Here is a 49098-nt window from a genome sequence, read left to right as displayed (position 1 = left end):
CTCTCTCTCTCTCTCTCTCTCTCTCTCTCTCTCTCTCTCTCTCTCTCTCTCTCTCTCTCTCTCTCTCTCTAATAAAAATATGGTTAAGTGCCAAATTTTCAAAAGAAAAAGTGGATTTGTTTATCGATATATTTTGTGTGATTCTATGCATTAATTAAGATTTAAAGTATATTTTATACTTAGACTAATTGTCTTTTTTTCTAGTATTCGTTTTATTTATTTTTTGTTTGAAAATCGGAGGTTTAGGATTAATTAATGGGTTAAAATCGGGTTAAAACTCTAAAATAAACGTTAACCCTATTGTTTTTGATTTCAATAATTTAATTCAAATTGCTATTCAATAGATTGTAAAATAGCCATATATAGGGACTGTAATGAATTTTAATAACAGGCGTCTGCATAAAAAATAGTTAAATTTATGGTAATCGAAATCGTTTCTTTATATTATAAAAAAGGTTACGTCAATAATGGTATAATTTCATCCATTCAATTATATTCGATTGATTTATCAATAATATTATTCGTTGAATAAATGTAATTAGAGTAAGAAAAATAATGAGGAAATATCTGGTCAGAAAACATTAATATCTGCGCATTTTTACCTATGTGGATATTATAGAAGGGAGTCACTTTTCGAGATGTTCAAATCATACTGTAACCCCTTTACTGACTATATACGCAATTCATTATCTTCCGCTGACCGTCTTTCGAAATCCCTGCGTTACACTAAAAAACTAATAGTAATTGTTATGCTTTTATTAGATTCATTTAGAAATAGATAGGGTAAACGCACGAAATATGTGTTTTTATGCGGAAAGTTTATCTATACATTTTTTAGCCGATAGCCATTAGCTGTTGGCTGATAGCTCTTTGACAAGATGAATTAGCAAATTAGCATATTAGCAAATGAGTGAAATGGTGTAACCTTTGTTACCTTATCAAAGTAGTAAGTATTGAGTAATAAGTTGAAAGTTATATGAGATACAAGTAAACAAGACACGAGATACAAGTTGCTGACTGATGACTGTTCACTGTAAAGCCACTTATGCGATAGCCTAAGCTAACGGCGAATAGCTATCAGCTAAAAGCTGAAACATGTGTTACCTTTGTTACCTTTTTTAAGAGTTACAAATTACTGCGCCCTGCGGGCAGTTACAAGTTACGAGGGAAAAAACTAGCTCTGCTGACCGTTGGTTCTTAATTTTTCATTCTTAATTATTAATTGTTTTCTGTGTTACCTTTTAACGATATATAGTTAATGAAATAAAAAATGACAGGATGAAAATAGTAAAAAAGTTCTCAGAAGTGTCAGGTTTTAACTATATATAGTTAAAAAATGCAAATAAGATCGACGGTTAAAATTCCTGATTTTCGGGCGGTTGCCCTGAGTTATAAAAACAAGAAGGCTGAAATTAATAGAAACTACAAGTCCTTTCTTGAATTAAAGAATGGTTGTAAAAATAATCATCTGCATATAATGATTTACACCCCTTTGTTATCAATAGATAAAATTAATCCAGAGGATTTGAGGCAATATCTTGAAGAAAACATGTCGCTTATTGATGATAGCAGAAACGGAACTCACTTTCGTAAACTAATATGTCTCTATGATTATTTGAAATATCGTCTTGGTATATAAGTTTAGCCTTTCCCTTTCAATAATTAAAAATAAAAGTTTATGAAAAAAGTACATTCGAGATTTCGTTTTATTTACAGAGCGACCATGTGAACAGACAAGGCCTGTCGGTGATAATGATCCGCATCAGTATCGACAGGGAAATGAAACAGTTCTATTCGAAGACGGACGTAGGCGGCGAATTGTGGGCCGCGAAGAACAATCTGGCTAAGGGGCACGAACATACGCCCGTGAGGTAAATAAACAACTGGCAGATATAAGGTATCTGCTCCAGCAGCGTTATCTTTAAATTCTTTATTGGATGTATCTATTGATGCTGTCATAATAATGCAACAAAAATCTACATAAAGTACAAAATAGGATTAAGATTGATTGATTATTAATATTATTAACAATCAGCCAACTTAATCCTATTCATATAAGAAAAAAGTAGTGTGTATCTAATTTAAAATGGTTGTATGCTTTTAGTTTTCCAAACCGGGATTAGCTTCAATGGCATCTTTAGGTATCTGAATCGTATAACGGGGATCATCCTGCTGTAGAGTATATGTTTGCCCATTTATTTCTTTGATAATCTGAGGGCGTGTTGTACGGCGAAGGTCATACCAGCGGTGCCCTTCGAAAGCCAGTTCACGGGCTCTTTCAGCCAATATTTCTTCAATCAACTCCGATTTAGACATTGCATTTACGGCTGTTTCCTTCACGCTATAGCCTGCCGGATTATACCGCTTTTTCATAAGTTCCAGCAAACGTTTACGGGCTTGAGACAAGTCATCTTTATTTGCTGCAGCTTCGGCAGATGTAAGATAAAATTCGCCGACCCTGAATGTTTGCCGGTATTGTGTGTATCCTGTTTTTTTACTTGTATAATAGCCATCTTGGTTCGGGCCTTCAAAATAGAACCCAAAACGTAGGTCATCTACGTCGTACATATCAATAAATGTTGGAGTAAGGAAAGCTGTTCTGGTAACCTGCTGACTCGGAGTTAATTCCATTGCTGTAATAACTTCTCCACATGTGTACAAAGTAGGGACAACGGCATCGGCCGCATTCAAGTCTTCCAGATATGCCTGGCTTGCAATAACCTCTTCAGCCTTGTTATACGCATTTTCCCAATTACCAATATAGAGAGCTATTCTGGCATCGAAAGCAGCGACCGAAGTTGTGTTGAACCGGTATAGATATTTATTCTCATCCCATATTTTCACATTGATAAGCTGGCGGGCGAAAGACATATCATCCAGTATAGATTTGTAAACTTCTTCTACAGTATTTCTTGTCAGTACAGCTTCTAAATCATTATTTAATTTGAGAGGAACGGCTTTTGTTGTCAGCGCTCCGGGTTTAGTATAAGGCTGACCATAGAAGTTGACAAGTATGAAATGACAATAAGCACGCATCATATAAGCTTCGCCTGCTAGCTGATTTAGCTCTTCCTGTGAACCATCTTTTATTGTTTTGTCATTATATGCATCTATTATTTCATTAGCTATAAATATTGTGCTATAATAATCAATCCATCCTGTTGTATATGATGCGTCACTTGACGGACGGTCTATCCATATCTGCATATCGCCATAGTTATCCATATCAAATTCATCAGTCTCATTGACCTGCATCTCATCTGCACGGAATCCGACAACTCCTCTGTCACTAGGAAAGCCGCTATATGCTCCGGTGAGCAGAGCACGATACTCGTCCAATGTTTGCGGTATGACACTGCCAGTAGGTTTTATATCGAGGAAATCACCGCAGGATGACAATGCCAATATGCCGCTAAAGAATAGTAATTGTATTATATATTTCATAACAGTCATTAATTTGGATTATTAAAAATTGAAGTTCAAACTAAAAACAAATGATCGCGGAATGGGTGTTGCGAATTTATTCCCCATAGTTTCAGGATCTAAATAATTTTTGTAACTGGTCCCCCATACCAACAGATTGCGGGCTTCCAAAGCAACTGTCGCATTATTTATTGTTAGCTTCCGTGTTAATGCTTGTGGTATATTATAGGCTAAACGGACATTCTGCAGGCGGAAATAGTTTTGTTTCTTAACCCATATATCCAGGCTCCGGTAGATATCCTCCCGGGAATTGTACCAGTTGTATTCAAGACTGCGCGTAACACCATCCCAGATAGCCGGGAATTTTCCGTCAGGATTTTCGGGAGTCCATCTATCCAGTATGGAAGTATCGGTATTCTGCCCTATATGGGTAGAGTTGTTGCTGTAAGGCGGCCTGATTTGGACATGCGCCCCCAGATAATATGCTATATTGCATGATAACTCCCAGTTCTTATATGAGAATGTGTTCAGTATTCCACCTGTATATGGAGCATCTTTAGTTCCCATATATGAGTAAAATCCGCGTTCTTCAAGAGGTGTTACATCCGAGGAGGCCAGGCCTATTCCCCAAACATCCTGTAACTTATATAGTTCCTCTAAAGTAACTTTATTTCCCTGTTTGTCTACAAATAACGGAAGGCCATCTTCATCCAGCCCGTCTGTTTTCAGGGCGAATATTGCCCCTGCAGGATACCCTTCCCTACTTGGAAGGACATTTTGGTCGCCCACCTTTTCTTTCAGGACTTTGTTTTTATTATATGCGAAGTTAAGGTTTGTATACCATGAGAAATCTTTGGTTGTAATATTCTCAGTCCTTAAAGCAATCTCAATACCTTTATTAGTCATACTTGCCCAGTTAATGTTGGTGGAATAGAATCCTGTTTCGAGCGGAAGCATCTGGAAACCTATAAGGTCTGTACCTTTGCGGTAATAATAATCGACACTAAGATTTACTCTTTGTTTCAATACAGAAATATCTACACCGAGATTAACTGATTTTGTTTTCTCCCAACGTAACTTGTCATTCGGCGCACTGGCGATACTTATAATTTGCTCTGAGCCGTCAGGTAAAAGACTCCTAACCTCATATTTACCCAATAAATATGGCGATGTTTTTTTATCAATATTACCCTGAATACCATAAGAAGTTCTGATAGCCAGGTTATCCAGCCAATTTTTCTGGTTTTTCATAAATGGTTCTTCCATTACTCTCCACGACCCGCTTACGGAATAAAGAGGTAAATAACGGTATTTAGGATCTACTCCAAAAAGATCCGAACCATCGAAACGAATACTACCTCCCAGTATATAACGTTGTAATAAAGAGTAAGATGCAGTGGCAAAGAAAGAGGCATAGGCATTGACCTGTCTGATCCTTTGATACTGTCTGTATCTGGATAATTGCGCACTGGATGCATCCGGAAAAACAATCGGTTGAGTCGTTTCTGTTGACGAATTATATCCGAAACCGGCGCTATACAAAGTAGTATACCATGTTTTCCTGATTTCGCTACCGCCCATCACTTCTAATTCGTGTATGCCATTATAGGTATCCCTGTATTCGGCCATACCTTTCCATGCCACTTGTGAATTATCGTTCTCATTATTTCTGATGACACCTCCATCAGGCAGAAAAGATTTACCTCCTTTGAAGCTGTCCTGACGAAGTTCCCGCATTGTGAAAGATTCTTCTTCCGCAATCTGTTTTATCGATGTCTTGTCTGATTGTATTCCAAGCTGGGATGTCAATTTCAACCGGTCATTTAATAGCCTGAATTCCAAGTCCCAGATAATGTTTGACGAGGTAATATCTGTCTTGTTGCTTGTGTTTTCATATTCTTCGAATATATTAAACTTAAGACCTCTGTCGCTATCCTGCACGTTGTAATCATATGAATAATTTCCATTAGCATCATAAGGCTGTTGGTAAGGATTCGCTTTTCGGGAATACGATAGCGGATTTGCAATTCCGTATGTATCAGATAAATATGAGCTGTTGGTCCGACGATTGAGATGGATTGATAAGCCCGTTTTTACATGATTATTAAATTTATAATTGGTTTTACTCATTAAACTGAAACGATCGGACGAAACTTTTTCCACATTACCATTCTGGGAAGAATAGCTAAACGAGTTATAATACTGCATATTTTCACTTCCTCCTGATACACTTACATTGTATTCCTGATCGAATGTATCCCTGAAAAGAATATCGTTCCAGTCAGTATTGATTGCTCTCAGGTTATTAATTTCCTGCTGTACCTGTGAAGGAAGAGCGTTCCAGCCATTATTAAGGTAATCGTTTACCAGATTATTATTTTGTAATATTTGGTGGACGCCTCCCATTTTTTGCAGATAGTAATTATCATATCGTAGTAAATCCAGCTCGAGCCCTACTTTTTGATCGGCATTCATCAGATTCAGGCGGTCGATATTTCTTTTAGGAGAATAGGTTAATTTAGTAGATACATTCACTCTGGGCTTTCCTACCTTTCCTCTTTTCGTAGTAATAACGATTACACCATTTGCAGCGCGGGCTCCATAAATGGCAGTGGCTGCCACATCTTTAAGTATTGTTATACTTTCTATATCGGACGGGCTTAGTCCTGCAATAGATGATTGGCGGATATTATCAAGGTCGTTGTCATTCTCCAATTTCGGGATATCAGTACCTTCGAGAGGCATACCATCAAGAACCCACAACGGGTCTTGTGTACCGTTTAACGAAGCAATACCACGGATACGTAATTTTACAGGAGCTGTGGGTGAACCCGAAGTCAGCACGGAAGACAATCCGGCCACCTGTCCGGCCAGTGCCTGATCTATACTGTTTACAGTACCTACACTTTCGTCCGAAATAGACACGGTGGTAATAGCAGCCGTCAACTTTCTGCGTTCTATTGTCTGATAGCCGGTAACTACTACAGCATCGAGTGCGTTTCCGGACTCTTTCATCGTAATGGTAACAACCGCTTTATCGCGAATATCCACTTGCTGCGTTTCAAAGCCTATAAAAGCGCAGGTTAAATGTGTAATACCTTTGGGAACAGATAAAGTAAATTCACCTTCAGCATCGGCAATAGTTCCCATGTTATAGTTCGTAATCATTCCTTCTATCCCGGTTTTCTCTCCGATTGTATTTTTATCGATATATACCGATGCGCCCGGAAGCGGGGTTCCATCTTCGGCTAATACCTTACCTTTGATAAGTACAGTGTTTTGAGCCGAAAGTGTAATAGTGGAAATAATAAGAAGCAATAGTGTTAATAATCTCATTATTTTACAGTTTTTAGTTTTTACAACAATTAATTTACTTAACGTAAAGACTTGTCGATGCGTAGCAACATGTCTTCATAGTGATAGCGGGTAGCTTCGTCTGTAATGGTTAACCTTGATTTCATCAAACGTTCGATCCGGAGTAATGTTCCTCTTTTTATAGAGACTGATTCTGAAACCCGTTTAAGTCCGGAATAAAGTTTAATAGAGTTGAAGCTTTCATTTTCATTGTCCAAGCTTTTCTTCTCTTTAGTGACTTCGTTACGGTCAGCAGCTATAATAAGAGCGTCGATAAATGCTTTTTGTGTCGCTTTTTCAATTACATTTAACGGGCGGCCTTGTATTGTCGTTGAAAAAACAGCCTTGTACAGCTCTCCCAGCAGCTCAGTTGCCGTATAAGCCATTTTTCCGTTTTGAGCCTCATTATCAATCATCCTGTCGAGCCGTTCATCGTTTAATAAATCCCACAGGACGTATGATTGCGCGTTTGTATAGCTTACAAAGGGAGCATATTCCCTGTACCCTTCAGGGGATTCCTTTATGGGGTACACATAGTTGTAAAGATCGTCTCCGAACAACCATCCGGGATATGAAATAACGTTGTCAATCAAATATTGAACCGATCTCTTTTGTATATCGCGGGGAACATGTACATAGCTTTTGTTTCCATCGCCATAGACTGTACGGTTGACATACATACCTCCGACATTGGTCAATACATGATATGAGTACAGATGCCATTGCCCGATAATATCATTCATCAGTTTCCCGGCTTTGAGGTAATCGTCCCCTTCTTTTGTCGTCCATTTCAGAATTTCAGGAACGATACGTTTTAAATTTTTCAATCCATATTCACTGGCTTTTACAGCATCATCGCCTAAGTCTTCGCTCTGAGCCCTCGGGTCGACAGCTTCACGCATATCCTGTTGCGGAAGATAGTGATACTGCGAATTCTTATAGGCCTCCGCTACCATCGTTTTTAATCTGGGCAGTTCCTTATGTGGATCATTTTCCGGATAAAGACGGTATGCCCACTCAATGGCAAATTTGTCGTACACTCCTATCTTGGGTGTAATGGAGGTCACATTGTCTTCGGGTTGGGCGATATAATTAAAACGGGCATAATCCATAATAGAACTAGCCGTAGCCATTCTGGAGCAGAAAGATTCGCTGCGCAAAGAATCGACCGGATAAGAAAATGATGCGCCCATGTTATGTTTTAAACCTAAAGTATGTCCGATTTCATGAGAGGATATAAAACGAATAGCTTCTCCCATATGTTCATCATCGAACTTGTTGAGTCTCGATTTTTCATCTATGACACCGGTTTGTACACGCATCCAGGAATGTACGGCGGTCATTACATTATGCCACCAAATAACATCGGACTCTATAATCTCGCCCGAACGCGGATCAAATACCGATGGTCCCATTGCATTGGCCCTGTCCGATGCTGCATATGTTACCGCCGAATAACGGACATCGTCTATGTCAAAATCCGTTTCGTCGGTTACTTCTTTTGCAATGATTGCATTTTTAAATCCTGCGGCTTCAAATGTTTCCTGCCAATCGTAAACGCCCTGTATTATATGTTTTCGCCATTGTGCAGGCGTTGCCGGATCGATATAGAAAACGATTGGCTTGACAGGATCTGATAACTCTCCGCGAAAATAAGCTTCTTTATCTTTAGGCTCGAGACGCCAGCGTGTCACTACTTCTCTTTTTTCAAGTTCATGTTGTTCATCGCTAAAGTACCAGCGGGGGGTAGTAAAATATCCCACACGTGTATCTTCGAAACGCGGAGTCATCGGTGTTCCAGGCAATAATACAAGGTTGGATGTAACCTCTACGGTAAGATTGGCTTCTGTCTGGGCCCCCGGTATCTTGGTTGTTTGCATAGATTTAACAACGATGTTTTGCGGAAAGCTTTTCATCGTAGAGATATAAGAATAGTCTTTTATCGGACTGGTACCGATTCCTGTCATCCCAAACACATTGTTAAAGCTGGTTTTTGTTCCGTCATATACCTTATTAACCTTGACCAACACAGCAGTACTATCCTGGTTGTAAGCTTCTATATCGAATGACTCTAAAATAGACTTACCAAAGTTGCTGGCAACGCTTTCACTGATTTTAGTCAGGCCCGATACTTCAATAAATGGCTTATATTGTAAGGTATATACCTTTTTCTGATCTTTGTTTATTTCGAACTGAATAACTATACTTTCGAAATTCATGCCTTTATTGATTCCGGCATCATTAAAATTGGACGGTACCTGCGATATTTTGTTTACAATAAGGAAATCGCGCTTGGTAAGGCTGTCCGGAATAAGAAAATAGAAATCATTTTGTTTTTTATAGATAGGGAAAAGACCTGTGTCGCATGTCGCGCTATCTGTAATTTGTTTAAATTTATCCGTTTTTTCAACTTTTTCGGCAGGTTTTTCCTTCTCCTTCTTTTTCTTAAATGCTCCAACGTTAGCTTCTACTGTGAATGGTAAAAATAAAATAATAAAAAATAATAAAATTCTCATAAGACATAACTTTGGCTTAAAAGTAAGGAAGTAATATCTTCTGAGGAAAAAAAATGTAATGAATGACCGAAAATGGGTAGTGAATGGTGATTAATTACGAATATAATGCTAAGAAAGAAGAGGGATTTTAGCAAAATAATATCCATCTTGTATTTTGAATGTACATTTTGTTTTTGTTAAAATTGAATATCTTTTAATAAGATTATCTATACCCTTGCCGGAATAATCATCATCCTGTTCCCGCGGATTATAATTATTTGTAACGACGATAAATTCTCCTTCTGCATAAATACGGATATAAAGCGGTTCTTTATCTGATATCTTGGTATGCTTAATACAGTTTTCAACCAGTAATTGCAATGAAATAGGTAAAATCCTGTAAGTTAGTATCTCTTCAGATAATGTTATTTCCGTTACAATTTTATTCGCAAACCGGATTTTCTGCAAGTTGATATAATTCTCGGTAAACTCCAGTTCTTCTGCCAATGTAACAATGTTTTGATTTTCCTGTTTCAGCATGTATCTGTAGAGATTGGATAATGTAATTGCAAAATATTTGGCAACTTCCGCGTCTTTACTTATGAGTACGCGCAGGCTGCCGAGAGAGTTAAACAGGAAATGAGGATTCAGCCCGCTTTTCAACCTCTCTAATTCTGTAGATATCATGGTTTGCTTATGTTGTTCACTTTTAAGCAGGAGATTCATATTTTCCTGTTCGATTTGCCGACGGCGAACCGCCTCTTTTTGCCACCGATAAATTCCTAACCCAAAAACCACCAGAAATGAGAAGATTGCAAGTAAAGAAATGACCAGGAAATCATTTGCAGTCTTTTGTATTGAGTCACTTATACCCAAGTTAGGAAGATGAGCGGTAAATAACCACTGCTCATTGTCCGAATTATGTAGTTTGTAATAACTATATACGGGAAGGTCGAGGTAATCCGATTTTGTATTGATTATCGTGTCTTTCGGGTTTGATAAAAGGTACTTTTCATACTCCATATCCTGTTCCCGTATTACAGAGCCTATTTTCTTTTCGTCGGGATGGTAGAGATATATGCCTTTGTTTATGATCGTAATATATGCAGAGTTTCTAATAGGGGCTTCTGATATCCGTTTATGAAAATCTAATAAGTTGACCAGTAAACAAAGCCTTTCGGTTCGATTGACTGCAAGAGAGAATTTAAAAAACAACTGATTATCCTTATTATATATCTCGCGCCAAACTCCGGTAGAATATTCCTGTGGTACGTTAAGAGGTTCTAAAGTAATATTACTAATACTTGGATCAAGAGTTCTGATTTCTTCAACAATTTCCTGTAAAGTTTCTTTTTTATCGTTGTTTTCTAATACGACTTTGATAAGGGAGAGCTTATTATCATAGTCATCAAGCATATTTACAATTATCTGGATATTACTCAATGCGATATTTGTCGTCATAACGCCAACCTGTGTAACCGCTTCTTTTTTTACACTGTTATTTACATACCAGGCCGCCATAAAAAAGCATAAAAGAATAAATACACTTACCCAAAAGTATATACTGGAAAAAATGCCATCCGTTATCTTTCTAACCATTGTTTGAATTCTTTTATTTTTTCGGAACTGACAATAATCTCCTCCCCGGGTTCAGGGAATAATTTCACTTTTATCCGGTTCTTAGAATAAGGGGTAAAAGAAACGATGCTGTTGAAATTTATGATATAACGGCGGTTTAGTCTGAAAAACTCACGATTGTCCAGAATTTCTTCCAATTTATATAATGTGTTTTCATAAAAATATTTTTTTCCAGACTTTGTCATAGCAAAGAGGTAACGTCCTTCAGCCATAAAATAAGCTACATCTTCTATATTTACGGGAATTTGAGTTTTACCCAGATTGAGCATGATACGGCTCAGGTATTTTTTCTGAGGCAAAGATGTCTTATCTAAATAATCTAATAGATTGTCTAATCCGGTCGCAAAATTGCTTCTTGTTTCTTTATATTTATTTAGGGCTTGTCTAAGATCCTTATCGTCAATAGGCTTTAATAAGTATCCGATACTGTTTACCTGAAAAGCCCGGATGGCATACTGATCGTAAGCTGTAGTAAAAATGACCGGACTTTTTACTTTTACTTTGTCGAATATCGCGAAAGAACTGCCGTCACTTAAGTGAATGTCCAGAAAAATCAGGTCACACTCGTTTTGTTGCAGCCACTCTACTGTAGAAGCAACACTTTGCGTCTGCCCTGCTATCCTGATATTACTATCCATATCAAGTAGTTTCTCGACCAACTCCAGCGCAAGGAGATATTCATCTTCTACAATTAGTATATTCATTGGTGTTTATATTGTTACTTACAAATGACAAAAGTAATAAAAAATGGACCGATAGGCATTCTATCATTTATATTTCATCACTTACACTCATTGTTGTATTCATGTTTATTAACCATGTTTGGTTAAAATCGGACGAATTTGACATCTTTTTCTTTATTTCTTTACTGTTTTTTTGTGTTTATTGACTATATGTAGTTCAATAGATACAAAGGTAACACATTTTCCATTTTCCACTTTTTTTGATCGCTACCTCAATCCTTAAATATTGAATCTTTAAATTTTTACCATTCTTTCAAAGAACTCTTTTGATAAAGCGACTTGAACTTCCGGGATGAAATAAATAAAGGATATTTCAACGTATTTGATTTTAACCATATTGTTATTATGTCGTATAATATTTGTAACAAAAAAAATCTTCCTTTATACAAAAATATTCTATAATATTTACTCTATATCAGCACGATATTTACAAAAAGATCGGACATACTAGGTATTTAGCGGTGTTTCCGATTTTTTTATGTGCAGATATCAAAGCAAATATGAGGAAAAGAGAAACGTATTATAATTATGAAAAAACTAATATTGCTATTTGTTCTATTTGTTTCATTATCAGATACTTCAATGTATGCATGGGGGGAAAACGGTCACAGGATAATCGCACAGATTGCAGAGCAAAATCTTAGCAGGAAGTCTTACAAGGAAATTAAGAAATTATTAAATGGCTATCCGATGGCATATTCATCCGACTGGGCAGACCAGATACGGTCGGATACTACCGGCATATGGAAACATACATATGTATGGCATTATATCAATATTCCGTCCGATTTGGACAGATTGGAATTTCAGGAAGCTATAAAAGCCATTGAACAGGAAAATATATATAGTGAAATCCCAAAACTGGAAGCAATACTGAAAAACAAGAAAGCCTCCACCAAAGACAGATGTATCGCACTCAACTTCATCATACATCTTGTCGGCGACCTGCATCAGCCCATGCATATAGGGCGGGAAGAAGATTTGGGAGGTAACAGGATTACCGTAAAATGGTTCAGGGAAAACAGCAATATTCATGCCGTCTGGGATTCAAATCTGATTGATTTTGAACAATACAGCTATACTGAATATGCATCCATACTGGGCAACATTTCCAAATCGCAACAAAAACTGATACAGGAAGGTAATCTCTCCGACTGGCTTTTCGAAACTTACCTGTTAACCAACGAAATATATTCGTCTGTCCGGAGTGGTGATGAATTATCATATGGCTATTCATACAAATATAAACACGTAGTAGAGCTGCAATTACAACGTGCCGGCATCAGGCTCGCTCTCATTCTTAATAATTGTTTCTAATCTCAAATATGATACATATGAGTATAAAGATCAGGCTCATAATAATGAATTTCTTACAATTCTTTATTTGGGGATCGTGGCTCACCACATTGGGGGTGTATCTGGGTAATTCTTTGGGGTTTACAGGCAGCCAGACAGCCAGCGTATTTGCAACAATGGGTATTGCAGCTATCATTATGCCGGCTCTTATAGGGGTAATTGCAGATAAATGGATCAATGCCGAACGCTTGTTATGTATACTGCATATCGGAGGCGGTATTGTTCTATTCTTTTTATCCGGAACAACGGCTTTCGAGCACTTTTTCTGGCTTATGCTTTTATATAATTCCATGTACATGAGTACATTAGGATTAGCCAGTAGTCTTGCATATAATACGCTGAAATCCAATGGGCTGGACATAGTCAAATCTTTTCCGCCAATCAGGGTATGGGGAACTGTCGGCTTTATCGGCGCAATGTGGATGGTTGACATATGCTGGTGGACAACATCGAAACAACAAATATATCTGGCAGGCGCGGCTTCTTTATTATATGGTATTTATGCGCTCTCCTTACCAAAATACCGGAGGGAATATTCTTCGGAAAATGTGTCCGTAAAGAATATATCAGGAGTGGATGCCCTGCATTTATTCAGGGAAAGAAAAATGGCAATATTTTTTATCTTTTCCATGCTGATCGGCTCGGCCCTGCAAATAACAAATACGTTCGGACAACCGTTTCTAACGGACTTTTCTTTGGCGGGCGCTTATTCGGATTCATTTACTGTCAGGCATCCCGGTATATTGACTTCCATCTCCCAGATTTCAGAAGCCTTATTTATACTTGCCATACCTTTCTTTCTGAGGAAGTATGGTATTAAAACCGTCATGTTGATAAGTATCGGAGGATGGATGCTCCGCTTCGGCTTTTTTTGTATAGGAAACCCCGGAAGTGGTTTTATATTTCTCATTCTCTCCATGATTGTATATGGGCTGGCCTTCGATTTTTTTCTAGATTTCAGGCTCCCTTTTTATCGAACAGCAAGTAAATCCTTCGATCAGGATAAGTGCACAGGGAGTTTTTATTTTCATGACGAATGGTGTCGGCACGATAATAGGGACTAAACTGAGCGGATGGGTAGTAGATTATTTCACGGATGCGAACGGATATCGTAGTTGGGAAAATATTTGGTTTGTCTTTGCCGGATATGCACTTGTTTTAGGAATATTGTTTTTGATATTATTCAATCCGAAGAAATCAATATAGGATTATTACGCAACTTTAACATCTGTTTGAGTTATAACGGAGATTTGACTATTATAAGCGTAGTGTTTCGGTGTAGCCAACAGAAGGAGGCCGCCGCAGCGCGAAGTTTCTGCCCCTTACCTCTAAAATGTTAAAATTTTGTATGGATAGAAATTCCGTTTATCTATAAAGAAACTAATTAGCAGATTAGCGAATTGGCAAATTAATAAATTAATTTATTATGGCAAAGTACAGTACGGAATTGACAGAAAAGATTGTAAGCCTGCTTGAAGACGAGTTTTTCACCGTGTCGCAGGCATGTAAGGCAACAGGCATCAGCCGTGAGACATATTATTGCTGGATGAATACCAGAGGTGATTTCCGCAACGAAGTGGAACAGGCGGTAGCGCGCCGCGAAGCGGAACTGATGACGATGGTGCATGCTTCGCTGAAAAAGAAACTTGAAGGATATTACACCACGGTAGAAAAAGACATCTATGTCCCCGATGGGTATACAGGCGAACTTGTTTTCAAGCAAAAGACAGTTACAAAAAAAGAATGTCCGCCTGACCTTCGCACGATAAAGATGCTGCTGGACAGGCAGGATAAGAGCCGGCAAGGCGGGGAGAAAGCCGCTAAAGAAAGCACAATGAAGGATGAAGTCGGAACTCTGGAAAAAATAGAAGAAGCAGATAATAGTATAGATCAAAAACAGGTGGAAGAAATATTGGAAACCTGCGCGGAGACCATCACAGAGTTTCCCCCGAAAAACGAACATACAAAAAAGGATATGCAGGTACTTACATCTTCACAGAAAAGAAAAGCCGAACACAAAAAGAAGAAAAATATGACAACCGAAAAAATTAAGAAAACTGTCAGATGTGTCAGGTTTTAACAAAAACAGATAAGTGATATAATTCAAACAGCTTCTAATATCTGTTTGAGTTACAACTTTGCAAAAACGTAACTTTTAGTTAGGCATAAAGAAACTCTTTTCCTATTGCTTTGTGCCAAACTAAAACAGGCAAACTATATGAAAAGAATTATTTTATTATTGTTAATCATTTCAGGTATAAATTACTTTGCATCTGCTCAGGTTACCACATCATCAATAAGTGGGAAGGTGACCGATACGAACAACGAAACCGTGATTGGCGCTACAGTCCGGGCTGTCCACGAACCATCAGGAACTTTCTACGGCGGAGTCACAAATACAGATGGCCGTTATACGATTCAGGGTATGCGTGCCGGAGGGCCTTACAAAGTGGAAATTTCTTATGTCGGGGAAGAAACGGCTATTTTTACCGGAATAATTCTGAAATTAGGAGAAACAACAGATATTTCAACAAAATTAGAGGAATCATCCGAATTATTGAACGAAGTTACGGTGATAGGCAGGGCAGGTATCGATGCCAATAAGACCGGCGCGGCTATGAGTATGAATTCGGATCAGATCAGCCGTATGCCTTCTATCTCCAGCAGCATTGCAGACGTCATTCGCCTGAATCCGCAAATCAGTATAAGCAATAGCGGTGCAATGTCTTTTGCCGGGATTAATAACCGTTACAATAGTTTTCAGATTGACGGGGCGATGAATAACGATGTTTTCGGTCTTACAAGCAACGGCTCCAATGGCGGGCAGGCAGGAACTCAACCCGTATCTATGGAAACAATCGAACAAATCCAGATAAACGTCGCACCTTTTGATATCCGCCAATCGGGATTCACAGGTGGAGCCATCAATGCCATTACAAAATCGGGAACCAATACCTTCCATGGTTCAGCCTATAATTTTGGCAACAACCAGGACCTGATAGGTAAGAAATATACCCTGATGAACGGGGAAACCAGTGAAAAATATAATACGCAGAGTGAGTACAGAAGAGGTTTTACATTGGGCGGTCCTATTATTAAAAATAAGCTCTTCTTCTTTACCAACTATGAGAAGTCAAATAAAAAATATCCGGATGCATATGGTCCGGGCGCGGCTGCTTCAAAGATTGATGCGGCAAAAGCGAAAAGTATACTCGATAAAATAAAAGAAATGGCTCAGGCACAGGGAGTGACCTACAATGGAGGCTTCGAGGGTTCGGATGTGTATACAAAATCCGATAAGGCAAGCGCTAAGCTGGACTGGAACGTCAGTGATATGCATAAAGCGTCTTTTCGCTGGAGTATGGTTTCGGCCAAACAGTTGAACATGACCAGTACGGCCTCCAATCTCAATACTTCGGATTATGCCTATGACTTTATTTCCAAAACCAACTCGTTTATCGCCGAATTGCAAAGCCGCATTTCAGATAATATAAACAATGAGTTCCGCGCGTCTTATGTGCGTGTGCGCGACCAACGCGACCCGGGCACTCCATTCCCGATGATCAGTATTGCAAATGTGGGCGGTACGGTCAATATTGGTAATGAACGTTCTTCTATGGCCAACCGTCTCGACCAGGATATCTGGTCGTTCACCGACAACCTGACTTTGTACAAGGGTGACCACACTCTTACATTCGGTACGCATAACGAATTTTCCCGTTTTGCCAACTTGTTTATCCAGGATGCTTACGGTACATATTATTATAGCAGTATGGACGACTTCCTCGCGAATAAAATCAATCAGTACCGTTTTTCCCAAGCCAATGTTGAAGTGACCGGCGATCCCCGCTGGGAAGCTGCCTTTAATGTCGGACAGCTTGGCTTTTACGCACAGGATAAATGGAATGTCACAGATAAACTGGATCTTACGATGGGCCTCCGCATAGATATTCCTCTGTTTTTTGATTCCCCGGCTGAAAACAAAGGATTTAACGAATATGCCGCGTCTAAAGGCTGGGACTATAAAACAAATAGTAAATTGAGTAGCACGCCGATGTTCTCTCCTCGACTGGGCTTCCGTTATAATATAGATGACAACAATAAATATATTCTCAGGGGCGGGGCGGGCATATTTACAGGCCGTATTCCTTTCGTATGGCTAAGTAATAATTTTTCGAATACCGGCATACAGTTGTCTACATATAATGTCAATGCGCCTCAAGGCTTATCATTGATCCTCGACCCGAATAAACAATCGGCAAATGTGGACAAGCTGACCGCATCCGGCAGCCAGCTCATTAACGTCTTTTCTAAAGATTTCAAATTTGCACAGAACCTTCGTTTTAACTTAGGACTGGATTTCGAATTGGGTGGTATCGACTGGACTGCTGAGGCCATCTATTCAAAAACGCTGAATGATATTCTTTACCAGAATCTGGCTTATGACCAGAACGGAAAAACTTTGGGTGAAACTGTTTCCGCCCTGAGCTTTGACCAACGCCCCATGTTTCAAAGGGTGACTACCGGAACCGATTATTCGTTAATCTATGCTTTATCGAATACCAACAAAGGCTACTCTTACAACCTGTCATTAAAGGGTGAGAAAAAGTTCGACTTTGGGTTAGAACTCATGGCGTCTTATGCATATACCCGTTCCAAATCGCTTAACAGCGGTACTTCTTCCGTAGCCCAATCGAATTGGGCTTATAACTATACACGTGGTAATTCAAACGATCCTGAACTGGGATTCTCTGCGTTTAATTTTCCACATCGTATCAATGCCTCAATATTTTATCATAAAGAATACGGTAATACCGGCTGCAACTCATGGACAACTACTGTAGGCTTGATTTATACAGGTTCATCGGGGGCTCCTTATTCGATATATTATAACGGAGACCTGAATGGCGACAGCTCTACCGGAAATGACCTGATCTTTATTCCCACTGATGCGCAAATCGACCAAATGCCGTTCAAGGCTGCTACCGATTATACTATAGATGCACAGAAAGCAAGCCTGAAAGCCTGGATTGCCAATGATCCTTATCTAAGTAAACATCGTGGAGAGTACTTTGAACGTTACGCAGATAATGAGGATTTCGAACATCATTTTGATTTTCACATTGCACAGAAACTCAATTTCAATGTATGCAACAAAGTTCATTCGCTTGAGCTTTCATTTGATATGCTGAATATCGGAAACCTCTTTAACAAAGAATGGGGTCGCTATGCTTCTGCCACCGGCTCGGCAACATATTACAGCCCGATTAACTATAGCGGCGGAACTTTTCAGTTCTTACATAACTCCGATTACAATATGCGCTCGTATAGCGATTATTATTCCCGTTGGAGAGGGCAGGTCGGCTTAAAGTATATATTCTAAGGAAACTTTTTTCATACACGCATTTTCTTTCAGGCATTGTTATTAAATTGCAATGCCTGATTTTCATTACAAATAATATCTATATATGAAATCTTATTTCTCCAAAATTCTACTTTTTTTATTATTACTTCCTATAACTCAATTTTCAATTGCCGGTAATGGAAAAACAAATAATAAAAATTATACTGTCATAGTCTCATTAGACGGGTTCAGATGGGATTATCCTCGCTTGCACCGTACTCCGAACCTGAATGAAATAGCCCGCAGAGGAGTCAGCGCGATAATGCGGCCCTCTTATCCATCCTCTACTTTTCCAAATCATTATACGTTAGTGACCGGCCTTGTTCCCGATCATCATGGCATAGTCAACAACTCGTTTTGGGATAGGAAAAACGGACGGCAATACAGTATTGGGGATTCCCTTACGCGCAACAATCCTGACTACTATAAAGGAGAGCCTATCTGGGTTACCGCCGAAAAGCAAGGCGTTACCGCCGGCAGCCTGTATTGGGTCGGTTCTGATATAGATATAAGAGGCATGTATCCCACATATTATAAAGTCTGGGCAAAAGAACCCCGCCTGAGTTTTGCCGAACGAATCGATACAGCACTCGTATGGCTTAATAAGCCTGAAAAAGAACGCCCCCGCCTGATCACATTGTATATGGAAGAACCGGATGGAGCAGGCCATCGCTCAGGGCCTCATGGGAATGAAACGCATGCGATAGTGCAGACAATGGATAGCCTTATCGGCGTGCTGATGAAGGGTATTGAGGCACTGCCATTTTCAAGCCAGGTGAATCTGATTGTAACATCGGATCATGGGATGACTGACATTTCATCCGAACGCTTTATAAATACGAATGACTATCTCAGGCCTGAGTGGTATAACCATATTGTAGGGTCGAACCCATCATCTATATTCTGTAATGAAAATTATCGGGATTCAATCTATAATGCGTTATCCGGGATAGATCATATCCGTGTTTTCAGAAAAGAGGATATACCGGCCCGGCTCAATTACGGAACAAATGAGAATATAGGCGATTTAATAGTGATTGCCGATTGTGGGTGGCAGTTTGGCTTCAATTCTTCACGTGCAAAAGGCGCACATGGGTACGATACAGCTTGTAGCGATATGCATGTTATATTCTTTGCCTATGGGCCTAACTTCAAGAAGAACTATAAAGGAAAAATCTTTGACAATACGGCTCTTTATTCATTAATGGCTGTCTTACTGGGAATAGAACCTGCCATAACTGATGGCGATATCAAGCAGATAACTCAGTTTCTTAAAAGATAATTCAAATAAGCTCTGTTATATCTAGTTTGATGCGGCTATATGTTGGATACTTTTCCGGATACAGTTTTTGTTATCGGTTCGGTTTCTCTTACCTTATCTTAATAAAGGTAATCTGGGAATCTGTTAAATCCTCTATAAGTTTGTTTTAAAATCAATATAGACCCTGCTATTTATGGTAAAGTTCCTTTAAAAGAATAAAGCATCATTGCTTATAAATCTTCATAACAAAACCGCCCCCTGGAGCCATTGGAACAGATAATTTTCTACTTGCCGGTATGTCTGTGACTTCACGTTTATAATCGCGACCCACACGATCAGCATTGATCCCATCTTTGAATATTTCGGCTTTGAAATCTCCATCGCCCAGAAATGAAAGATCGAGATTCTCTGTTCTTGCATTCCAATCGGTCATAGAACCTACATACCAGATATTACTTTTCTGGCGGGCAATGGTGACATATTCCGATACCTTACCGTTCAGCGGAATTGTCTTATCCCAGATGGTTGGTATATCTGCTATAAAACGAGTACATTCTTCTTCTTTCATATAGTTTGTAGGAGCATCACACATCATAATTATCGGGGAGTCGAATATAATGTATGCTGCTAACTGACGGCATCGAGTCCCCTGACTCATAGGTTCCTTATATATAGCAGCAAAATTTTCTTTGGTTCTGTTATCCATAGCCCCCTGGGTATAGTCCAAAGGTCCTGCTACCATACGTATAAATGGCATAGTAACATCATAGGTAACCATATCTGTTTCTTTTTTAGCCCATTTCAATTCTTCCAGACCAAATACTCCTTCAAAATTAATTACATTAGGATAAGTACGTTGGAGGCCAGTAGGTTTGTAGGTACCATGAAAGTCCAGCAGAAGTTTATACTTTGCAGTAGCCTGGGCAGCACGATGATGAAAATCGACCATTAATTGATCGTCGCGGTCCATGAAATCGAGCTTGAAGCCCTTTACACCCATTGCTGCATAATGCCTGCAAACCTCATCCATATTCTTAGCAAAAGCGTAATAGCCTGCCCAAAGGATAATATCTACGTTTTTACTTTTGGCATAACGGATTATCTCTTCCAAGTCAATTTCGGGAACGATAAGGAGCAGATCAGCTTTCTCGGCAACAGACCAGCCTTCGTCCAATATAACATATTCGAGTCCATATTCAGATGCAAAGTCTATATAGTATTTGTATGTCTCTGTATTGATGCCGGCATGGAAATCGACATTGTATATATTCCAGTCGTTCCACCAGTCCCATGCAACTTTTCCGGGTTTAATCCATGAATAGTCTGTAAATTGAGCCGGTGTGGCCAGTTTATATATCATATCATTGTTAACCAATTCAAAATCGTTCTCCGACACTGCTATTACACGCCAGGGAAAGTTTGTCGCCCCCTCGTGTTTTGCAATATAAGACTCTCTTTCTTTCACTACTCCTTTCAATCCTCTGACCTCTTGCTTGATGACTTTTGGATAGGCCGCAAATATTCCTTCCAAAGATGTATTACCTTCTTTATTATGCAGGTACATTCCCGGATAGTTGAGCAGGTCGGCTTCCGTGATACAGACCTTTTTGTTGTTGGCACACTCAACCAACACGGGTGCAAAAGCTATCTCACCTTTCTTCCATTCCGAAAGAGGGATGTGCACGTAAGTACTTTGGAATGCACTGTAAAAAGGATCAGTAACTCCATCATTTTTACGCCCTTTGGCATAAGGTGCATATATTTTGTTGTCGGTCGGAAAATTGAATGTCACTTGCTCCGATTCTACCATAAAGGCCTTTTTTGCCGTAGATACAAACCGGTAAGCTACCCCGTCGTCATAAGCCCTGAAAATAAGATTGTAATTTCCTTTAAATTGCAAGGTGAGTTCGTTGTAATTATCTACAATCTCATTTTTCCGGTATAGAGGCGGATGAATAACTCCAGAATAAGATCTTGTATTAGATTTAGCCAGTTTAGGGTTTATCCCGAAGGGTTCCATATTGGTAAAAGTCATGGAGATAGGGGATTTGTCTATCAGAAGGTCTTTTTCGTGCCTGACGCAGTATTCCACATTTTCTTTGTTTATGACAACCGATATTTCCAATTTTTTATTTGGGGACTTTACCGAAAATTCTTTCTGTGCGTTTATCGTTTGGGCAAAAGCGATGCCCGACAATGCAATAATGCATAGTTGCAAAATCTTTCTCATATCTGTTCTAATTTATGAAAAGTTTGAGGTTATAGCTTTACTTCAATAGTTTTTCCAACTTTGGATGTATATGTACGTACAACATTATTATCCTTTATTATAGTGATCTTTATATTATTGCCAATCCTGTCTATCTTGATATCAAAAGGAGCTTTTCCGAAAGCACCTATGTTCTTCAGTTGCATAGTATCCCATTTGTCGGGAAGCTGAGGTGTTAATGTAAATGAGTTGAATCCGGTCGGACGTATACCGAATAATCCTTCTGTAATGATACGTCCATATAATCCGCTCTCTGCCGAAAGATGGCGCTGACTGCCTTCCGGCCATGCTTCGATAGGGTAGGGAACATGGTCGCCCAGTAAGCGCTGTGCCGAATAGTGCTCGAGATATTCCGTTGCCCGTTCCCTTTCCCCGGCAGCGTATACACCGCGCAATGCGTAAAGGGTGGAACGATCCCAGAATGTTTCTGTTCCGGCCTGAGTCAGCATCCCGTCTTTTGTCCACAAGCGAGGTGAGAATAAAGCATCGGTCGTACCTCCTTTCTTCTCGTAAATACCAACGGTGAGCGGAATGCATATCCATGAGCGGAGAACGGTATTCCCATCATAATACTGATATGTATCGAAGCCTTCGACTGTGGCTCCGAAATAATTGTTGATTGCTTTTTTCAGACTTGCAGCTTCCGACTGATATCTCTTGGTTAGGCTTACAGGTTTATTCAGTTCCTTTGCCAGATAACTCGCCGATAGCAATGCATCATAGTATAATGATGAGGTGCAGAGATTAGCCTCACCCGAAGGAAAACGTCCTTCCAGTTCATCACTATCAGATTTTACCACTTCCTGAGGGTTAAGTTTCCTTTTGCAAAACTCCAGACACCATTCTATTAGCGGCCATAGTTGACGGGCCTCATCTGCACTGGCCTTTTCCAGTGCATAGCGTGCTGCTCCGTAGGCGATCATAGCCCCGTCGCCCCGGTCGCCTGCACCATTCCATGTACTCAAACCTTCAGCAATAATCGAACTCGGGATAGGTTTGTATTCGTCATTCATGAACCGTGCAAAATGCATAAATGAATTAAAAGCCGATTCATTTCCCAAGCGGTAGCCAAGAAACGGGAGGAACGGATTGACATATTCGGCCTGGTCGTTTGCCCATATGGCTGCATAGTAGGATTCCCCGCCGGGTCCGTGCATATATCCGCCTTTTGTTTTATAAATACTTTCAGAAGCACGTATTTTTGCAAAGGCAAAAGCTGTGTTAAGTACCGGATCGGGAGACTCGAAGTCAAGTTTGGTCCATACCTCTTTCACAAAATCTTTTCGCGCCTGTTCTTCTTTCAGTATATCAGGTTTGATTTCAGACTGGCCCGTTTTATATGCCTGTACAGATGCGCCAAAGGTCAATTCTTCGTTTGGATCCAGATAGAATAATCCGGAGTTGCCACTGATAGCTGTTACCATAGTGTAACTTCCATCTACACCCTTTTGTGCATCCGTATTATAGGTTGCATGCAGATTGGGGACTATAACCGAAATTCGCTTCTCTGTAATATTCTTCAATTTATATAATTCGCAAAGCATTGGCTTATCGGTGGAAGGGAAGTATGTCCGGGTCAGTTCAACGGCAGGTACGGGTTTCCTGTTTCGCGCTGCCCCGGTGTTGACATATCCGGTCGATAATTCGCTTACTACTGTTAGCCTTCCGTCCAGCTGCATGTATTTTACTTTTTCATTATTCAGTGTTAATCCGTTTACTATTAGTTGAGACGGATAATCCACAGCAAAACGTTGCATCAGGCTGCCATGAGTATTGTTGGGAATAGTGCGGAGCATAGGCCATATCATAGAACGCTCCAAGCCGAAACTCCCATCCTGATTTACGCCATACCGGAGTACTACCGAAACTTGTTCGCCACTCATCTCTATGTGGTCATAGTGGGGTATGCTTTGACCTGTTTCCCATCTGATAGACCTATCAGGTTGTATTTCCCATCTATTCTGGGCCTGAGAAAAAAGAAAATTGCTCAAAAATAATAAAATGAATATTCCTGTAATTTTCATAGATTGTATTTTAAATGTTTTTATTTTCTATGTTTTTTTATTAATTGCTTTCATTGAAAGAATGCAATGAAATTAACTTTTATTCGCAATATATAGTTAAAAGGTAACACATGTAACACTGAAAGCAATTAATAATTAAGAATGAAAAATTAATAATTTGAAATTTTTTGTCTCACCCGCTATTTTCAACTTACTACTACTTAAAACTTATTATTTGTTAAAAGGTAACACATGTAACACTTTTTTCATTATTTCATCAATGTTACTTTTTCTCAAAACTTTACAAAGTTGACACACCTCGCTGGCGCGGACATCTTTTCCGTGTCTTGCCCAAAGGGCAATATATCCTTATATCCTTTTGCTTCGCAACACACAGACTGGAAGTCTGCGCGAGACGAGGGGTAACCACCAGGGATTACCTTTACATAAAATTCAAAAAAGTTACAAAAGTTACACATTTTTTTATTGTCAATTTTTAAATCTTTAAACATTCAATCTTTCCAATCTTTCAATCTTTTCAAAGAGCTATCAGCTAATGCCTAAAAGCTACCAGCTAATAACATAGATAAAGTATTTTCCAAAATCAAACAATCATTTGTATAGTAATTCTAACTTGAAGCACATTCGTAATAAAAATTTATTAAATTTGTTTTCAAGACCTGAAATCAAAAACAACAATACTTTTGATAATCACTAAAAGTACCAGCAAGTAGCAGAGCATCGTATACAAATTTAATTGTATGCATAGATAAATACTAACGTATACTGATATAGAGTAGGATTTTGCAAAATACTCTATCTACTTATCTTTGATTATAAGGGTATTACATGGAGAGGATTATCTTTTCAAGTAGAACTTTATAACTGTTTTTACTCTATCGTGAAGTAACAGATACAACATATATTATGAATTCCGTTATGAATAAAATTCTCTTTACATTTTTTTTCAGTTTTATTTTCATTGTACCCTCTCAGGCAGGCGAACGTGACGACCTTATGAAAGAGCTTGACTCTAAAATAAAGGAGCGGAAATATTATATGCAGATTAAAGAAAACAGGATAGACAGCCTTTGCAAGCTAATAACGCCTCAGAGTTCCCTGGAAGATCAGTATCTGATAAATAATAAAATTTATCAGGAATATAGTACATACAGGTATGACTCGGCGAAACATTACATTACGCTGAATAAAAATATATCAGAAATTCTTGATATTCAAAGGTATAAAGATGAGGTGAGCTTACATACGGCCATGCTTCTGTCTACTACGGGATTATTTAAGGAAGCCATTGAAATCCTGGAAAGCATCAGTAGGAGTACTCTGCACGAATCTCTATTGACGGATTATTATATGACCAACGAATGGGCGTATCTCAGAATGAAAAATTATGTGGATGATGAGGTTTATTCTCCTGTTTATGAGCAAAAAGAATTGTTGTATGTCGATTCTGTATTTCAACAGCTGGAGAAAGGCTCTACCGATTATTTCTATTACAAAGGCTACATTATGTTACAACAAGGTAAGATGGATGAGTCAAAAACGGTATTGCTTGGCCTCTTGTCAAAATTGAATGTAGACTCCCGGCTGTATGCTATTGTTACATCGAATATTGCAACCATATGCAAGAGTCAGGGGGACCTGCATAATTATGACGTATATCTTATCAAATCTGCCATATCCGATCAGGTCTGTGCTCTCAAGGAGAACAGGGCGATGCAGGAATTGGCCATGTATCTCTTTCAGGAGCATCCTAAGGAACTGGATAGAGCAAACAAGTATATACAATGTGCGATGGAGGATGCCCAGTTTTTCAACAATCGTGTTCGTACTGTTCAGATAGCGAGGAAACTACCTGTTATTGTGTCTGCTTTTCAGGAAAAAAGCAAGACTGAAAACCGGAATCTCAGAATTGCCTTAGGTACTATTAGTTTTCTGGTAGTGGGGCTGATACTGGCTCTCTTTTACATTTACAAACAGATTAAACTGGTTAAAGAAAGCCGTTTAAAACTACGAAAGCTCAATGATCAGTTAAACGGGCTGAATACAGAATTGACCGACTCCAATAACAAGTTGTCGGAAGCAAACAAGATGCGTGAAGAATATGTAGGACTGTTTATAGACCTCAGCTCGTCCTATATCAATAAAATGGCGCAATACAGAGATACTGTCAAACGTAAGATTCTGGCTAAGCAGATAGATGACTTATATAAAATCAGCAATTCTTCAGACCTCTTACAGTCTGAACTTACGGACTTTTTTGATAACTTCGATACAGCTTTTCTAAATCTTTATCCTACTTTTATTACCGACTTTAATGCCTTACTTAATGAAGAAGGGCAAATAAGGCTAAAGAATAATGAGAAACTCAATCCCGAGCTCCGGGTTTTCGCCCTTATCCGCTTGGGAATAACAGACAGTTCCAAGATTGCTTCTTTCCTGCGTTTCTCGCCTCAGACTGTATACAACTACCGGGCAAAGGTGAAGAAGTTTTCGGTGGTGGATAGGAATGAATTTGAGAAATACGTTATGGAAATTGGAACCCTGATGTAAGGATTAAGGAATTATTCCTTAATCCTCAATCGATATATTGCTACAATCTTCTGTCACGAATCTTCTTGTTTCGGTACGGACATGTTTATACTTATCCGATTGTTGTATCTTATTGTTTTTAAAAGTGAAGCCATCTACACAATAGAGGTATGCTATGGTGGGATCGAATATATTAAATTGATTATCGGTCACAACTATATTTCTATGGTAACGGCTCTTGTCTTTATCTTCCATGATTAGGGTATTAACCCCGATACAACCGATACCCCATGAGTCATTACCAAAATTACAGTTGTCGAAAATATTATTCCGGATGATGACATCTCTTACTCCCGATTGCTCGTACCAGTAACAGCCATCGCCTTCGAACAGGATAGCCGAGCCCGGAGTGTGGAAATAATTGTTTTCAATAACTATCTTAGCCCGTGAACCCAGTAGCAATCCGCGGGCGCGGTTTTTCTGTATAGTACATCCTTTTATCAATACTTCCGGATATGCCTCGATACTGGCCATAGGATCTTTTAGCCTGACAGAAGATGGAATGGAATCTGAAAAAGTTACGAATGTACATTCTTTATTGAGCCGCTTCACTTCTTTTATCTTGCATATACCTTTTGAAATCAGGCTTCTTGCATCTTCAAATTCCACATTCATACCTTTCTTAATAAAATCGAAACCAAACTGTTGACGATGTTTCAGCCGGACAATAATTTCTGTCGGGGAGATAATTTTATCCACTACGGCATATATCCCGTGAATGTTGGTCGCATCATCTTTCTGATTCTCGAAAGTACAGTCTATCATTCTCAGATATCCTGAGCAATTAACAAAATGAGTTGCATCGGCAGTAGCACTGATAATTCGTTTGCCGTCAGGCCTCGGACTTACCATCACTTTGTTCAGTTCTATATCCTTTGTTCTCTGACCGATAACTCCCATGCCGCCGCAGTGATAGATGTTGATATTCGAGAGCAGGATATTCTCCGAATCGGAAATAGTGAATGCGGGAATCAGCCTGTTAGACGCTCCGAATACCATAATGTTGCCGGTTTTTCCAATAATATCTTCTTTATACATACGGATATCGTTATTAGGCAGAATTTCGGCAGGTAAAGGACTGGTGAAAAGCCAGTTGTCGAACACTTTAAATTCTGTTTCTCGCTGTCCTGCATTAAATTCGAGTAAATTACCATAGGGATATAAAGTCCCGTTTCTGTCAATGAATCTGAGCTTACCGTTTTTTACTTCGTATGGAAATTCATCACTGAATTTTAGGTCGATATAGCCTTTGCCCGATCCTATGATTAGCCCTTCGGTATGGAAAGGGCGTTTGAAATCGATACTGAGGTTTTTTATTGTAATGTTTATAGAATTATCGAGCAAAAAAGGACAGATGAACCCCTCCAGTATAAATTCAGAGCCATTACCATCTATCTCCAGATTGGAGATGTTACTTAAATCAAAAAGAAATGCTTTAAGCCCGGCATCGTTATTGCTGACGAAAACATATTTCTCTGACGCATAATTTGGCGTTATACGGTAAATGGCTTTCGGAATAACCAGTTTCGAGGCTTTCATCTCCTTGCAATCGCTTAATGCGCGGGTTATATCAACAGTAGCATCATAGGTTGTTGACGATACAGAGTCGGCCGGGATATAATCAGCCAGATTGATAGTATCAATTGCGGATTGTTGTTTGCATCCCAAGAGACATATTAAACACAAAATGGGTAATGATATATGTATTTTCATAGCAGCATATTTTTATAATGTTTATAATGGAAACTTATTTCTCCAAAGCTTCTTTTAATTAATGAGAAATGAAAATATTCACAAAATAAGCAGAATAAACCGATACCATTATTTATACCATAATATAAAGTAGATGTCACCTTATTTTATGTATGTGATAATCAGCTTTTTAATGTGTATATTAAGTAGGCTTTATTTTTAATCTAATAAACTTACTATATTATTATGTTTAAGTTTATTTATAAAATGATATATGTTAAGTATACCTAAATTTCGACTGTTGTTTTGGTAAATCATTATAAAGCAGCTGATTATGTGTGTAGGCATGCTTGGAGTGTCTACTTTAGAGAAAACTACAATATTTTTCTTTCCTATATTGTCCTAACTTGCAGTCATGAATGATAAGTATCAGGCTGCTGTTTTTGAAGCCAAAACTATGAAAAACAATTTTTAAAAACACAGCCATTAACCTGGATTATAAGAACCTTATTTTTTTAATACTAACAAATTGATTTTGCAAGCATGGAATTAACTACAAAACCAGGACGTTTATCCCTACGTTCTAAACCACGTTTTTTAAGAGGATGTGTTTATCGGGATAGTTTGTATGTGCTTTTAATCATGTCCGCATTCCTATTTGGTGGATTCTCCCAAGTCGCCGCCAATACAGCAGAAAGCCTTAATATATCGCAGGATATAAAAAAGGTGACAGGTACCATAACCGATACATCCGGTGAGCCTATAATAGGCGCATCTGTAACAGTCAAAAGTACTTCGAAAGGGGCTATCTCAGATATGGACGGAAAATTTACCGTTGAGGCCTCCGCTAGTGATATTTTGGTAATAACGTACATCAGTTTTCACACACAGGAAATAAAAGTAGGTAATCAGACTGACTTTACAATTGTCCTGTTAGAAAATGTAACCATGTTGGACGATGTTATCGCTATTGGCTATGGTACTACTTCGGCCCGCCGTACGGTGAGTGCATTGGGTACTTTAAAAACCGACAAAATAGACGAACTCCCTTATACCAGTACGGCTGCTTCCCTGCAAGGCCGTATAGCCGGTGTAATCGTACAGCAGTCGGGAGGTGAACCGGGTGGAACAGCTCCTACTATTTCCATTCGCGGAGGTGGCACTCCTCTTTATGTAATAGATGGTATAATAAGGGGTAGTGATGATTTCAACTCATTGACCTCTTCAGATATCGAATCAATGAGTATCCTTAAAGATGCCAGTGCCACAGCCGTATATGGTGCTCAGGCCGGTAACGGTATTGTATTGATCACTACTAAAAGGGGAGCTTCGGGGCTGAATATTGAATATACCGGAGGGGTCGATTTTAGCAAACCTACAACTGTCGCAGATCGAGTAGGGGCTCTTGATTATGTACTGGCAGCTAACGCAGCAGCCCGATATGACGGACAGGGTGAATATGCCCTTTATTCGCAATCGGAAGTAGATGCGATCGGAAATGGTACAAGCAAGATATATGGTAATAACGATTGGTACAAAGAAGCAACCAGAAGCCTTGCACCTCAGCACAGGCATACTGTAACCATTTCCGGGAAGTCGAATACCGTAAGGCATTTTACCTCTTTAGGTATAATGGATCAGAAATCGATCTATAAGGAGAGTCACAATAACCATTATCAACGGTATAATATAAGGAGTAATGTTTCTTCGACATTTGATAAATATGGCCTTGAAGTCGGGGTTAATTTGGACGGGACTTATGCAAAACGTACCCCTAACCCATACGGGCAGGAGGATATATGGCGCAACCTGATGGGGTATAATAAGGCAATAGACAGAATATATAACGATGATGGTACATATACGGCTATGGATGTCCATCCTATTGTATATCTGGATAAGGCTTCAGGCTATACAAACCAATACAACAACACGGCAAATGTTCAGGCATATCTCGACTGGAATGTGCCATGGGTAAAAGGGCTGAAGGCTAAATTGACGGGAAATTATAATTACACTTCTTATGACAGAAAATATTTCAAGTCAAGAGCCCCTCAATATTCCGACGGAACATTAGTCGGAGATGATAAGCCTAAAGAGCTGGAGATGAATCGTTCATGGACAAGAGGTAATACGCTGGAATTCGGACTCAATTATACAAAAGAGATTGGATTACATTTTTTGGAAGCTCAGGGTGTATACAGCTACTATGACGAATATAATGAATGGTTTGACGCTAGTCGTACCGGATTTATTTCAAACGATTTTGATCAGTTGAGCTCGGGTGATGCTTCTACCAAAGATAATGCAGGCGGAGCAGCAGAAAGAACTCGTATAGGATATGTAGGGCGGTTGAGGTATTCTTTCAAAAACAGGTATTTTCTGGAAGGAAACTTCCGTTATGATGGCTCCGATAACTTCGCAAAAAATAAACGCTGGGGATTCTTCCCTTCCGGTGCTGCTGCATGGGCTATTTCGGAAGAAAGTTTCATGAAACCGCTTGCCGAAAAAAATATTATAAATTTTGCAAAGGCCAGAGTATCGTACGGACAGGTGGGTCTGGAAGATGGAGTCAAACGTTTTGGCTATATACCTGTATACAGCTACAATGCGCAAGCCAGTGTTATCGGAGGTAAATTTGTTCCGGGATTCAGCGAAGGCGATCTTGTATCTCCTGAAGTACTTAGCTGGTATACTAAAGATGTATTTGATATAGGTATCGATCTAGCCTTCCTGAATAATACACTTTCAGCCTCTTTTGACTATTATTATTACAAGACCAAAGGTTATCTTATTTCTCCTCAAAACAGGTACAGTACAACTTTAGGTAAAGCTCTACCTCAGGTAAAATCTAATAGTGTACATCGTCGCGCGGGCTATGAGGCATCGCTCAGATATAAGAACAAATACAGGGACTTCAACTATGAGGTGGGTTTCCAGTTCACTTCTTATAACGAATTATGGGAAGTGAAGGAAGATGAAGCTTTGACTGATCTGATGGATCCGAGGAAACGAATTACACATCGTAAGAATGTATATGGTTCATCGTATTATATGAATGAAGGATTGTATCAGGATTATGAGTCTATCTTGAATTCTCCACGTATGCTTAGTGCCACCGAATTGAAAAAGGGGGATCTGGCATACAGGGATGTCAACGGTGACGGTAAGATTGATTCAAACGACCAGATAAAACTCGGAAAACCATTCTTCCCTTCATTTGATTTTGGTATGGATTTCAATCTCGATTATAAAGGTTTCTTTCTGTACGGACTGTTTCAGGGTACAGGAAAACGTTATACTGAATTAACGCTGTTGCTTAAAGGTGGAAATATAGTGAATTCAAACTATGCTTACCAAATGGATTCATGGACTCCCGACAATCCTTCGGCACGATTTCCAAGATCATCGGCATTGCAGTCTACCAATAGCGGAAACAATACGGTAAATTCCGATTTTTGGCTTATTAATGCACAATACTTCCGTCTCAAGAGCTTGCAATTCGGATATGATTTCAAAAAATTATTATTTAAAGATAACACAAAAATATCCAAATTTAAGTTGTCATTGATGGGTACCAATATATTTACAATTTCTGATGCTATGGACTATTTCGACCCCGAGTCGTATAATTATGGTGAAGGATATCCTGTTCAGAAGACATATTCGATTGTGTTAAATATAGGAATTTGAAAAAATACAGAATTAGTAACTGTTTAAATTTTATTGACAAACTTATTTTTAATTATTTCAAATAGATTTTTTAGTTATTGTTCGCAGGTTTAGCGGGCTAAACCAAGAATAAGAACTGAAAAATATAGAAGAAAGAATAAAAATAAGTGCCAAAGAAGAATAAAAGACAGTTACAAGAGATATGTTCTATAAAATTAAAACAGTTACTTAAGCTATGAAAAAAATAATTATTATATCAGGGATTTTACTATTATTGACATTGATGTTTTCCTGTCATGATCATTTGAGTAATTATCCTTTGTCGGATCATGCTGAAAATAAAGTGTGGAATTCGGCTGCCAGTGCGCAACTGTTTGTAAACGGTACAATGTATGTGAAAGATCATTTGCTGGATAAGGGTAATAATCATTCCGACGATTGGTGCGACGATATGGTTATTAACTCTCAGATGGGCAGTGCCCAGAATGTTGTGAGGGAGGTACTGACCAGTGATCATGGAATTTCTACTTACGGATGGAATATGTTTCCGGAAATCCGGCGTTGCAATCTCATTATAGATAAAGTGACCTCATCTGCATCTATCAAGGACACCGACAAACCTTATCTCATTGCTCAGGCAAGATTCCTGAGAGCCATAGTATATTACAATATGGCAAGAAAATTCGGGAGGCTGATTATCCTTGATAGGGTTCTTACTCCCGAAGATGAACTTATGCTGGGACGGTCGAAGACGATAAAAGAAACGTATGATTTTATTTTACAAGACCTGAAAGATGCAGCAACCGATCTCCCCGATTCGGGAGAAGCCGGAGCTATAACCCAAGGGGCGGCTTATGCCCTGCTGGCAGAGACTGCATTACAAGGAGCGGCATATCTGGATGATACAACTGCAAAAAGTGAATATTACGCTATTTCAAAAAAGGCCAGCGAAGATTTGTTTGCATTGGGTAAATACAGTCTCGAGGGCGATTATGATAAGCTATTCAATGATTTTACTACCGGATTGAATTCTAAAGAAATTATATTGGGGTCGTACTGGTTGTCCGACAATACATATACGAGTGGTACATGGAAGATGAAGTTTGCACCTAATCAGGGAGCATCCAATAAGTTACCTCCGGCAGTGGCTGCCATATGGCCAATGAACGATTTTATGGAAGGCTGGTTCGAGAAAAGTCCTTCGCAGGAAATTGTAGATGCCTATCAGGTAATAGATAAAGACGGAAAAGCAAAAAACTGGGACGAGACGTCTTATTATAATAATTTCAGGCCGGGTGTCGATTATGTCCATGATGTACTCTATAAGAACAGAGATGCACGCTTCTATTCCACTATTACATATGATAGTTGCTGGTATATGAATTCACTCCTTACCATGCGCCTCGGAGGAAATATGTACTATAAGAACAATATGGAGAAAGATCAGCATATGACAAAATCGGGCTACCTTTATCGTAAAGGATCGTATCTGGACAAAGATATGATCATTGGCTCAAGTGTAAAGATGAATTACCACTTAACGCCGCTACGTCTGGGACGTTCCTACCTGAACTATGCGGAAGTGATGCTTAGGCTTAAAGATGCGCCGAAGGCTATCGAATATATCAATAAGACACGTATAACACATGGCCAGTTGCCTACATGACCATATCGCCGGGGGCAAGTGTACGACCTAATGGGTCGGCCCCTACGCTGGGGAAACTAGGCGACTTCAGCCAATCGAATATGTCATATAATGTAGTGGCTGCCGATGGTATAAATAAGCAAGACTGGGTGCTTGTTATCACGGCTTTTAATAAGTAGGGATTTATGGGATTGAAATGGACAGGAGGCTGATAATGGGGTCCTGTCCATTGTTTTCGTTTTGAAATGAATGAGAACATACATATTTTTGCATACTGAGTTAACAAACAGGCTATGGCCTCAATAATGATAAATGATGAATAAAATATATTTACTGTTTATAACTGCTTGTTGTATTCTTTTAGCATTTTCTTTTAGCTGTGAGAGTAAAGAATCGAAGACTGTTTTCAACCTGAAAGATTTCGGAGCCATACCTGATGACGGAGAAGATGATTCGGAGGCTTTCATGCTGGCATTAAATAAGTGTCGCGAAAATCCCGGTTCTATCCTCGTCATACCTCCCGGGAACTATAATTACAGTGATGCTAAAGCAATGGAATTCGAGTACAAGGGCATCAACGGGCAGTATGGAGAAGATGTGCAGGGATATTTCTTTAAACCTAAAGGAGAATATGTCATTGCATTGGATCTGGATAATTTCAGGGATATAACTATCGAGGCCGAAGGTGCTACTCTGGTTCAGGAAGGTTGGTACGAAGCTGTATCTATCACTAATGCTAAAAACGTTGAAATAAAAGGATTGAAACTGACTCATAAGCGGCCCCCTTTCACCACGGGAGAGGTGATAGAATCCACTACTACTTATTTTGATATGAAGATAGATACCGCCCTCTATCCTTATCTGACAGATAAAATAACAGGTCGTGTTCACTACTATGATGTAGAGAAACAGCGTATATATACAGGAAACCGGGTGGAGAAAAAAGAATTATTACCCGACGGACAAACGGTACGCATTTATACACAAACCCGGCCGGGGGTAGGAGATATGTGCATTTTAAGACATTGTGCACACAACAGGGCTGGTATATTGATTAAAGAATCATCAGGCATTACATTGGAAAATGTAACCATACATTCACAGCCCGGAATGGGTATTGTCGGGCATCGTTCCGAAAATATTGTAATGAGGAATCTGCAAGTTATTCCCGCTCCGGGAACTGTCACATCTTCCAATACTGATGCCACTCATTTTACAAGTTGTAAAGGAAAAATACTTTTCGATGCCTGTAAATTCGGAGGACAGGGAGATGACTGTACTAATATTCATAACTATTATTGGAGTATATACAAAGAGTCGGGCAATGATGTATGCATAACAGTAGAAAATGCCGACTTGCATGCCTTATCGCTTGATTATCCGGATGTGGGAGACACATTGGCATTAGTATCAAAAGATAAATTGACTCCGGTAGAATACTATATAGCTCAGAAGGTTTCTACTTCGGTAGAAGACTGGAAAGTTGTTGTCATCCTGGATAAACCAATAAAATATGATGTGAATGAATATTACATGAGCAATCTTACCCGCCGCCCTTCCGTAGATATTCTGAACAACACAGTGAGAAGCCATATGGCAAGGGCATTCCTGATCAAAACAAGAAATGTACGCATTGCCGGTAACGTTGTGCAAAGCAGTAGTGGGTCTGCTATCCAGCTGGGTGCCGAGGCAGGTTGGAGAGAAGGTGCTCCGGTGGAGAATGTTGTGATAGAAAATAACTGGTTTATAGATTGCGGTTATGGTCACGGCAGACAAAGTGGTAGTACTATCAGTGCTGAGGTCAACGGTATAAGAAAAACAACAGACAGGTTGAATAAAAATATTATCATACGAAATAATGTAATACAGGCAGTGGGAGAAACAGCTATCTATATTTCTGATACTGACGGAGTAGAAATAAGAGATAATGAAATATCTGGTTCCAACAAAGCTATACAAGTAAAGAATTCGGTAAATGTAGATATTAAGAATAATGGAGCTTTAGCTGTGGAGCAATAATCGCAGAGATTAATATAAGATGTGTTTGTGCAAGGAGAAGTTTACGGAACTAATATAGTTATCAACTATTAACGGATAATAAAGAATTATTTATTGATAAATTGATTAGGACACATTGATCTTATATATGTAAAGTTCTCGATAAAGGCAGGGGCTGATTATGAGTTCAGAATCAGCCCCTTTATAATTATAAATTATTGTCCATATGTTTTTATTTTTTCTTATTCTTGTTATTTATACTATTGAGTTCCTTAGAGAAAGAATAAGGCAGGTCATTATCGTTGACCCCTCTGCTCTGATTCGGAGCCGGAGCCATCCGGTAGTTAATGGTAGTCCCTTTCAGCAGTTGGTCATGACTCAGGTAGTTTTTGGTATGTACCTGCCCGTCTACGGTCATTGACTGTACATACCTGTTGGCCTTATTGTTGTTTGCTGCATCGATAACCACTTTATTGCCGTTCTCCAGGTTGAGTGTCACTTTCTTGAACAACGGTGAGCCTAAGATATACTCATCAGAGCCCGGACATACAGGATAGAAGCCTACCGCCGAGAATACATACCAGGCCGAAGTCTGCCCGTTGTCCTCATCCCCGCAATAACCGTCAGGGTTAGGGGTATAGAGTTTGTCCATCACCTCACGTACCCAGTACTGGGCTTTCCAAGGTTCGGCTGAATAGTTGTACATGTAGATCATGTGCTGTATCGGCTGGTTGCCGTGTGCATAGTTGCCCATGTTCATTATCTGCATCTCGCGTATCTCGTGGATGACTCCCCCGTAATAGCTGTCGTCGAATAACGGCGGCACGCTGAATACGGAATCCATCATCCGGTTGAATCCTGCTTTGCCGCCCATCAGGTCGATCAGGCCCTGGGGATCGTGGAATACCGACCATGTATAGTGCCAGCTGTTGCCTTCGGTAAAGGCGTCCCCCCATTTCAGCGGATTGAACGGGGACTGGAACGTGCCGTCCTGGTTCTTTCCGCGCATCAGCTTATGCTCGGGGTCGAACAGGTTCTTGTAGTTCATCGCCCGTTGGGCATAGATATCTATTTCTTTGGCAGGCTTACCCAGCTTCTTGCCCAGCTGGTAGATACACCAGTCGTCATAAGCATATTCGAGTGTGCGGGCTGCATTTTCATTTATCTTCACATCATAAGGGACATATCCCAGCTTGTTGTAATACTCCCAGCCCAGACGGCCGGTAGAGCTTACTTTGGGATGTACGGCATTGGCTCCGTGTATAACGGCCTGCCAGAGTGTTTCGATGTCATAGCCTCTCAATCCCTTGAGATAGGCGTCGGCAACGACGGAGGCCGAGTTGTTACCCACCATACAGCCGCGGTGTCCCGGACTGGCCCATTCAGGGAGGAATCCGCTCTCCTTATAGGTATTAGCCAGTCCTTCCTGCATCTTGGCATTCATATCGGGATACATCAGGTTCAGGAACGGGAACAGGCAGCGGAAAGTATCCCAGAATCCTGTGTCGGTGAACATATAACCGGGTAATACTTCGCCGTTGTACGGACTATAGTGAACGGTCCTGCCCGCTGCGTCCATTTCGTAGAAGCTGCGCGGGAACAATACCGAGCGGTAGAGGCATGAGTAGAATGTGCGCAGGTTGTCGATGTTGTCATCTTCCACTACGATACGTCCCAGTACCTTGTTCCATTGGTCACGTCCTTTCTGAGCTATCCGGTCGAATGAGTCGTTACCCAGTTCTTCCAGGTTGAGTTCGGCCTGTTCGGGACTGATGAATGAGGATGCTACCCTTGCATGCACGATTTCTCCTTTTTTAGTGGAGAAGCCGATTATCCCTCCGGCATGGTTATCGGATACTTCAAGTCCGCCTTCGGTAATATTACCGCCGGCCACCGATGCCTTGTATGTAAACGGCTTGTCGAATACGACAACGAAATAGTTCTTGAAGTTTTCGGGTACCCCTCCGCTGTTTTTGGTGGTATATCCGACAATCTTGTTTTCCCCGGGTATGATTTTGACATATGATCCTTTATCGAAGGCATCTACCACAACGAACGACTTATCGTTTTCGGGGAATGTGAAGCGGAACATAACAGCCCTTTCTGTGGGAGCCATTTCGGTTACCACATCATGGTCGGCCAGATAAACTTTATAATAATATGGTTTGGCTATTTCGGCCTTATGGGAAAACCAGCTGGCCCGTTTGTCCTGGTCGAAGACGGCTTCTCCTGTCACCGGCATGATGGCGAACTGGCCGTAGTCGTTTATCCAGGGGCTTGGCTGGTGTGTTTGTTTGAAGCCGCGAATCTTGTCGGCATCGTAAGTATAGGCCCATCCGTCACCCATTTTACCGGTCTGGGGCATCCAGAAGTTCATTCCCCATGGCATGGCGATAGCCGGATAGGTGTTGCCCGTGGATAGAGAATGCTTAGATTGTGTGCCTACTAATGGGTTAACATAGTCCACAGGCATATAATCCTGAGCTGTTGACGTGAGAATGCTCAAAGCGCACAATAATAAAGAGAGGATCTTTTTCATTTTTGTTATTTTCCTTTATATTGTTAATAGGAAGAACTGTTATCAGGAGGGATAACAGTTCTTCATTAATTAGAATATTTCACTCAGGTACTTCTTGGTCTGATCTGTTCTGTAATGCATTCGCACCCGCCATATCATTTCCTGTACGCTTACTACCTGAAAGTTGTCATCCAGATGATTCATGCATAATTTAGCAGCACTTGCTCCATTTTTATCTCCATTCGTATTTTCGGCTAATTCGTCATTCGAGTTTCCTATGTCCTTAAATTTACTCCATGCGTGGACGGAAATAAGTGAGAATGTTTCGTCTTTGGCTTCTTCTTTCAATCTGTTTGCCACATATGCAGGAGTACCTTCGCGAGTCGTATTGCGATTTCCAAAATTCCATAAGGAGTATTTTACTGTGATAACGGGAATGTCGTATCCTTTTTTATTGGTTATCCATATAATTTCACCTTCACCACCGGCATAAGGAGAGTATTGAATCGCTACAATTCCTTCCAACTGATCATTTGCATCTACATAAGCCTGAAAACCTTCTTTTGCTGCAGCTGATTTAACATCCTGAGCAATAAGACCTAGTACTTTAACACGATGTTGACGCATACTTGCTGCAACACTCTTAGCGATTTCCGCTAATCTCTCACTCCTATTATTATCAACACCAAAATTATCGGCATATAAATAGCCTCCGCCCAGAGCCTCAATTAAGGTGTAATTAGGCTTTTGCTGATTTATAATATTGGTGAATTGTGCGGGTGCGGTCATTGCCAGATTACCCACAGGTAGTCCGAATCCCATCTTCATATCATTTGCATCGGCATTCTGATAGAATTCCCCGACAAAATTATTCATCATCCATTGGATATTATCGCCATCAGATAAGTAGAATGAGACAAAATTCTTTTTCAAATCATAGTTAATAAACTGAGGATTTTCCACTTTGGCTAATGTAGCCGTTTGACGGCTCTTGTATAATAAAGAGGTCAGAGGCATATTGTATATCCAATCGCTAGGTACCCATGTATGTCCTGTTTTTGATGCCCTGTTTACAAATAATGCTTCATCAACACCCTGTTCCCACCCGAATATAGGTGCTCCGGGCTCCAGCCAGTTTAATACTTCAGCAAATATATCCAGGTTTTGCCCTGATGAAGGGTCTTCCTTCTGTTTGTTGATATTTAGTACAAACAAATTGTTTTTGATGGCGAAGTCACGAAGTTCACCGGTTTGTACAGGCATAACTACCAACGCTTTTTTATTACATTTATCTTTAAATTCGCGCCATGCATCTGCAGTCGTTTTATTACGTGCATCGTATTTCATCGTATAGCCTGCTGCTTCGAAGCTGGCTTTGTCCCTGATATCTACTATAATTGAATTGTAGACGTGGGATGCAACGGAAGCAACGATATTACTTTCAGGATTGTTTTCTACATCGGTTAAAACATATCCGTCAAAGTAATCTTTAAGCTGTATATTTACACCATCAGAGGGTCCGTAATTGTTTTTTGCCAGTTCTAATCCACTTTGCATACCTTGCTCGCTGATACCCATATTCTTCAGGGCCTCTACGGACAACTTATAAGATTCCCTGCCACCATGATCGTGCATCCAAAAGCCAACCTCACTTTTTCCTTCATCTACAGCCCGATTGGTTAGGCCGGCCATAGACTGGCATAACAGGTGGTACTGAAGGCCCCTGATCTCTTCTGTCCATCCAAGCTCGTTACGGCTGCCAACGTTCAATACCTCCACGCAATTCCAGTATTTCTTGGGTTTGGTAGTCATTTCGGGGAAAGTATATTGCCCTACATTTGCAACCGGGTCATACTGATCCATATAGAGACTAACATTGTTTTCTTCATTTAGCCCCATGTTCTTTGTAGGAGAAGAATAATCGTCACAACTGCTTGCTCCCAGGCTACATAATAGCCCCAGAATAATATATTTGATTTTCATTGTTGTCATATTTTAGTGTTTTTTTAATATCCTGTATTTTGACCGAGCCCTTTTATTTTGTTTATTTCATCCTGAGGGATAGGTCTGACCAGATGGTTTTCATTTAGGTTATCGTATGCCGCTACGAACGGATTGTATTCTTTCACACGGGTAAGTAGTGTATTTGTACGTTTCAGGTCGAACCATCTGTCATGGTCACCTAGTAATTCCCGTGCTCTTTCATCCATTATTGTATTAATGTTTAAAGAATTTAATTTCATTTGTTGCTCATACGTGTTTTCATCTTTAGCTGCTCTTTTTCGGATCGAGTTTATACGTTCCAGTGCAAGAGAAGAATTACCAGCCCCTAAATAAGCTTCTGCTGCAAGCAGGTATGTGTCTGATAAGCGAAAGACTACATCTTCTCTCGAACCCGGACTGCCCCAATCTATCTTTGTGTCTTTAAATTTCTGAATCATGGGCATACGGTCGATAGCATTTGCCAGAATCGGTAAAGCTGTTGACTGAGGATACCAGTTGTAGTCGCTGCCTGACTTGAACGGATAGTATTTCACTGCTCCTTCATCCATTCCTGAATTGTCATTCCAGCGAGGGAAATAGATTCCCAAATCACCGAATTTGGCATTAGCCGGATTGTTGATTAAGAACCGGCGTTTGAATGTAGCATCATATCTGGTATCGGCAACCGGGTCGGTAAATAGTTCATGTACTTTAGGTATTACCCAGTAATAACGGCTCATGGATGAATAATCGGCCTGAACTTTTGTAAACATATCGGGTTCCAAGGCTGTGATATTAAACCCGAATTGGCTTTGTTGAGAGTTGCCATTGCCTATATAATTCTTATCAGAACCATATTGAATAGCCCAGATTACTTCCGAGTTGTTCTGGTTATTTTCGTCATATACATCGCCATAATTTGCTAAAAGACTATATGGCTGAGATGTGGCTTCAATCAATTCATCCAGAGTGGAAGCCGCTTTGGAAAAGTCTGTAGTTTCTGCATAGGACTTGTAGGCGCGTGTCAGGTATAACTTTCCAAGTAGATGCAATACGGCAGCGTTAGTAAGACGTCCAGGTTCTTTTGTGGTCATATCCAGTTTGCCCTTGATTGCTTCCAATTCATCTATCATAAACTTATAGATAATTTTTTCATCAGTACGTTCGGTTTCTGTGATAATGCCTGTATTTTCTGTTGTATAGAAAGGAACGGCACCGAAAGTTTCTACTAAATAATAATATCCCAGTGCACGGAGAAACCGACCTTGCGAAGTGATGCCATCGTAGTCGCTGCCTGCTATTTCAGGGGTACAACGCGTTAGCAAAGTATTTGATTCCTGTACTATTTTATAAAGGTTTTTCCAATATCCTCCCACTATCGGAGCAGTAGAGTTGAATGTTTTGTCATAGCCGTTAAACATTCTTTCCACAGGGCTTTCTGTAATTGCCATATATAAATCTGTACCGAAATACTGGACTTCACCTGTACTGAATACTGAACGGTAGCGATAATATATGTCGATCAATAGTTTCTCTTGCCCTTGTTTTGTATTATAATATTCATCAGTTATAATAGACGGCGTATCCGAATTGAGGAAATCTGAGCATCCTGCCAAGGTTATTGAACAGGCCAATAATCCGTATTTTAATGTTTTTAATATCTTTTTCATGTGTTATTCGATTTAGAATGAAATGTTTACGCCTAAGGTAAATGTCATTGGATAAAGAGATAATTGCGTATATGCATTCTCTCCGATAGTTTCAGGATCCGGACCTTTATATGAAGTAAATGTGAACGGATTTTGAACAGCTCCATATACACGGGCATTCTTTAGGCCAGATTTTTTCAATATATTACCTGGTAATGTATAACCTAGTGTTATGTTTTGGATTTTCAGGAATGAACCAGATATTTTCCCTAAAACCTGTGTGTAGTATGATTGGGCACCCACCTGAGGGTAGTCATTGCTACGATTCTCAGGGGTCCAGTATTTTACATCCAGTTTGTTCCAGTGCTCATTGTCCCATGCTGTAAACATATATGTGAAGCCGTCGTCGTACATACCTCCATAGCGGCCATACATGTATATAGACATATCCCAGTTCTTATATGTAAATGTATTTGTTATACCCATAGTCCAGTCAGGGGAGGGTGTCCCTAATACTTTGTAATCGCGTTCATCCAATACACCATTGTTATCAAGATCTTTTACATGTATATGTCCGGGAACCTGACCATATTTGGCAGCTTCGGCTTTTTCGTCTTCCTGCCAGATGCCTACCTTTTCGAAATCGTATATCACGCTGATAGGTTGTCCTATAAACCAACGGTTTGCCAGATCATCTTCACCTGTCCCATATAGTTCCTTGATCTTGTTCCTGTTAAGTGAGAATGTAGCATTTGTTCTCCATGAAAAATCGGATGTGGAGATATTCACAGTGTTTAGCCCTATTTCAATCCCTTTATTTGTAGTACTTCCTATATTTTCGAGGATAGAAGAATACCCGTTTATGCTGGCTACCGAGCGAGCGAATATAAGGTCTTCTGTCAGTCGGTTGTATATATCTATTGTTGCACTTACCCTGTTGTTGAGTATTCCGAAATCCAATCCATAGTTCCATTCCGACATCATTTCCCATTTCAGGTTACTGTTGCCCTTGGTATCGCTTAGTCCGAAACCATTTTGACCTGTAGAACCAAATGTATATTTGCTAAGATCGAGCTTACTCTTTGTTATATCGTAATTTATATTGTTGTTTCCACTTTTACCCCAGCTTACGCGTAGTTTCAGGTTACTGAGCCAGTCTGCACTTTTCATAAATTCTTCTTCGCTGAGTCTCCAACCCAAAGCGAATGAGGGCATAAAACCCCATTGGTTTCCTGTAGCTAAGCGGGAAGACCCATCGTAACGACCGGTTGCTGTCAATAAGTATCTGTCTTTTAATGTATAATTTACGCGCCCCATAACAGAAAGCATGGATGATTCCCAGTAATAGCTTTTAGCTCCTGTTATCTGGTCTGCAGTTTCAAGGGCATGCCAGTCTGACTGATAAGGCAATCCAACACCTTTCATTTCAGAACCTTTATGTGTATCCTTCTGAGCACTGAAGAGCCCTATTACATTTAATTTATGTATGTCATTGAATGTTTTGTTATAGGTTGCGATGTTATCCCATACATAGTTAAGGTTTACACCTTCTCTTCTGAAGGCATCCGGATCGCTTACCCCTTGTTTGGCCTGTGTATATGTTCCTATCCATTCTCCGTATACATCGTTGTCATATTGTACAGCTATCTGTGATTTCAGAGAGAGATCTTTGATGGGCAGGAATTCAAGAAAGCCTGAGAAGTTGGTATAACGCGCTTCTGTTTCTTTTTTATTATTCTCAATCTGCACAAACGGATTTATCTTACTGGATGTAGGCTGTACATTGAAAGTATATTCACCATCATAACCGTATGGGCTAACAATCGGAGGCAGGAAATATGCATTTACTAAAGCGTCATCGGCTCCATGATTTGTTTTATTGAATGATATATAGCTGTTCATTCCCATCTTGAACCTATCCGACATACGATATTCCAAACCTATATTCGCTGTAATACGTTCGAAACTTTCATTACCTATCATACCATCGTCTTTGAGATATCCCAAACCAAAAGTATAGGACACTTTGTCTGAACTGCCGGAGGCACTTATATTATGACTGGTAACAATAGACTCGTCAGACAGCTCACGCAGCCAGTCGTAATATTCTCCATATTTAATCCTGCGCTTTTCGTCAGCAGTAAGGAAATCGGGACGCATCAGGGAAGAATCTCCATATTTCTTTTTCCACAAGGCGATTCTGTAATCGACATACTCCATGCCATTACCTTTATTCCCTATCATATCGGGTATCCGGGTTGGTGTTTTTACTCCGACAGACCCATTATATTCGACATTGAATCCAGGCCTTTTATTAGCACCCTTAGTTGTTATAATAACAACCCCGTTAGCTCCTCTCGACCCATATATTGCGGAAGAAGATGCATCTTTCAGTATATCGATAGATTCGATGTCGGCACTGTTCAAATGTTTCATCCCCGATTGTGATGGTACACCGTCAATAACAAAAAGGGGTTCGTTAGAGAAATTGAATGAGTTTACCCCACGTATCTGGATGCTCATGTTCGCACCCGGACGGTTCGAGGTTTTATTAACCAATACACCACTTACGCGGCCGTTCAGGGCTTCGGTTACATTGACCGTCATCGCTTTCATCAATTCTTTATTATCCAGACTCTGAATTGAACCTGTAAGGTCTTTCTTTTCCATTGTTCCGTAACCGAAAACAATAGTTTCTTTCAATTGCTGGCTATCCTCTTCCAGTTCTATGTTTAGGTTGATAGCTTTTGAAATAATAAATTTTTGAGGAATAAAACCCAGGTATGAGACAACTATCGTTTTACCTTCAGTTACATTTAATTCGAAGTTACCGTCTATATCAGCAAGCGTTCCGGTTGTAGCACCTTCAATGACTATACTCGCTCCAGTCAGAGGTTCTTTCATGCGGTCTTTTACAGTTCCTTTTACTGCTATGGTGTTGCTTTGAGCAAAGACCTCTGTAGAATAGCAGCTAAGAATAAGTATAAGCAATATGCATACTTTAGTGAATATATTTCGATTCATAGTAATTGTTTTTTATAAATATTAGATTATTGAGCTACAGGCTTCCATTTGTATGATCCGACAAGTTTGGCCGTGTGTTTGCCTGTTTTATCAGGAATGTTAGTATTATCTGCAGGTACGATAGTAAAATCCCATGCGCAAGTCAGGTTGGCTTCTGTTCCTGTTACATCCGAATTCATTAATGTCTGTATTTCCGTTTGAGTTTTAGCCTTGCTCCATAATCTGAACTTCTTCATGTAACCGGTCATACAACGATTATTATCTTCGGGTTCCATGAATGCATACATTTTCAGATTGCGTGTATTTGGCTGATATTTTTGTAATGTTGCACCATCATATATATCATTTGTTTTGCTAAAGAACAGTTCTCCGTTGATATACATCTTCAGCTGTTCACTTGCTGCACTTTCGTCGTATACAGCAGCCAGGTGCATCCATTGTCCGTAAGTTTCCGGATATGCTTTGCCCCACTCCAGTACCCGGTCTTGTTGTGGTCCCATCCCCATTGTCATACGGAGATTAGATCCCATAAAGTTTATCATCCATCCTTGCTTCACTCCGTTACCATCATGGCTGAATGTGGCGATGAAATCACCTATGGCAAATTCGAAGAAATTAGCATCATACTTGAGCCAGCTCTCAACAGTAAATGTGTTGGAACCTCCATAGGCGGCAGATTCGCCAAAATCGATATATCCTTTTTTATCGATACCGAATACAAGTAATTCACCAGCTGATCCCGCAGGGAGTGTCATCTGGTAGGAATTCATAAATTCAGCTATAGCTTTGTCCGATGCTACACAATAATTGTCGATCTCGAATTGTAGAACAAACATTCCGGCTTTAGCTTTCGAAATACCTGTTTTAAGGTCTTCGATAGCTTGTAACAGATTGTTCGCATTTTCCTTAGGGAAGGTTCCGTCTTCTGTGCCTATTTTGGCAGTATCCAGCATATTCTGCATATCCGAAAGATGACTATATAGGCAATCTAGATTAATATCTGCGACATTGTCTTTTTTGTCAGAGCATGAAAATGCAATAAAAAAGACGAGCAGCAAAAAACTAATCTTCATCCCCGGATTTTTTCTTTTATCAAAAAAATTCATGATAATAAAAATTTAAGGTTATTACTTATTAAAAATTAATACTGTTTGTTTTGAGAAGATTGCGGAATGTGTCTGATAAGATATTTCCGAATCTTCACAAAAGTATTATTTGGTAAATATAAAGGGGGTTAAAAGGGGGTTAAAAGTGGCTTAAGACGCCAGACTTTTTTATTAATCGGACGTTTAGATGTTAAAATGACAAGGCCTGCACACTTAGTCTTTCTTTAGAATAGAAGAGAATGTGTAAGGCAAATCTTGTTTATTTTCTTTCTTATATTCAATTGCAAATAATGCATATTTTTTTTTAGCTTCTTCTGTTTGTTTCAGATTATTCAAGGAATTTATCAGATAATACAAAGCTTTTTCATTCAGAGGGTCTGTTATAAACAGAACTTCTGAAAGATGAATCGTATGAATGTAATTCTGACTATCGTATGCTTTCTCTATATAAATGGGTAGTATTGACCGGATTTGGGCTTCTATTCTTTCCTTAAAAGAATCTAGCTGCGTATCGTCTGATGATTTCAGAAATTTGCCGCGAATTAGGACTTCTATTAATTGAGAGTTACTTTTTATATTATTTTCTGAATGAATTAGTTGTTCGAAAAGGAAGCAGTCGCAAAAACAATCATCGGTTAGCTCAATTTTGAAATATCCTTTATCAAAAAGCAAGTCAATGCCATTTAAGTCCGAAAGAATCTTCCTCAGATGATTTAGTGTAACATTCCGGAGATTCTTTACATTAAATTCAGAGCGGTCGGGCCATAAAGCCTCGCTGAATTGTTGTGATGAAATGCCATCTTTTAGACTATGTCCCAATATGAGCAGAAATGCCTGCTTGAGCCTGGCACTGAACATATATGTAATATCCCGTCCGTTTTTATCATATACGGTGAACTCACCGAAAAGATAAATAGCATTTGCTTTATCTTTTATTTCTATATTAGGTTTGACCGGAATGGAAATTTCTTCTTTCTCTGAAGCCGTGATCTGTATCTTTTTATTTCTCTTTTTATAGTAAATCAGAGTGGTAAACAAACCTGTCAAAAGTAAAAAAATAACAAGCCAGAACCATGTGTTTATAACGGATTGGGGGGTACTGTATGTTGTCAGTTCGGTTTTGTTTATAGAGGGATAAGCTAACGAATAGAAGCGGGTAACGGACGAACCGTTATCCTGAAATTCCTGAACTGTACAATAAAATTCTTTAAGTTTATGATTGAAGTATAGATTTGCATTTGTTGGTATTTTCTCCGAAAGTATAGGAATCGAGTCGCCTAGTATTGTGTAACTTCCGTTTTTTAAGGAAAACCGATATAATTGCAGGTAGGAATTGGGTTTGTGCTCAGGATAGCATAATGTATAGAAACATGAATCGTTGAGCATAATCATATTCCGGGTAGGAACAATATTTTCCGGTTGCCATGACAAATTCCATAATTTTTTAATGTTTTTGCTATCCAGATCCACTTGGTATAAATCGTATAAATAGCTTCGCCCGATGGTTTGATCCCCGGATTCATTTCCCATCCCGCCAAAGATGAAAAGCTGATTTTTTGATTTAAAACTGGCCATACCGGAAAAATAACGGGGCATAATCTTATCCCCATTAAAGATCAACGTATCCCATTTGCTTTTCTCTATATTAAATGAAAGGAATTCCTTGTTATATTTTTGATTGCCGAATCCGCCAAAAATAATATATCTTTTGTTTTCCGTGTCATAATATCCATTATGATGGTGGAGTTGCATGGGCAAATATGCTGTGCTTACAGATTTCCATGTTGTATTTTCTAAGTTAAGTGAAGCAATTGTAGTATTTCCTATCGGTAGATTATTAACTTCATATATATATAGCTTGTCTTCTTTATCATCGACAAAACTGGTGCCGAGCTGTATATCTACAGGTAGTTTGTTCGCATATTTTTTGATCAATACATTGTTTGTTCGAAGATCGAATGAAGAGAGGGAATCGGTATTAAAGAATAATATATTTTGTTTGGATTCATCATAATTAACTCCGCCTACTGTTTCCGATTTATATGTGTAGCGGTGTTTCCAATAATACGCAGTATTTATAAGCCAAACAGGATTGGATACATGTCCTATAACTTTACCTTGCCAGTCATGTACATTTTCGCCATCGCTTTCTTTTAGAGGAAAGCGCAATAGTTTATTATCGTTTTCAACCTCCAGATTGCGTAAAGCGAAAACCGGTACATCAACAATATGATCACTTTTCCCAAAAAATATTTGAGGGTGAAACTGTTTTGGTAAGCCGGGATTATTTACTGTGTATTCTTTGTCGTTTATAGATATAAGTAATTTGTTGTCATTCAATAGAAAAGTGACAGAAACAGTCTGCCATTGGTGGTTACCTAATATGTTATTAGGCAACTCTATGGAAATCAGGTTATCTATACCCTCCGCGTTGAATTTAAAGAAACTGTTTTTGTCGTCTTTGTAAGTATAGGTTAAGTTATATGTTTTGTTGGTATCCTTGTCCTTTAAGCGGAATATATAGCCAAAACTGTTAAATTGTAGAATTGATATTTCGAAACGAATGGAGAAGCTGTTCTTAAAGGTTGGTATTTCTTTGTCGAACACAGAATATGAAGTACGGTCTTCTATTAATTTATCATTTCCCTGAAACTGCAAACCTTGTGCATAGCAGCTTAATGTAAATATAACTCCAAAGAATATAGATAGATATAACTTCATAAATTTACCAGACATATTTAACTTAGCCAAGACTACTCACTTTATACAATTAAAATGAAAACAAATTTAAGAAAACTATAAGAACAAACAAAGTCTATCCTTTTAAAGAGATGCGTTCACGACTTTTGGTTACCTCGCAATTAAACCGGAATTTGTTTTGCAGACGAATAATTAAACATAAAATCTTTCCTGTAATTAATAAATTGACTTATTTCGGTTAGAATATTTAGCTTGTTTTATCTCTCGATATTAACTTAAATTGCAAATCCGAGTAATTATTTATTCTAAAAAGATCGGCATCTTCTAATATTATTAATAAATTTGTTCATCATAAAATATTCATTAATAGTTTGTTGTTTTATTAGGTGTCTTTTTTTATTCGTTTTTTTTGCTTTGGGTGTTGCAAAATAAATAAAAAGAACTACCTTTGCATCCGCTTACCGAGAGAGGTATACGAGAAAAACGAAAGGTGCTTGTCGAGTTTTATCCTGATAGATTTTCTTGGGAGATAAAAAATTGAAAAATCAATGGTTT

At 39.3% G+C, this 49098-nt stretch carries 24 protein-coding genes and 1 pseudogene; 11 read left to right on the top strand and 14 right to left on the bottom strand.

Annotation, left to right across the window (positions count from 1 at the left end):
• Positions 1-1668: 1668 nt before the first annotated feature.
• A complete protein-coding gene (locus HMPREF9455_RS21485) occupies positions 1669-1875 on the top strand; it encodes a hypothetical protein (protein WP_472925182.1) in 207 nt (68 codons plus the stop codon).
• Positions 1876-2100: 225 nt separating this feature from the next.
• Here HMPREF9455_RS21485 and HMPREF9455_RS19810 read toward each other — a convergent pair whose 3' ends face one another.
• The 5 genes from HMPREF9455_RS19810 to HMPREF9455_RS19790 all read right to left on the bottom strand — a co-directional run bounded on the left by HMPREF9455_RS19810 (position 2101) and on the right by HMPREF9455_RS19790 (position 11614).
• A complete protein-coding gene (locus HMPREF9455_RS19810; protein WP_044216885.1) occupies positions 2101-3444 on the bottom strand; it encodes a RagB/SusD family nutrient uptake outer membrane protein in 1344 nt (447 codons plus the stop codon).
• Between the two features lie 21 nt (positions 3445-3465).
• The gene (locus tag HMPREF9455_RS19805) at positions 3466-6759 is read right to left on the bottom strand and encodes a SusC/RagA family TonB-linked outer membrane protein (RefSeq protein ID WP_006801542.1); all 3294 of its coding nucleotides are present in this window, start codon (positions 6757-6759) and stop codon (positions 3466-3468) included.
• A 38-nt stretch (positions 6760-6797) separates the two neighbouring features.
• Complete coding sequence (locus HMPREF9455_RS19800) at positions 6798-9293, bottom strand: zinc-dependent metalloprotease (RefSeq protein ID WP_006801541.1); 2496 nt, start codon at positions 9291-9293, stop codon at positions 6798-6800.
• Between the two features lie 108 nt (positions 9294-9401).
• A complete protein-coding gene (locus tag HMPREF9455_RS20870) occupies positions 9402-10871 on the bottom strand; it encodes a sensor histidine kinase (protein WP_006801540.1) in 1470 nt (489 codons plus the stop codon).
• Entirely contained in the window at positions 10856-11614 is a 759-nt protein-coding gene (locus HMPREF9455_RS19790) for a LytR/AlgR family response regulator transcription factor (RefSeq protein WP_006801539.1), read from the bottom strand. Before HMPREF9455_RS19790 ends, HMPREF9455_RS20870 begins: the two co-directional genes overlap by 16 nt.
• Before the next feature lie 567 nt (positions 11615-12181).
• Here HMPREF9455_RS19790 and HMPREF9455_RS19785 point away from each other — a divergent pair.
• The 5 genes and pseudogenes from HMPREF9455_RS19785 to HMPREF9455_RS19765 all read left to right on the top strand — a co-directional run bounded on the left by HMPREF9455_RS19785 (position 12182) and on the right by HMPREF9455_RS19765 (position 19695).
• Complete coding sequence (locus HMPREF9455_RS19785) at positions 12182-12970, top strand: S1/P1 nuclease (RefSeq protein ID WP_006801538.1); 789 nt, start codon at positions 12182-12184, stop codon at positions 12968-12970.
• A 17-nt stretch (positions 12971-12987) separates the two neighbouring features.
• Positions 12988-14215: pseudogene (locus HMPREF9455_RS19780) on the top strand (nucleoside permease).
• Between the two features lie 220 nt (positions 14216-14435).
• Positions 14436-15089, top strand: coding sequence for a helix-turn-helix transcriptional regulator (locus HMPREF9455_RS20865; RefSeq protein ID WP_006801536.1), 654 nt, complete (start codon positions 14436-14438; stop codon positions 15087-15089).
• 138 nt (positions 15090-15227) lie between these two features.
• The gene (locus tag HMPREF9455_RS19770; RefSeq protein WP_006801535.1) at positions 15228-18392 is read left to right on the top strand and encodes a TonB-dependent receptor; all 3165 of its coding nucleotides are present in this window, start codon (positions 15228-15230) and stop codon (positions 18390-18392) included.
• Positions 18393-18477: 85 nt separating this feature from the next.
• Positions 18478-19695, top strand: a complete 1218-nt coding sequence (locus HMPREF9455_RS19765; RefSeq protein WP_006801534.1) for an alkaline phosphatase family protein — start codon at positions 18478-18480, stop codon at positions 19693-19695.
• A gap of 202 nt (positions 19696-19897) precedes the next feature.
• On the opposite strand, the gene HMPREF9455_RS19760 is transcribed toward HMPREF9455_RS19765, so the two are convergent.
• Positions 19898-21904 carry a retaining alpha-galactosidase gene (locus HMPREF9455_RS19760; protein ID WP_006801533.1) on the bottom strand — a complete coding sequence of 669 codons (2007 nt, stop codon included), beginning with the start codon at positions 21902-21904 and terminating at the stop codon, positions 19898-19900.
• A 29-nt stretch (positions 21905-21933) separates the two neighbouring features.
• Positions 21934-23967, bottom strand: a complete 2034-nt coding sequence (locus tag HMPREF9455_RS19755; RefSeq protein WP_006801532.1) for a hypothetical protein — start codon at positions 23965-23967, stop codon at positions 21934-21936.
• 918 nt (positions 23968-24885) lie between these two features.
• Here HMPREF9455_RS19755 and HMPREF9455_RS19745 point away from each other — a divergent pair.
• On the top strand, positions 24886-26517 hold the full coding sequence (locus HMPREF9455_RS19745) for a DUF6377 domain-containing protein (protein ID WP_006801531.1): 1632 nt from the start codon (positions 24886-24888) through the stop codon (positions 26515-26517).
• A gap of 18 nt (positions 26518-26535) precedes the next feature.
• Here the strand turns inward: HMPREF9455_RS19745 and HMPREF9455_RS19740 are convergent, their stop codons facing one another.
• Positions 26536-28269: a right-handed parallel beta-helix repeat-containing protein gene (locus HMPREF9455_RS19740; RefSeq protein ID WP_006801530.1), complete on the bottom strand. Its 1734-nt coding sequence runs from the start codon at positions 28267-28269 to the stop codon at positions 26536-26538.
• Between the two features lie 621 nt (positions 28270-28890).
• Between HMPREF9455_RS19740 and HMPREF9455_RS19735 the strand changes: the two genes are divergently transcribed.
• The 4 genes from HMPREF9455_RS19735 (at position 28891) to HMPREF9455_RS19725 (ending at position 35584) form a co-directional block, all read left to right on the top strand.
• Positions 28891-31941 (top strand): SusC/RagA family TonB-linked outer membrane protein, encoded by a 3051-nt coding sequence (locus tag HMPREF9455_RS19735; RefSeq protein ID WP_245532212.1) that lies wholly within the window; start codon positions 28891-28893, stop codon positions 31939-31941.
• Positions 31942-32155: 214 nt separating this feature from the next.
• Positions 32156-33586, top strand: coding sequence for a RagB/SusD family nutrient uptake outer membrane protein (locus HMPREF9455_RS19730; RefSeq protein ID WP_006801528.1), 1431 nt, complete (start codon positions 32156-32158; stop codon positions 33584-33586).
• The gene (locus HMPREF9455_RS21985; RefSeq protein WP_006801527.1) at positions 33583-33744 is read left to right on the top strand and encodes a DUF5018-related domain-containing protein; all 162 of its coding nucleotides are present in this window, start codon (positions 33583-33585) and stop codon (positions 33742-33744) included. The genes HMPREF9455_RS19730 and HMPREF9455_RS21985 overlap by 4 nt, the downstream gene beginning before the upstream one ends.
• 133 nt (positions 33745-33877) lie before the next feature.
• Positions 33878-35584, top strand: coding sequence for a right-handed parallel beta-helix repeat-containing protein (locus tag HMPREF9455_RS19725; RefSeq protein ID WP_006801526.1), 1707 nt, complete (start codon positions 33878-33880; stop codon positions 35582-35584).
• 211 nt (positions 35585-35795) lie between these two features.
• On the opposite strand, the gene HMPREF9455_RS19720 is transcribed toward HMPREF9455_RS19725, so the two are convergent.
• From HMPREF9455_RS19720 to HMPREF9455_RS19695, 6 genes are all read right to left on the bottom strand, one after another.
• Positions 35796-38102, bottom strand: coding sequence for a GH92 family glycosyl hydrolase (locus HMPREF9455_RS19720; RefSeq protein WP_006801525.1), 2307 nt, complete (start codon positions 38100-38102; stop codon positions 35796-35798).
• A gap of 69 nt (positions 38103-38171) precedes the next feature.
• On the bottom strand, positions 38172-40073 hold the full coding sequence (locus HMPREF9455_RS19715; RefSeq protein ID WP_006801524.1) for a GxGYxYP domain-containing protein: 1902 nt from the start codon (positions 40071-40073) through the stop codon (positions 38172-38174).
• A gap of 14 nt (positions 40074-40087) precedes the next feature.
• Positions 40088-41734 (bottom strand): RagB/SusD family nutrient uptake outer membrane protein, encoded by a 1647-nt coding sequence (locus tag HMPREF9455_RS19710; protein ID WP_006801523.1) that lies wholly within the window; start codon positions 41732-41734, stop codon positions 40088-40090.
• A gap of 12 nt (positions 41735-41746) precedes the next feature.
• Positions 41747-44737 (bottom strand): SusC/RagA family TonB-linked outer membrane protein, encoded by a 2991-nt coding sequence (locus tag HMPREF9455_RS19705; RefSeq protein ID WP_006801522.1) that lies wholly within the window; start codon positions 44735-44737, stop codon positions 41747-41749.
• Positions 44738-44763: 26 nt separating this feature from the next.
• The gene (locus HMPREF9455_RS19700; RefSeq protein WP_148401930.1) at positions 44764-45810 is read right to left on the bottom strand and encodes a LamG domain-containing protein; all 1047 of its coding nucleotides are present in this window, start codon (positions 45808-45810) and stop codon (positions 44764-44766) included.
• 246 nt (positions 45811-46056) lie between these two features.
• Positions 46057-48564: a kelch repeat-containing protein gene (locus HMPREF9455_RS19695; RefSeq protein WP_006801520.1), complete on the bottom strand. Its 2508-nt coding sequence runs from the start codon at positions 48562-48564 to the stop codon at positions 46057-46059.
• Positions 48565-49098: the final 534 nt, after the last annotated feature.

This window comes from Dysgonomonas gadei ATCC BAA-286, assembly GCF_000213555.1.
Classification (GTDB): domain Bacteria; phylum Bacteroidota; class Bacteroidia; order Bacteroidales; family Dysgonomonadaceae; genus Dysgonomonas; species Dysgonomonas gadei.
Note: the sequence above shows the minus strand (reverse complement) of the source record. Positions and strands in the feature narration are given on the sequence as shown.

Bases quoted from the DNA above. Each gene is read 5' to 3' on its own strand.
- HMPREF9455_RS19705 (WP_006801522.1), bottom strand. From the start codon at position 44,737: ATGAATCGAAATATATTCACTAAAGTATGCATATTGCTTATACTTATT.
- HMPREF9455_RS19715 (WP_006801524.1), bottom strand. From the start codon at position 40,073: ATGACAACAATGAAAATCAAATATATTATTCTGGGGCTATTATGTAGC.
- HMPREF9455_RS19755 (WP_006801532.1), bottom strand. From the start codon at position 23,967: ATGAAAATTACAGGAATATTCATTTTATTATTTTTGAGCAATTTTCTT.
- HMPREF9455_RS19740 (WP_006801530.1), bottom strand. From the start codon at position 28,269: ATGAAAATACATATATCATTACCCATTTTGTGTTTAATATGTCTCTTG.
- HMPREF9455_RS20865 (WP_006801536.1), top strand. From the start codon at position 14,436: ATGGCAAAGTACAGTACGGAATTGACAGAAAAGATTGTAAGCCTGCTT.
- HMPREF9455_RS19720 (WP_006801525.1), bottom strand. From the start codon at position 38,102: ATGAAAAAGATCCTCTCTTTATTATTGTGCGCTTTGAGCATTCTCACG.
- HMPREF9455_RS19730 (WP_006801528.1), top strand. From the start codon at position 32,156: ATGAAAAAAATAATTATTATATCAGGGATTTTACTATTATTGACATTG.
- HMPREF9455_RS19790 (WP_006801539.1), bottom strand. From the start codon at position 11,614: ATGAATATACTAATTGTAGAAGATGAATATCTCCTTGCGCTGGAGTTG.
- HMPREF9455_RS19800 (WP_006801541.1), bottom strand. From the start codon at position 9,293: ATGAGAATTTTATTATTTTTTATTATTTTATTTTTACCATTCACAGTA.
- HMPREF9455_RS19710 (WP_006801523.1), bottom strand. From the start codon at position 41,734: ATGAAAAAGATATTAAAAACATTAAAATACGGATTATTGGCCTGTTCA.
- HMPREF9455_RS20870 (WP_006801540.1), bottom strand. From the start codon at position 10,871: ATGGTTAGAAAGATAACGGATGGCATTTTTTCCAGTATATACTTTTGG.
- HMPREF9455_RS19725 (WP_006801526.1), top strand. From the start codon at position 33,878: ATGATGAATAAAATATATTTACTGTTTATAACTGCTTGTTGTATTCTT.
- HMPREF9455_RS19695 (WP_006801520.1), bottom strand. From the start codon at position 48,564: ATGAAGTTATATCTATCTATATTCTTTGGAGTTATATTTACATTAAGC.
- HMPREF9455_RS19810 (WP_044216885.1), bottom strand. From the start codon at position 3,444: ATGAAATATATAATACAATTACTATTCTTTAGCGGCATATTGGCATTG.
- HMPREF9455_RS19805 (WP_006801542.1), bottom strand. From the start codon at position 6,759: ATGAGATTATTAACACTATTGCTTCTTATTATTTCCACTATTACACTT.
- HMPREF9455_RS19765 (WP_006801534.1), top strand. From the start codon at position 18,478: ATGAAATCTTATTTCTCCAAAATTCTACTTTTTTTATTATTACTTCCT.
- HMPREF9455_RS19745 (WP_006801531.1), top strand. From the start codon at position 24,886: ATGAATAAAATTCTCTTTACATTTTTTTTCAGTTTTATTTTCATTGTA.
- HMPREF9455_RS19760 (WP_006801533.1), bottom strand. From the start codon at position 21,904: ATGAGAAAGATTTTGCAACTATGCATTATTGCATTGTCGGGCATCGCT.
- HMPREF9455_RS19770 (WP_006801535.1), top strand. From the start codon at position 15,228: ATGAAAAGAATTATTTTATTATTGTTAATCATTTCAGGTATAAATTAC.
- HMPREF9455_RS21985 (WP_006801527.1), top strand. From the start codon at position 33,583: ATGACCATATCGCCGGGGGCAAGTGTACGACCTAATGGGTCGGCCCCT.
- HMPREF9455_RS19700 (WP_148401930.1), bottom strand. From the start codon at position 45,810: ATGAAGATTAGTTTTTTGCTGCTCGTCTTTTTTATTGCATTTTCATGC.
- HMPREF9455_RS19785 (WP_006801538.1), top strand. From the start codon at position 12,182: ATGAAAAAACTAATATTGCTATTTGTTCTATTTGTTTCATTATCAGAT.
- HMPREF9455_RS19735 (WP_245532212.1), top strand. From the start codon at position 28,891: ATGTCCGCATTCCTATTTGGTGGATTCTCCCAAGTCGCCGCCAATACA.